The organism is Candidatus Izemoplasmatales bacterium (genome assembly GCA_041649275.1).
Lineage (GTDB): Bacteria > Bacillota_I > Bacilli_A > Izemoplasmatales > Hujiaoplasmataceae > UBA12489.
In genome coordinates this window covers 1-57,671 of sequence record JBAZNL010000008.1, presented here as the reverse complement: position 1 = coordinate 57,671, position 57,671 = coordinate 1, and the positions used below count along the sequence as shown (strand labels likewise).

The window sequence follows — 57,671 nt, the reverse complement described above, 5'->3', positions numbered from 1 at the left end:
GGATTGGAGTCGGCGGGAAGGATCGCCCGCGTGCCGACGCCGGAGATGTCGACGACGGCCGCGCCGATCACGAGGATCCGGTCCATGGTCTACTCCAGGATGTTGGACGTGATGTAATCGACGCCCATCTTGATCAGACGCTCGGCGGCGGCCTTGTCGTCGACGGTCCAGACGGCGACCTTGAGGCCGATCAGATGCGCCCGCTTGAGGAGGTCTTCGCCAACCTTCTCCCAATGGACGTCCATGCCGATCTGGTGCTTTTCGCAGAAATCGATGCCCTTTTCGGTGACTTCGCTCATCAGATACATCATCTCGAATCCCGGGTAGGTCTTCTTGACGTAGGCGAGATAGCGCTCGTCGAAGGAGATGATGGTCGTCTTCTCCTCCATCTTGTGGCGTCGGATCTCGCCGATCACGACGTCGACGTTCTCATTCGAAAGGCCGCTCTTGAGTTCGATGAAGCAAGCCTTCTTGTAGGTCTTGCAGATGACGAGGTATTCCTCGAGCGTCGGGATCGTGACGCTCTCGGAGAGGTTGCCGGTCTTGCGGTCGATCAGCGCGAACTTGCGGAGTTCGTCGTAGCGGAAGGAGGGAATGTACAGGTTCAGGAGACCGAGGCGAAGGAGGGTGTCGTCGTGCGACACGACGATCTTGCCGTCGCGGGTCGCATGGACGTCGCATTCGATGCCGAAATAGCTTCGGTTCGCCGCGGCGATGAAGGCGTTCACGGTGTTTTCCGTTTCGATCCCGGAAAGGCCGCGGTGAGCGACCATGCCCTTGAAGTACTTGTCGATTTTCACGGTGTTCATGCTGTCACGCTCGCTTCTTGTTCCTTCTCTATCATTATACCAACTTCGGGCGTCTTTTGACACAACAAGTACGCGAATTTCTCGCGAGCGCGTCCGCATGCGCCCCCGACCATGGTATAATGGGATTCGACAAGAGGTGATCCGCATGACCATCGGCCAGCTCCAGATGAGCTTTTCCCGCTACAAGACCGCCAGCGCGGTCGAGAAGTCGCTTCTCCCCGCGTTCTTCCTCCCGATCCCGCTCTTCGTCATCCTGTTGAACGCAGGCATCTTCATGTCGCTCTACCTGTCCGGTTCTCCGATCGAGTTCAACGGCGTCCTCCGCACCCCCGGAGATCCGCTCTACGAAGCGGGCTTCTGGTCTCTCATCCGCTTCTTCGTCCTGTTTTCCGCGATCTTCCTCACGGTCGGCATCGCCATTCTGGTTCGGAGCGAAAAGCGCCGACACTGGCTCTCGATCGACGCCGACGGGCGATATGCGATCTTGGTGGTCACACGCCATAAGGAGATCCTCACCCTCCCCGGATCGACCCATGAGTACGACCGGAGAAGCGGTCGGGTCGCTTCGACGACCCAAAGCAGGATCGCGCCGACACCGTTCGATCCGGTCTTCTTCTGGGCGTTCCGGGAACAGGAGGACGAAACCTGGAAGGTCAGGGAGAAACCCGGTCGGATCATCCTGAAACGGACCGTCGGACCGACGGGGGTCTCCTTCGCGTCGCGACGGATCCTCACCTGGTCGATCCGACTCGACGAATCCGGACGTCCGCTCCGCGCGACCTATTCCGTCGGTCAGGGTTCGTCTTCGAGCTACAGCATGACATCCCTGAAGCGCTTCGTCTACGCGGACGTGGGCGCCTCCCTCCGGATGCCGATCCGTCCCGAACTGCGGGCCGTGATCGAGGATCCGACGATCGCCTCGATGCTCTGATCCCAAACGAAAGAAACGAGGTTTCCCTGCATGGGAAACCTCGTTTTTCAAGATGGATTCAGTCGGAATCTTCGCACACGTCTCTGCCCTTGATCAGCGGCGAGACGCGCTTGTAGATGACGATGACGATCGCCGAGATCACGAGCCCCTTGAAGACGTTGAAGGGGACGATTCCGAAGAGGATGCCGGTGCGGACGTCGGTGATGTAGGGGATCGCGATCGAGAACTGCAGGATCAGGTCATCGAGCGAGAGGCCCATCAGTCCGGCGTACCACGGAAGCAGCACGTACCAGTTGAGCAGGGCGCCGGCGGCGGTCATCACGAAGGTCCCCGCCGCAAGCCCGATCAGGGCCGCGCCGCGGGTCCGGTGGAACCGGTAGACGAGCGAAGCGGGCAGCACGAACGCGATCCCGATCAGGAAGTTGGCGAGTTCGCCGATTCCCCAGGTCAGGGTTCCCTCGATGAGCAGGTTGACGGTGATCTTGATCCCTTCGATCGCGATCCCGGCGATCGGACCGAGTGCGAACGCGCCGATCATCACCGGCACCTCCGACAGGTCGAGCTTGAGGAACGACGGCCCGAGGAACGGGATCGCGAATTCAGCGAGCATGATCACCGCGGACATCGTGCCGAGGATCGCGACGAGCGCGAGCCAGCGGACCGGCGTCGTCCGTCTCTTGACGCAGTTGACTTGATTGTTTTCCATCGGAATCCTCCCAAAGAAAATCGCCCCGTGCAAGGGGGCGATTTCGTGCGCAAAGGAAGCGTTGCGCCGACTTCTTCCATCCAGACTGTACTGTCGGTTCGGGAATTCCACCCGATCGTGCTTGCGCTTGCGGACTCTACCGCCGGTGGGGAATCGCACCCCGCCCCGAAGTCGTATGTTCGATTGTATTTCCATTATACCGCAGAACGGAGATGGATGCAAGCCTCAGGCGACGATCGCGTAGGCGCGCACGGGCGACCCGTCGAGGCCGACGAGCGGCAGCGGTGCGCACGAGAGGAAGAACGCCGGCGGCAGTCCTTCGAGGGCGCAAAGGGTCTCGACGACGACGATGCCGGCGCCGAGCAGGTCAGAATGACAGGCGGCGTTGTCGCTTTTCCCATATTTGACGGAAGGCATGTCGACGCCGAGGAGGACGATGTCCCGCTCCTTCAGAAACGCGAAGAGCGACGGTTCGAAGCCGGGGTGTCCGGTGAAGAAGTCGGTTTCGCCGAACCGGCGTTCCCAGCCGGTCGAGACCAGCAGGCGCGGCGTCCGTTCGCACAGCCGTTCCCAGGCCGCGGCGAGGTCCGCGGTCCGGACGATCCCGTCGTGCGGGGTCACGCGGATCAGATTCGCGCGGCCGACGGTCTTCGCGATGGCGATTCCGTCGACGCCCGACCCCGCGGCGAAAAAGTGCCGCGGCGCATCCAGGTGGGTTCCCACGTGGAGTCCGGTCGTCACCTGCGCGAGCCGGAAGCCGACGTCCCCCGCCTCGTGGGCGACGGCGACCCGGAAGGACGGGTCGCCCGGATAGACGGGAGTTTGCTCGGAGAGCGGCCGGGTCAGATCGACGAGTTGCTCATTCTGCCGCATCGGCGGACTCCGTGTAGGCGGCCTTCTCGGAAGCGGAGAGGCGGGCGATGACGAGGTAGCGGTCGATCTTGTCGAAGGCGACGGTATAGCTCACGGTGCCGTCGACGTCGTCCGCCGTCGTCCCGTAAGAAACCTCGAGCGCAAGCAGGTCGGCGTCGTGCGTGAAGGTCACGGCGACGGTCGCGAAACGGACCGAATCGATGTCGGCGGGGACGTGGAAGGTCGATTCGATCATGGTGGCGTCGAACTCGAACTGCACCGTACACTGGTCGGCGTCGACGACGAACGAATCGGCGCGCGTGTCGGCCTCGTTGATCTCGTCCTTGAGGAACGAGCGGTAGAGAGACTCGAACTCGGCGCGCGGGGTCGTCGACCACGTGCGCGTGACGGTTCCGTTCTCGTTGCGGGCGACGTAGACGCGTCCGTCTTCGTACTGGGTCTCGGAATTCTGCCAGCGGTCGGGCTCCTCGATCGTCGTGGCGACGTAGGCGATCAGATCGTCGGCGCCGCCGTGCTTCAGCCGGACCGTCATCGACTCCGTCGTCTCGACGGACCCGGCGACGTAGGTCGACGCATAGTCGAGCGTGAAGGATTCGGCCGAAAGCCAGCGGGAGATCGCCTCGTTCATGAGGTCGAAGGCCTCGTCGGCGGTATAGTCTGGAAGCGTCCGTTCGCAGGCCGTCAGGCTGCCGGCGAAGAGGAAGGCAAGGAGGAGCAGGAGCGTTTTTTTCATGGGTCAGTCACCTCGATGAAGATTATATCAAAGAACCGTCCGCCCGTATCCGAAAACGATGAAAAAGGCGGATCCCGTCGAAAGCGGGATCCGCCGGTTCACGGCAGGCAGGACGGTTCGACGTGCCAGATGCCCTCCGCGTATTCGCGGATGGAACGATCGGAGCTGAACACGCCGCTCCGGGCGATGTTGACGATCGCCGACCGGAACCACCGCCGCGGGTCCTTGTAGGCCTCGTTCGCCCGTTCGTGGGCGTCGCAGTAGGCCCGGAAATCCTTCAGGATCAGATACGTGTCGTCGTAGAGGAGCCGGTCGCGGATCTCGCGGAACTCGTCGGGGGCGACGTTTTGGAAGAAGCCGTTCACGAGCCGGTCGAGGGTCAGCCGGAGCTCGGGGTCGGATTCGTAATGGTCCATCGGGCGGTAGTTGCGCTCGCGCGCGATCCGCGTCACGTCCTCGGATCGGAGGCCGAAGACGAAGATGTGGTCGTCGCCGACCAGTTCGTGGATCTCGACGTTGGCCCCGTCCTCGGTGCCGATGGTGAGGGCGCCGTTCATCATGAACTTCATGTTCCCGGTGCCGGAGGCCTCCTTCGAGGCGGTCGAGATCTGCTCGGAGAGGTCCGCCGCCGGCATGATCTTCTCGGCGTAGCTGACGTTGTAGTTTTCCACGAAGACGACCTTGAGGAGCGCGTTCGTGTCGGGATCGGCGTTCACCTTGTCGCCGATCGTGTTGATCAGCTTGATGACCTTCTTGGCAAAGAAGTAGGCGCCGGCGGCCTTCGCGCCGAAGACGAAGGTATGCGGCACGTATCCGGCCTTGAAGGCGGGATCGGTCTTGAGCTTCTCGTAGACCGCCATGATGTGAAGCGCGTTCAGCAGCTGGCGCTTGTACTCGTGGAGGCGCTTCACCTGAATGTCGAAGAGCGAGTCGGGATCGACCTCGACGCCGTGCTCGGAACGGATCCGGGCGGCGAGGGCGGCCTTCTTGGCGCGCTTCATCTCCGCGATCGAGGCCTGGACCGCGCCGTCGTCGGCGAAGCGTTCGAAGTCGGAAAGCTTCGCGGGATCCTTCCGCCAGCCGACGCCGATCGCGCCGTCGAGGATTGCGGTCAGTTCCGGGTTGGAGTGGATCAGCCAGCGGCGGTGGGTGATGCCGTTGGTCACGTTCTTGAACTTCTCCGGCATGAGCCGGTAGAAGTCGTTCATCTCGATGTTCTTCAGGATGTCGGTGTGGAGCTTCGCGACGCCGTTCACCGAACGGCAGGCGACGAGGCAGAGGTTCGCCATCCGGACCTGGCCGCCGGCGATGATCGCCATCCGGTTGACCTTCTCGATCTGGTCGTAGGTGTAGCGTTCGAGGAGATCGTTGGTGAAGCGGCGGTTGATCTCCTCGATCAGCTGGAAGATTCTGGGCAGGACCGGCTGGAGGAGATAGGTCGGCCATTTCTCGAGCGCCTCGGACATGATCGTGTGGTTCGTATAGGCGGTCGATGCGGTCACGATCCGCCAGGCGTCTTCCCACTCCATGCCCTCCTCGTCGACGAGGATGCGCATCAGTTCCGGGATGATCAGCGTCGGGTGCGTGTCGTTGATGTGGAAGACGGCCTTCTCGGCGAGGTTGCGGACGGTGCCGAAGCGCGCCTTGTGGCGGCGCACGACGCCCTTCACGCCGGCCGAGGTGAAGAAGTACTGCTGCATCAGCCGGAGCCGCTTGCCGTCCTCGGTGGTGTCGTCGGGATAGAGGAAGCCGGAGAGCTTCTGGAGTTCGAACTCGTACTCGAACGCCGAACGCCCCTTCGGATATTTGCGCGACGCCTCGGCGTTCCAGAGCCGCAGGTGGTTGACGACGCCGTTGTCGGCGCCGACGATCGGGACGTCGTAGGGCACGGCGCGCACGTACATCCCGGGCCGGTAGACGAACTTCCCGTCGACCCATTCGACGTTGCCGCCGAAGGCGACGTCCTCGGACTCCTCCTCCTTGCGGACCTCCCAGACGTACCCGTCGGAGAGCCAGTTGTCGGGACGCTCCTCCTGGTATCCGTTCTTGATCGCCTGGCGGAAGAGACCGTAGCGGTAGCGGATGCAGTGGCCGAAGCCGGGGATCCCGAGCGAGGCCATCGAATCGAGGTAGCAGGCCGCGAGGCGGCCGAGACCGCCGTTTCCGAGACCGGGGTCGGATTCGAACTCCTCGAGTTCGTTCAGGTCGAGGCCGAGGCCATCGAAGGCCTGTTCGGCGACGTCGCGGACGCCCATGTTGATCAGGTTGTTGGTGATCAGGCGGCCCATCAGGAACTCCATCGAGAAATAGTAGACTTCCTTGGCGCCGCGCTCCTCGAGGCGGCGGGACGTGGCGATCCAGTCGTCGGCGATCGCTTCGCGGACGAGGGTCCCGAGGATGTTGAAGCGCTGGCGCACGCTCGAAGAAGCGACGTCGGTCAGATAGGTCGCGCGGAGCCGTTCGACGAACGTCGCCGCGAAGACGGCGGGAGATTGGAAATGGGGTTGTTTCATGGTTGACACCTCACTACGGAGCATTATACCATCGCACGCGCACGCAACGCGAGAAGAATCTCAGGTAATCGGTTACAGCATCGTCTTGTACAGCTCGACGTACGCCTTCGCGGACGCCTCGAGCGGGAACCGCGAGGCCATCGCGTTCTGGACGAGGCGGTCCCAGTCCTCGCGCCGGTCGCGGAACAGGTGGAAGGCGTTCTGGAACTGGTAGACGAGGTCGCGGGCGTCGTAGTTGTAGAACTTGAAGCCGTTCCCGCGCCGGGCGACGGCGTCGAAGGTCTCGACCGTGTCGTTGAGTCCGCCGGTCTGGCGGACGATCGGCACGGTGCCGTAGCGAAGCGCGATCATCTGGCCGGTGCCGCACGGCTCGAAGCGCGAGGGCATCAGGAACGCGTCCGCGCCGGCGTAGATCGCGTTCGGATTGGCGGAATCGTAGCCGATGTTGAGGCGGATCCGTCCGGGGTAGCGCTCCGCGATCGCCTTCAGGGCGTCGACGTAGCGGTCTTCGCCGGTGCCGAGCAGGACGAACTCGACGGCCGGGTCGGCCATCATCTCGGGCAACGCCGCGATCAGGATGTCGAAACCCTTCTGTTCGGCGATGCGGGTGACCATCGCCGCGACGAAGCGGTCTTCGCCCTCGAGGAGTCCCATCGCCTTCTGCAGGTGTTCCTTGCAGGCGCGTTTCCCCGCGGATGCCGTGGAGGCGTCGTAGCGTTTCCGGATCGTGAGGTCGTTTTCGGGTCCGACGTCGGGGTCGAGGCCGTTCAGGATCCCGTAGAAGTCGCGGTCGCGGCGGAGGAAGGCCTCGATCAGGTTCTTCGCGTAGTATTCGTAATGGAGCTCGTCGCGGTACGTCGGCGAGACCGTCGTGATCCGGCCGGCGTTGTAGAGCGCCGACTCGAGGAAGTTGACGTAGGCCGAGGTGATCTGGTAGTCGGGGATGCCGAGTTTCGTGATCACCGACGACGGCGAGACCCCCTGGTATTCGACGTTGTGGACGGTGAGGACCGTCTTCAGGTCGCGATAGCGCGGGTCGCGCTTGAGCAAAAGCGGCACAAGACCCGGATGCCAGTCGTGCACGTGCACGACGTCGGGCTGTTCGTCGAGCGCCGAGAGGTAGCCGACGGCCGCCTTCGCGAAGAAGGCGAAGCGGTCGCCGTCGTCCTCGTAGCCGTAGAGCGCCGGCCGGTCGAAGAAGTCGTAGGACTCGACGAAGAGGAAGACGGCGCCGTTGTCGGTCACGCGGAAGAGCGAGGTCTTGTACCGCGTCCCGCCGTACTCGACGATCTGGTCGCAGACGTTCTCGAGGAAGAGGTGGTACTTCTCCTTGATCCTCGGATACAGCGGCATCATCACGGACGAGCGCACGCCGAGCGCGGGATAGCGCACGGCGAGCGCGCCGACGACGTCGGCAAGGCCGCCCGTCTTGACGTACGGAACGCATTCGGCGGCGACCTGCAGGACGGTGAGGTCGACGTCCCTCGCGACGACCTGCTTCTTCTCGGTGAGGAAGAGGTCGTCGGCGGTGCCCTCGATCACGGCACCGGCGAGGACCACGGTCTCCTTGTCGAGGATCGCGCCCTTGACGACGGCGTCCTCGCCGATGTCGCACTGGTTCATCACGACCGAATCGACGACGACGGCGCCCCTGCGGACCACGGCCTTGCGGCCGATGAGCGAATTGATGACGGTGCCGTCGATCACGGCGCCGGAGGCGACGATCGCCCCCTTGATGTCGGCGTGCTCGCCGTAGCGTGAGGGGGAGGACATCGTCTCCTTCGAGTAGACGGGGCGGTTCGGGTTGAAGAGCTGGCTCTTGACGTCGAGTTCGAGGAGCGCCATGTCGGCGCGGTAGAGGTCCTTCGGGCTCTCGATCAGGAAGCAGGCGGATTCGAACACGTAGGTGTTGCGGACCAGCTCGGGGGCGTAGTCGAAGACCTCGTTCATGTTGCGGAAGTTGATCCCGTCGTAGTCGAGGACGTAGGACAGGAGCGTCTTGCGGGCGATGATGAAGGTGTTCAGGCGCTTGCCGTCCTGGTCGCGGACCTCGGTGACGTCCGCGTGCTTCATCAGATGGTCGTGGAGGACGACGTTCAGGTCGATGTTCCAGACGATGTTGGCCGAGGTGACGACGACGTACTCCTGGGTGCTCCGGAGGAAGTACTCCTGGTGCTCGTACATCCTCTGGAAGCTGATCGCGTCCTCGTAGGTGAGGTTCATGTTCTTCGGCTGGAGGATGAAGATGCCGTCCTTGCGGCGTGACAGGTCCCAGCGTTCGCCGGAACCGATGTGGTCGGCGAGCGAACGGTAGTTGCCGTAGGGGAAGATGGCGACGTTCTTGATCCCGGAGTTCTTGCAGTTGGAGAGGGTGAAGTCGACGAGGCGGTATTTCGCTCCGAACGGAAGCGCCCCCGGCATGCGGTGGCGCGTGAGCTGGGCGAAACTGCCCTTGGCGGTCGCGTCGACGACCATGAAGAGGTCATTCATCGGACCGACCTCCCAGCGACGTGAGGTTGGCGGTGTCGAGGACGACCGTTTCGGCTGCCTCGAGGCGGTAGTTCTCCGGCACGATCACGCCGGCGTTGACGATGACGTTCCTGAGGGTGGCGTTCTCGGAGACGAAGACGTCCGGAAGCAGGACGCAGTCCTCGACGTGGGCGTTCTTCATCACCACGGAGCGGTAGGCGACCGTCGAATGGACGACCGTGCCGTCGATCGTGGACCCGTCGGCGATCACCGACGACCGCACCGATCCGGACGGGAGCACGACGTGCGGCGGAAGGTTGAGCGACCGCGAGTAGACCGGCAGGTTCTTCGAGGAGTTGAGGCCGAGGAACTCAGGATCGTCGAGCATGTCCATGTTCGCTCGGTAGAGCGATTCGACCGTGCCGACGTCGCGCCAGTAGCCGCCGAAGCGGTAACAGGACACTTCCTCGCCGGAGCGGATCGCATGGGGGATGACGTTTTTCCCGAAGTCGACGAGTTCGTCCTGAGGACCGCCCGCGAGCAGGCGTTCGAGGTCGCGCGTGTTGAAGAGGTAGACGCCCATCGAGGCGAGGTTCGACTTCGGCCGTACGGGCTTCTCCTCGAAGCCGACGACGCGGTCGAAGGCGTCGGTCTCGATGATGCCGTAGCGCGACGGATCCTCCCAGTCGACCTCGATGCCGGCGATCGTGATGACGGCGCGGCGGCTCACGTGGTGCGCGAGCATCTTCTGATAGTCCATCTTGTAGATGTGGTCGCCGGAGAGGATCAGGACGTAGTCGGCGGCGAATTCGCGGACGAAGCTGAAGTACTGGCGGACGGCATGTGCCGTCCCCTTCTGCCACATCACGTTCTCGGCGGAGGAGTACGGGGTGAGGAAGCGGACGCCGCCGTCGATGTTGTCGAGGTCCCAGGAGGCCCCGGACCCGATGTAGTTCATCAGCTCGTACGGTTCGTACTGGGTGACGATCCCGACGACGTCGACGTTCGAATTGGCGAGGTTGGAGAGGGTGAAGTCGATCAGACGGTACTTCGCGCCGAAAGACACGGCCGGTTTGGCCGTGTCCTTGGTGATTTCCTTCAGTCGGACGCCCTTTCCGCCGACGAGAATCATGGCGACGATCGTCTTCTTCATCCGTCCGTCCCCCCTAGTCCCGTTCGTCGGCCGCGCTCGCGGAACGCGGGCGGAAACGGAAGATCGTCGCCGACAGCGGCGCGATCTTCATCGTGACCGAATGCTCGCAGGCGTGCATCGGTTCCGGTTCCGACATGAGCGGCAGGCCGTTGTAGACGTTGGAGCCGCCGTAGACGTCCTTGTCGCTGTTCAGGATCTCCTCGTAGACGCCCGCCCGCGGGACGCCGACGCGATAGGCGTCGTAGGCGACCGGGGTCATGTTGAGGACGACGAGGCAGAAGTCGTCCTTGTCGGACGAATAGCGGACATAGGAGAAGATCGACTGGTCGCGGTTCGCCGAATCGATCCAGCGGAAGCCCTCGGGGGAGGCGTCGAGTTCGTAGAGCGCCTTGTGGCTGCGGTAGACCGAAAGCAGGTCGCGGCAGTACCTTCCCGCGCGCTCGTGGAGCGGATACTGGAGGAGGAACCAGTCGAGTTCCTCCTTGTCCTTCCACTCGTGCATCTGCGCGAACTCCCCGCCCATGAACAGGAGCTTCTTCCCGGGATGGGTGAACTGCAGGCCGAGGAGGGTGCGGTAGTTGGCGAATTTCTGCCAGTAGTCGCCCGGCATCTTGTTCACGAGCGACCGCTTGCCGTGGACCACCTCGTCGTGCGACAGCGGCAGCACGAAGCGTTCCGAGAAGGCGTAGACGAGCCCGAAGGTGATCAGGTCGTGGTGGTACCTGCGGTAGACCGGATCCTTTTCGAAATACCGGAGGGTGTCGTTCATCCACCCCATGTTCCACTTGTAGTCGAAGCCGACGCCGCCCTCGGCGACGGACCGGGTCATGTTCGGATAGGTCGTCGAATCCTCGGCGATGAGCAGGACCGAGGAGTCCTCCTGCTTCACCGCGACGGAGAGGTTCTGGAGGAACTCGATCGCCGGACGGTTCTCGCCGACGGCGGAATTGCCGAGGTAGTAGACGATGTTGGACACGGCGTCGATGCGGAACCCGTCGGCGTGGAAGCGGCGGATCCAGAAGAGCGCGTTGGAGATCAAAAAACTCCTCGTCGCGCCCTTCCCGAGGTCGAGGTTGACCGTCCCCCAGACGACGTTCTCGCGGATCTTGTAGTCGGCGTACTCGTAGGTCGGCTCGCCGTCGAACATGTATAGGCCGTGGGCGTCCTTGCAGATGTGCCCGGGAACCCAGTCGAGGATCACGCCGATGTTGTGCTCGTGGCACTTGTCGATCAGGTACATCAGGTCCTTCGGAACGCCGTAGCGCGAGGTGGCGGCGTAGAATCCGGTCCCCTGGTAGCCCCAGGATTCGTCGAGCGGATGTTCCACCAGGGGCATCAGTTCGACGTGCGTGAACCCGTTCGCCTTGACGTACGGGATCAGGTAGTCGACGAGCTCGTTGTACTTGTGGTACGACTTGTCCGGCTTCGTCATCCAGGTGCCGAGATGGACCTCATAGATCGCCATCCCGTCGTTTTCGTGGCGACGCGCGCGGCGCTTCTCGAGATAGGTCGAGTCGTGCCAGACGTAGCCGTCGAGGTCGTAGACCTTCGAGGCGGTCTCCGGCCGCAGGTCGGCGAAATAGGCGTAGGGATCGGCCTTGAAGATCGTCTGCCCGTAGCTCGTGACGATGCAGTACTTGTACTTCGTCCACTCGCCGATGCCGGGGACGAACAGGCTCCAGATTCCCGTCGGATCCGTCTTCTCGAGGACGTGGGTGCGGGAATCCCAGTCGTTGAACTCGCCGACGGCCGAGACGATCCGGGCGTGCGGGGCGTAGACGGTGAACTCGACGCCGGTCGTCGCACCCGCCTCGTCGCGGACGATGTGGGCGCCGAAATGGCGGTCTGCCTCGCGCAGCTTGCCTTCGTGGAACAGGAACAGGTCGAAATCGGACATCTTAGGATTCATCGTCTTCCTCCTTGTCGATGACGCGTCGGATCGTATCGTAGCGGTAGCCCTTGTTCATGAGCGCCTGGATCAGCTTCGCCCGGAGGGCATGGCCGTCGATTCCCTTCGCCGAGAGCCGCTTCCTCGCCTTGACGAGGTCGGTCGCGGCCTTCTTCTCTTCGTCTTCCCCGGCGGGAAAGTCGGCCAGACGGCCGTCGACGTAGGCGATCGCGACGGACGGGTCGTACCCCCGCTGGAGGAGGTGGGTCTTCATCGCCCGGACCGCCTTGGCGCGGGGCCGGGAGGAAAGCTGCGGAAGCCGCCGGTCGAACAGGCAGGCGAGGTTGCGGGCGACGGCCTTCGAGTCCAGCCCGGACACGGCCTCCTCGACGTAGTCGCGGAAGACGCCCTTGCGCTCGAGGTCGAAGCGCAGTTTCACCGGGCCGTCGCGCCGCGTGCCGAAATGGTAGTCGACGTAGGCGAGCGCGTAGGCGAGGTCGTCGACGTACCCCTTCGCGAGCAGTTTCGCGTAGACCCGGTCGGCGAGCGTCGGATCCTCGGTCCGGGCCGCGAGGAAGGCGCGGATCTCGCGTGAAGTACGCGGCGCCCGCGCGATCGACCGGAGCGCGGCGCCGTAGAGGCCGTCGGCGTCGGCGTCAGAAAGGAGCCGGCGGTAGTCGGCCTCCTCGAGGGTCCGGCCGGGAAGCAGGCGGTATTCGACGACGAGGTCTTCGGAAAGCCGAAACGGGGCGACGACGCCGTCGTCCCCCGCGATGGCGACCTCGTAGTCGCCCCTAGCGTTTCTGGAGAAGCTCTTGACCGTCCTCATGGCGCACGACCGCCTCTTCCCTGCTCGACCATTCGCCGTGGATCTCCGAGGCCGGAGTCACGTAGACGAATGCTTTCGGATCGGTGTTGACGATGATGTTGCGGACGATGTGGTACTCGTCGTTCAGGATGACGATGACGAGCATCGTCTTCCTGTTCTCGGTGTATCCGCCCTGGCTCTGGATCTCGGTCATGCCGCGGCGGAGGATCTTGTAGATCTCCGTCTTGATCTCCCTGGGGTGGTCGGTGATGATGTTGACTGCCTTCTTCGACTGCGATCCGATCACGATCGAGTCGGAGACCTTGCCGGAGATGAAGACGACGACGATCGCGTAGAGCGCCGTCAGGATGCCTTCGTTGAGACCGGTCGGAAAGGTCAGGGCGCCGGCGACGATGATCGACGCCTCGACGACGTAGACCGAAGCGGAGAGCGAAAGCGGGGTGTACCGCTTCACGACCTTGATCGCGATGTCGGTGCCGCCGGTCGATCCGCCGTATTTGCAGACGATCCCGAAGCCGGCGCCGATGAGCATGCCGGCGTAGAGGCTGACGAGCAAAAGGTCGCCTTCGCCGTAGAGCGCGGACGGATCGGGAAAGACGAATTCGAAGAAGGCGAGGAACGCCGGGAACATGAGCGATCCCATGACCGTGTTGAGGAACTCCTTCTTCCCGAGGAAGGCGAGCGCGAGCATCATGAACACGGTGTTGAAAATGAGCGAGAACGCGGACAGCGGAACGTTCGGGAAAAAGCGCGTCATGATGATCGCAATGCCGGTGGCGCCGCCGGTCACGAGGCCGGAGGGCAGCACGAAGAAATAATACGCGACGGCCATCACGAAGATGCCGAGGGTGAGCCAGAAGTACTGTTCGATCTTGCCGATGCGGCGGATCCGGAAAGTGCGTTTCGTGCCGTTGACGTCCATACGTTCCTCTTGTCGTCCCCTCAGGACGCGCTGTTCTGGATCAGGTATGCGTTGATGAACGGATCGAGATCGCCGTCCATGACCTTTTGGACGTTGCCCGTCTCCTCGCCCGTCCGATGATCCTTGACCATCGTGTAGGGGCAGAAGACGTACGAGCGGATCTGCGATCCGAACGCGTTCGAGACGGTGTTCGTCATCAGCCCGGAGAGTTCCTGCTGCTTCTTCTCGAGTTCGAGCTGGTAGAGTTTGCCCTTGAGGACCTTCATCGCGGTCTCGCGGTTCTGGATCTGGCTGCGCTCGTTCTGGCAGGTGACGACGATCCGCGTCGGCAGATGCGTGATGCGGACTGCGGAGTCGGTCGTGTTGACCCCCTGGCCGCCGTTGCCGCTCGAGCGGTAGACGTCGATGCGCAGGTCGCCGTCGGGGATCTGGATGTCGATCGAGTCGTCGAGTTCGGGGACGACCGAGACGGAGGCGAAGCTCGTGTGGCGGCGTCCGGCGGCGTCGAACGGCGAGATCCGGACGAGGCGGTGGACGCCCGATTCGGCCTTGAGGTAGCCGTAGGCGTTCTTGCCGGCGACCTGGATCGTGGCCGACTTCAACCCCGCCTCCTGGCCGTCCTCGTATTCGAGCACGGTCACCTTGAAGCGGCGCGACTCGGCCCAGCGGAGATACATGCGGTAGAGCATCTGCGCCCAGTCCTGCGATTCCGTCCCGCCCGCGCCCGGATGAAACTCGATGATCGCGTTGAACTTGTCGTAGGGCTTGGAGAGGAAGAGGCGGACCGACAGGTCGGCGATCTTCTGGCGGAAGCGCAGGGCGTCGGCTTCGACCTGAGTCAGGTCGATGGTCTCGTCGATGAGGGCGAGTTCGTACGTCATCCGGAGGGTCTCGAGGATGTCCCTGATCTCGTCCCGGAGACCGACGAGAAAGCGGCATTCGTTCAGTTCGGCGATGACCGCCTGGGCCGACTTCTGGTCGTTCCAGAAGCCGTCCGCCTTCGTCTTCGCATCGAGTTCGGCGATCCGGGAGGCATAGCCGTTATGGTCGAACGAATCCGACATCTTCGCGTACTCGTCGTCGAGTTCGGCGAGCAGCACCTTCAGTTCCGGGTAGGTCATGGGAGAACCCTCGTTTCAGACGTCGCGGCCCTGGCCGTGACAGTATTTGTACTTCTTGCCCGAGCCGCAGGGGCACGGATCGTTGCGGCCGACGGTCTTGGTGGTGCGGACCGGCTGCTTCTTGACGTTCTCGTCTTCCTTGCCGGAGAGGGCGCGGATCGGCTTGGCGACCTGAACGCGCTCCGTGTTCATGCGCACCTGCGCCTTCAGGACGAAGCGGGTGACGTCGCGCTGGATGTTCTGAACCATGGTCTCGAACATCTGGAAGCCGCGTTCCTGGTACTCGCGGAACGGATTCATCTGGCCGTAGCTCTGGAGCGTGACCGCCTGGCGCAGTTCGCTCATCGCGTCGATGTGCTGGACCCAGAAGGTGTCGACGACGCGAAGCGTGATCGCCTTCAGGAATTCGTTGTAGGGCTTCTCGCCGGCGACGGCCTTCTTCGAGGCCGTCTCGCGGCGGTAGAGGTCCATCGCGTACTGCTTCGGATCGGTGGCCGGATTGACGAGGATCGCGCGGTCGACGACGTCCTTGGCGCAGTAGCGGTCGAGTTCCTTGAAGAGCTGTTCGCGGTCGTCGCCGTGGCGGGCGATCAGGCCGTCGATCGTCGCTTCGACCATCTGGTCGACGGACGGCTCGATCGATTCGTTGAAGAGCACGTCGGTCCGCTGCCCGTAGATGATCTCGCGCTGGCGGCGCAGGACCTCGTCGTACTGGAGGACGGTCTTGCGGCGGTCGAAGTTGTTGCCCTCGATCTGGTGCTGGGCGCGCAGGACGAGTTTGGAGAACATGCCGTAGTCGAGCGGGGTCTCGACGTCCGAGCCCTTCGTGGTCGTGATCATCCCGATCATCTTCTTGAACCGGTCGCCGCCGAAGCGCTTGAGCAGGTCGTCGTCGGCGGAAAGGTAGAAGCGCGAGTAGCCGGGGTCGCCCTGGCGGCCGCCGCGGCCGCGGAGCTGGTTGTCGATGCGGCGCGACTCGTGCCGCTCGGTGCCGAGGACGGCGAGTCCGCCGAGTTCCTTGACGCCGGGGCCGAGCTTGATGTCGGTGCCGCGGCCGGCCATGTTGGTCGCGATCGTGACCGCGCCCATCTGTCCGGCGTTGAGGACGATTTCGGCTTCGCGTTCGTGCTGTTTGGCGTTCAGGACGCTGTGCTTGATCTGGCGGCGCCGCAGGAGTTCGGAGAGCAGTTCCGAACTTTCGATCGAGATCGTGCCGATGAGCATCGGCTGGCCGAGCTTGTGGCGACGTTCGATCTCGTCGGCGAGGGCGACGTATTTCGCCTTCATCGAGGCGAAGATGAGGTCGTTGTCGTCGACGCGGACGACCGGCCGGTTGGTCGGGATCTCGACGACGAACATGTTGTAGATGTTGCGGAACTCCTCTTCCTCGGTCTTCGCCGTGCCGGTCATGCCGGCGAGCTTCTTGTACATGCGGAAGAAGTTCTGGAAGGTGATCGTGGCGAGCGTCGTGGTCTCCTTCTTGATCTGCACGGCTTCCTTCGCCTCGAGGGCCTGGTGGAGGCCTTCGGAGAACTGGCGGCCGTGCATCAGGCGGCCGGTGAACGGGTCGACGATGATGACGGTGTCGTCCTGAACGACGTAATCGACGTCGCGGGACATCGTGTAGTTCGCCTTCAGGGCGTTGTTGATGTGGTGGAGGAGGACGACGTTGTCGAGGTCGTAGAGGTTCTCGACGCCGAACTGCGCCTCGCCCTTCTTGATGCCGGCATCCGTCAGGCTGACGGTCTTGTCCTTGATGTCGACGGTGTAGTCCTCGGGGGACAGCCGGATCGCGAAGCCGTTGGCGCGCTGGTAGAGCTCGCCCGTGTTCTTCTCGCCGCCGGAAATGATCAGCGGGGTGCGGGCCTCGTCGATCAGGATCGAGTCGACCTCGTCGATGATCGCGAACGACAGCGGTCGCTGCACGATCGCTTCCCGGTAGATCACCATGTGGTCCCGAAGATAGTCGAACCCGAGCTCGTTGTTGGTCGAGTACAGGATGTCGCAGCCGTATGCTTCGCGCTTCTGCTCGGGGGTCAGTTCGCGGACGTTCAGTCCGACGGTGAGGCCGAGGAAGCGGAACAAATCGCCGATCTCGCCGTTGACTTCACGGCCGGCGAGGTACTCGTTCACGGTCACGATGTGCACGCCGGTGCCGCCGAGGGCGTTCAGATAGGCGGGCATGACGGCGGTGAGGGTCTTACCTTCACCGGTCTTCATCTCGGCGATGTTGCCTTCGTGGATCACGACGCCGCCCATCACCTGGACCTTGAAGGGGGTCATCCCGGTGACGCGGGTGGAGGCTTCGCGGACGTTCGCGAAGGCTTCGACGAGGATTGCGTCGAGCGGTTCTCCCGCTTCGACGCGTTTCCTGTAGGAAACGGTATTTTCGCGGATCTGGTCGTCCGTCAGCGCCTTGAAGGAATCGGCGAGGGCGAGGACCCGGTCGGCGATCTTTTCGAGCCGCCGCAGGGTCCGCTTGTTGGTATCTAGGAATGAGAACATGGGGTCACCTCTATTTGACATTTAATATCATACCATAGAATCGTGATGAACGACAACTGAAATTCCCGCTCCGAAAAAAGAGTGACCTTTTTAAGGTCACCCTCGGCTTCATTCGGTTTCGATCAGGCCGTATCCGCCGTCGTCGCGCTTGTACATCACGCAGACCTGGCGATCCTCGTTGCGGTAGATGAAGAAGTCGTGTCCGAGGAGTCCCATCTGGGTCAAGGCCTCGTCGTAGGAGAGGATGTCGAGCTTGATCTGCTTCTTGCGGACCGGACCGATGAGTTCCTTCTCGAGGGCCTCGAGGTCGAGGCCGTCCTCCTTGAAGGCGTCCCTGAGTCCCGCCCGCTCCTGCAGGCTCCGGTTCAGCTTGTGCTTGTTCTTGCGGATCTGGGCTTCCAGCTTGTCGACGGCCAGGTCGATGGCGGCGTACATGTCCTTGTCCTCGACCTCGGCGCGGATGGTGATGAATTTGATGGGAATCGTGATCTCGACCTTGGTGAGGTCGCGGTAGTACTTGCACACGACCACGGCTTCGAGTTCCTCGTTGAACACCTTTTCGATCTTGCGGAGCTTCTTTTCGACGTAACTGCGGATGGCCGGCGTGATTTCCAGGCCGCTCTTGCCTCTGACTTCCAGTTTCATGGCTTTCACTCCTCTCGATGGATGTGATGCAACTTCATTCTAACATCGAATTGTGATGTTTGTAAACGGGACGCGATGAAATCGACTCACTTTCTTCAAGATTCGAAAACGCGTCTTCGAACCGTTCCGGATCGACCAGAAAGAGGGACACGAAACGCACGTCGCGGAACGCCGCGACGGCCGGAAACCAATCCGCGAACGTGGCGGTTTCCGCGCACTCGAGGAGGACGACGACGGCGTTGCCCCGGGCGGCGTCCCCGACCGCCTCGAGGAGCGGTGCGACGCCGTCGTACAGGAGCACCGAGAGGTGGTGGTCAACGTTTTCCGCGTCGATCGCCCAGAGGAAGCGGGCGAGCCCGCCGGGGATCGGCACGGCGCACTCGCGCTTGCCCGCGGCGTACTTCCGGAGGCAGCGCGGACAGAACCGCGGCGGGCGGACGAGCGAGAAAAACGTCGCGCGGTATGCGAAGAAGGCGCCGCAGATCTCACAGACCATCGTCCAGGAGTCCCCGGCTCCGCGCCGTCCGGTTGGCCTTGCGGATCTCCCGGATCGCGGTCGTCATCGCGGCGCCCGCCAGTTCGGCGAAGAAGCGGACCTCGCCCGTCGGCGCGTCGGGACTGCGGCCGACGCGGCCGGCGATCTGGATCAGGACGTTTCGTTCGAAGATCCCGTCGTCCGCGCCGAGGACGGCGACGTCGATCGCCCGGAAGGTCACGCCGCGCTCGAGCAGGGTCGTCGTGACGAGAAGGTCGACGCGCCCCTCGCGAAAACGCCGGATCAGGATCGGGGAGGCCGCTTCGCGGCTTGAGACGCACGCGACGCGGTATCCATGGCGCTCCAGCGCCGCCGAAAACGATCGTCCGACGGCGACCGTCGGGACGAACAGAAGGGCGCGCCGCGTCGGACCGTCGCGCCGAAGCCAGCGGCCGACCGCCGCCGGAACGACGCCGCCGTCGAGCGCCGCCCTCAAGCCGTCGACGTATTCGACGACGGGGACGTCGAGCGGCCGGCGATGGAAGCGCGCGGGCAGAAAATAGGCGTTCTTCGCGGCTCCGGGAAGGGGTGTCGCCGACATCTCCACGAGCGCCGCGTCCGGTTTCATCGCCTTGGTCACGAGTCCGTGCAGGAAGGCGTCGCCGCGGTAGGGGAACGCGTCCGCCTCGTCGAGGACGACGAGGTCGAATTCGGCGTGGTAGTTGATCATCTGGTGGACCGTCGCGACGATCAGATGCGCGCCGGCATCGTCCTTCGACCCCTGGTACAGGGCGGCGATCCCGGTCATGGGAAAGATCGGTCGCAATCGCCCGGCGAGTTCTCGGACGACGTCCTTCCGCGGGATCGCGATGCAGACCCGACGGCCGTCGTTGAGTGCGTCGAGGATGCTTTCATAGAGGATCTCGGTCTTGCCGGCGCCGCACACGGCGTAGACGAAGGCGCGTCCGCCGTCCCGGATCCGTTTGCGGACGTAGGCCGAGGCCGCCTGCTGCTCGGGCGTCGGCGAGAACGCCGGCGAATAGCGGTGCACGACCGGCGCGAGCGGACGTTCATAGCGGTAGAGGACCGTATCCTCGTCCACGTGCCCGAACGCGAGGCAGGCGCGGCAATACCGTTTTCCCCATTCGTCGAAGACGCCGTCCGTGATTTCCGTCCCGCACCGCTGGCAGACGCCTCCGGCGATGCCGGGAACGGCCACAAAGACTCCCGGCGGGCGCCTTCCCACGCTTTCCTTCATGAAAACCACCCGTACCGAATGTTACGCCGGAACGGGTGGCTTTGCTTGTCAGAGGACGATGTTGACGAGTTTCTTGGGGACGACGATGATCTTCTTCACCGGCTGGACGCCGACGAGTTCGACGATCTTCGGGAGCGCGAGCGCGGCGGCCTTCGTCTCCTCCTCGGTCGCGGCGGCGGCGATCGTGAGGCGGTCGCGGACCTTGCCGTTCACGTTCACGACGATCTCGACGACGTCGTCGGACAGGCGGGCGGGATCAAACGAAGGCCAGGGATGGTCCGCGGGCGATCCGGCGAAGCCCTGCGTCTCCCAGATCTCGGAGACCATGTGCGGCGCGAACGGGAAGGTGAGCAGGAGCATCGTCTCGAGGTCGCCCCGGGTGATCGACGGGAGCGCGGCGGCTTCGTTGGAGAGGATCATCAGCTTGGCGATGGCGGTGTTGAACTTCATCGCCTCGATGTCGTCGCCGACGCCCTTGACGGTGCGGTGGACGAGGTTCTCGATTGACGGCGAACATCCGATCTTCGGCTCCACCTTCTCCTGGAAGCGCCAGAGCCGGTCGAGATATCTGCGGCAGCCCTTGAGCCCGTTCTCGTTCCACGGGGTCGGGAGCTCGTAGTCGCTGATGAAGAGGATGAACATGCGGAGCGTGTCGGCGCCGTATTCCTCGATGATGTCCATCGGGTTCACGACGTTCCCCCTGGATTTCGACATCTTCTCGCCGTCGGCGCCGAGGATCAGTCCCTGCGCGGTGCGCTTCCGGTACGGTTCGGCGTTCGGGACGAGACCCTCGTCGTGGAGGAACTGGTTCCAGAAGCGCGAGTAGATGAGATGCCGGGTGACGTGCTCCATCCCGCCGTTGTACCAGTCGACGCGGTCCCAGTAGCCGAGCTTGTCGGGCGCGGCGAAGACCTGCGGGTTCTTCGGATCCATGTAGCGGAGGAAGTACCAGCTCGATCCCGCCCACTGCGGCATCGTGTCGGTCTCGCGGCGCGCCGGACCGCCGCACTTCGGGCAGCGGCATTGCGTGAACGAGTCGATCTTGGAGAGCGGACTCTCGCCGGTGTCGGTCGGCTCGAAGCGCTCCACCATCGGCAGGCGCACCGGCAGATCCTCGTAGGGCACCGGGACGACGCCGCACCGGTCGCAGTAGACGAGCGGGATCGGCTCGCCCCAGTAGCGCTGGCGGTTGAACGCCCAATCCTTCATCCTGTATTGCGTCGCCGCGCGGCCGATCCCCTTCATTTCGAGCCAGGCGACGATCCGTTCCTTGGCATCGGCCACGGACAGGCCGTCGAGCATGCCGGAGTTGACGAGGACGCCGGTCTCGACGTCGGTGAAGGCGGCCTCTTCGAGGTTTCCGCCCTTGATCACTTCGACGATCGGAAGGCCGAACTTCCGGGCGAACTCGTAGTCGCGGTCGTCGTGGCCCGGGACGGCCATGATCGCGCCGGTGCCGTAAGTGATCATCACGTAGTCGGCGATGTAGATCGGGATCGGCTTCCCGGTGGCGGGATTGACGGCGTCGACGCCCTCGAGGCGGACGCCGGTCTTGGTCTTGTTCATCTCGATGCGCTCGAACTCGCTCTTGCGCTTCGCGTCCTCGCGGTAGCTTCGCACCTCGGCGGCGTTTCGGACGCGGGAGAGGACCTTCTCGACGACGGGATGCTCGGGGGCGACGACCATGAAGGTCGCGCCGTAGAGCGTGTCGGGACGGGTCGTGAAGACCCGGATCGGCTCCAACTCGCCTTCGACCGCGAACTCGATGGTGGCGCCCTTCGAGGCGCCGATCCACTTCTCCTCCTCGGTCTTGATCCGGCCGGAGGCCTCGAAGGCGTCGAGCCCGTCGAGGAGCTTGTCGGCGTAGGCCGTGATCCGGAGGAACCAGACGTCCTTCTCCTTCTGGACGACGTCGGCGCCGCAGCGATCGCACTGGCCGCCCTGGGATTCCTCGTTGGAGAGGACGACCTTGCAGCTGGGACAGAAGTTGACGTAGGCCTTCGACTTGTAGACGAGGCCCCGTTCGTACATCCGGAGGAAGATCCACTGGGTCCAGCGGTAGTATTCGGGGTCGGTGGTGTCGACGACGCGCGAGAAATCGAACGAGAAGCCGGCCGCCTTGAGCTGGGCGGTGAAGGTCTCGATGTTTCTGTCCGTGACGGTGCGCGGATGGATGCCGGTCTTGATCGCGTAGTTCTCGGTGGGCAGGCCGAAGGCGTCAAAGCCGATCGGGAAGAGGACGTTGTACCCCTCCATCCGGCGCTTGCGCGAGATCACCTCGAGCGAGGAGAACGCGCGGATGTGGCCGACGTGCATCCCGGATCCGGACGGATAGGGGAACTCGACGAGCGAGTACCATTTCGGCTTGGCGGCGAAATCGACGGCCTTGAAGCCGTCGCCGGCGTACCACCGGTCCTGCCATTTCTTCTCGATGACCTTGTGATCGAACGTGGGAACGTATGCACTCATGACGAAACCTCCTGGAAAAGAAAAGACCGTCCTTCTGGAAGGACGATCGGAACGACCGTGGTACCACCTTGATTCCGGATGTCTCCGGCGCTCGGATCCTTAACGCGGACGATCGGACCGCCCTCGCGGGTTGCGGGCGGCCGGCTCCCCGGACGAGTTTCGGACGCTTCCCCGCCGATTCGCACCAACCATCGGCTCGCTTGAGGGGAGGATGACCTACTTATTCCGGTTCCATGCCGTTATCGACATTATAGCATTTCGCAAGCGCGAATGCAACCCGTAATCATGTCCGATCGTCGTCCTCGTCGTCCGTCTCCCCATCCTTGGGGGAGTCGTCGTCGGCGTCGTCCCCCCCGTCGTCGTCGGGAGGGTTCCCGCCGTCCTCGGGCGAGGCGTTCGGATCGTGCTGGAGATAGGCGTACGCGGAGACGAAGATCTCGCGGATCGCGAGCATCGGCGAGCGGAAGGCGACGGCCATCAGGACGATGAGCAGCCAGTCCGGAAAGCCGAGCAGATTGTGGAAGGTGAGCAAGAGGGCGAACGGGACCGAGGCGAACGCGATCACCGTGTACGCCTTCCCGAAGCGGAGGAAGCCGCGGAGCCGGATCAGCGAAAGCGACGACATGAGCGCGAAGGCCGCAAGCAGGATGATGTTCCCAAAGTAGGACGCGACGATCGCGGTGACCATGAAGAAGGTCGTCGCGCCGTCCATCACGGCGGAAAGCGACGGGGATCCGAAGGCGGTTTGGGAGAGGTCGAGCACCATCAGGTTCTCGCCGTCCGAGAAGAAGGCGATGAACCGGTCCTGGAAGACGATGGCGGTGCCGGCGGCGGGGATCACGGTGCCGGCATCGACGTTCGACGGCAGGAAATAGGCGTCGCTGCCGAAGAAATCGAGCGGATCGGCGTCGACCTGCGCGGCGTCGCAGACGAGCGTTCCGGACGCGTACTCGCAGGCGACGTTCTCCGCCTTGAACGCGGAACCGCCGGCGTAGCGCACGAAGAAGAGCGCGGTGCCGATCGTCATGAAGAGCGAGAGGAGGGCGAAAAAGGCGAACACGAAGCACCCGGACTTGTTCCGGTAGCCGATCAGGTTCTTCGGATAAAGCAATCCGTCCATGAGGATCCGATACATCGCTCGCACCTCCTTTCATGCGTTCTATTATACCACGACCCGCGGCGGTCGCATGCGGGAACATCATAATATGCTATAATGAGGACTGGGTGAGGCCGATGCGGAAAGTCCCGGAAACGAAACGATACCTCGCGCTCACGGACCATCTGTCCGGACGCTACGGAGTCAAGGTCTTCAAGATCGCGCTCGACGCCGGGTTCACCTGCCCGAACCGCGACGGTACGAAGGGCACCGGCGGCTGCCGGTTCTGTTCCGCCCGCGGATCCGGCGACTTCGCCGGCGACCGCTCCCTGCCGCTTTCGGCGCAATTCGAAGAACGGCTCGCGGCGATGCGCCGCAAATGGCCGGCGGGCCGCTTCCTCGTCTACCTGCAGGCGTTCACGAACACGTACGCCGCCCCGGAGCGGCTGCGGGCTCTCTACGAAGAAGCCCTGTCGCTCCATCCGGACATCGTCGGCCTGAACGTCGCGACGCGGCCCGACTGTGTCGGCGACGACGTCGTCGCGGTTCTGTCCGCGATCGCGGCGAAAACCGACCTCACGGTCGAACTCGGACTCCAGACGATCCATCCCGAGACGGCCGCGGCGATGAACCTGGGTTACGGCGTCGACGACTTCGACGACGCCGTCCGGAGACTCCGCGCCGCCAGCATCCCGGTCGTCGCGCACGTGATCGACGGTCTTCCCGGCGAAACGCCGGAGATGATGTTGACGACGATCCGCCATGTCGCCGAGATCGGCGTCGAAGGCGTCAAGATCCACATGCTCCACGTGATGCGCGGGACCGAACTCGGACGGCGCTACGAGGATCGCCCCTTCCCGCTGCTCTCCCTTCCGGAATACGTCGGGATCGTCTGCGACCAGCTCGAGCTGCTTCCACCCGAGACGGTCATCCACCGCGTCACCGGCGACGCCCCGGGTGAGGCCCTCATCGCCCCGGAGTGGACCAAGAGGAAGTTCGTCGTTCAAAACGAGATCGATCGGGAACTGCGGCGGCGCGGCGTCCGCCAGGGTGAACGCCGGCGACCCGGCCCCGCGGTCGAGAAGCGCGTCCCATGAAAACGGAGAGGATCCGGTTGTCCGGATCCTCTTCGTCATAGATGGTGCGTGTAGTGGCGCAGTTCCGTCATCCGGAAGATGCGGGAGAACAGGTTGAACGGGAAGAACGAGATCTTCTTGTTGTAGGAGAGAATCTTGGCGTCGAGCGCCACCCGGATCTCCTGCAGGTTCCGGTAGGTCTCCACGACGTACCGCAGGTCCGGATCCGTTTCGTCGAGGGTCGCGTAGTTGGCGTCCACGAGCTGCAGGAGCGCCTGCTTGTCGGCGTGGGGGAGATCCTTCACGACGGCGTCGCGGTACTTGTCGAACTCGGGGTCGCGGACCGCCTTGGACACGAGGTTGAAGGTCTTCCTCAACTCGATGTCGAAGCGCGACTGGTGTTTCCAGACGTCCTTGTAGGATTTCTTGAGATCGCGGTAGACGAAGATCGAGCCGATCGTGCCGGCGAGGATCAGCACGAACACGAGCAGCGAGAGTTCGATGATCAGCTCGACGTTGACGGAGAAGACGGGCATGGTGACGACCTGGTCAGCGGACATACCGTTTCAGCGCCTCCACCTTGTCGAGACGTTCCCACGGCAGGTCGAGGTCGAGGCGTCCGTAGTGGCCGTAAGCCGCGGTCTGAAGATAGATCGGCCGCTTGAGGCAGAGCGCCTCGATGATGCGGCGGGGACGGAGGTCGAAATGCCGGCGGATGATCGCGATCAGCTCGGCTTCGGGAAGTTTTCCGGTGCCGAAGGTCTCGACGCCGATCGAGGTCGGTTCGGGGAGCCCGATCGCATAGGAGACCTGGACCTCCATCTCGTCGGCGAGGCCGGCGGCGACCATGTTCTTCGCCACCCAGCGGGCGGCGTAGGCGGCGCTCCGGTCGACCTTCGACGGATCCTTGCCGGAATAGGCGCCGCCGCCGTGATGGGCGGATCCCCCGTAGGAGTCGACGATGATCTTGCGGCCGGTGAGGCCGGAGTCGCCGGCGGGTCCGCCGATGACGAAGCGGCCCGTCGGATTGACGTGGATCTTGGTACCGCCGTCGATCAGCTTCGGATCGATGACCGCGCCGATCACGTGCTTGAGGACGTCGGCCTTGATCGTTTCCTGTCCGATCTCGGGCGCGTGCTGGCACGAGACGATGATCGTGTCGATGCGGACGAGGTTCCCCCGTTCGTCGAACTCGCAGGTGACCTGGGTCTTCCCGTCCGGACGGAGGTAGGGCATGATCCGCGTCTTGCGGACCTCGGCGAGCCGGCGGGCGAGCTTGTGGGACAGCAGGATCGGCCACGGCATCATCTCCGGGTTGGCGTTGGTCGCATAGCCGAACATCATCCCCTGGTCGCCGGCGCCCTGCTCGTGCGAACCGGTCTCGTCGACGCCGCGGGCGATGTCCGGTGACTGGGAGTTGATCGAGACGAGGACGGCGAGGTTGTCGGCGTCGAAGCCGTATTTCCCGCGGGTGTAGCCGATGTCGGCGACGGTCTTGCGGACGATCTTCTGGATGTCGACGTAGGTCTTGGTCGTGATCTCGCCGGCGACGAGGACGAGGCCGGTGGTGACCGTCGTCTCGCAGGCGACGCGGGCGTCCGGGTCGTCTTTCAGGATGGCGTCGAGGATGGCGTCGCTGATCTGGTCGCAGATCTTGTCGGGATGGCCTTCGGTCACGGATTCCGAGGTGAAGTACTTGTACATGGTGATCGCTCCTTACTGCTGGGTCGCTTTGTAGTAGAGGGCCTCGAAATCGTCGCCGTACTTGACGAACCGATCAAGGATCTGGGGATCGAAATAGGGGAAGAACTCGAGTTGGAGAAGGTCAATGGCGCGGGCGTGCTTGAGCCCGCGCTTGTAGTTGCGGTCCTGGCGGAGGATCTCGTAGAGCTCCGAAAGCAGGATGACCTGGGATTCGCGGTTGTTCTGGATGGTGTTCATTTCCTTGATGAAGTCGGCGTCGGCCGTCTTCTCGAAATGGGCGCGGACGATCTCCTCGCCCTTCTGCTCGAGCTGCAGCCGCTTGATGATGACCGAGCCGATGATCGTCTTTTCGCGGATCCGGCGGAAGTCGGCCTCGTCGAGGACTTCCTTCTGTTCGTAATCCGTCAGGTTCAGGGTGTCCTTCTTGTCGACGTGGATCGTCGAGAAGTCGAAGATCTCCTTGCAGAGGGAGGGCGAGTAGCCGAGATAGTTGCCGAGCCGGCTCGCCATGTCGGCGACGCGACGGACGGCAAGGGCCTTCTGGGTCTCGTCGAGTTCGGAGTTGTTCCGCTTGTACACGGAGATGACGTCAAAGACGTCGGCGACGACGGACTTGAAGTCCTTCTCCATCGAACGCCGCTTGATCAGCTCTTCCTTGCGCTTGTTGTTCATGTCCTCGGTGATGCGCGCCGTCGAATAGAGCGCGATCATGAAGACCGCGAGCACCAGCGTCCGAAGGACGAGGTCGGTGATGACCGGACCCTTGATGTAGTTCCACAGGGAGATGACGTCGCCGTGGACGTAGAGCGGGTAGAGGACGAGGATGTGGATCAGGGTCATCGCGATCATCGTGATCTTGAACATCACCGACAGCAGCTTGGAGTCCTGGTAGAGGGCGAGCACGACAAGCGCGAAGTAGATGAGCGAGTATCCGGCCATCGTGATCGAGAAGAAGCCCTCGGTCTCGGTACCCGAAAGGTCGAGCGTCAGTTTCAGCTTGATGTAGACGGTGATCGCCATCAGGAGGATGTAGACGCCGGACATGTACTCCGCCATCTGCTGCTTCTGCATCGATTTCGGATCCTCGTGGATCATCCGCTTGATCGACAGGTTGGTGAAGAACATGATCAGGAAGATGGCGGCCGCGACGATCACGTTGGTCGAGATGTTGGTTCCCTCCGAGCCGATGATCGTGAACAGCATGAACACGATGTTGGTGACCCAGAGGATGTTCTTGATGACGAGGTTGCGGCGGTAGAGGACGGAGGTCTCGTCGAGGATGTCGACGCCGGACTCGAAGCTGAACCGGCTCACGAAGAACTGCAGCAGGCGGTTCCAGAAGAGCGTGAAGCGGCTCCTGCCCTCGACTTCGATCTGGCGGCGGTTGAGCGCTACCTTCTTCTCGTCGAAACGGTTCTTGAAGGAGGTCATCCGGAAGAATTCGAAGATCTTGTCGAGACCGGATTTGCGGACCGGTTCCTTCTTGGCGGCGACTTCCTCGAAATAGGCGTCGATCCTGCCGGGTTCGGGGGCTTTCGCACCCTTCGCGTATTTCTTCTTCTGTGCGCTGTCGTTCTTGCGGAAGAATTCGTCCAGGGCCTTCTCGCGTTCATCCATCGGACCTCACCCCCTTCCGTAGAATGACGAAGTCAGAACAGCTTGGGCTGGTCGACGATCGACGGATCGCGGCGCGCCTCCAGCTCGTTTTCAACCTGGGCGACGCGCGTCGAGGCGGCCGCGGCGATGGCGCCGACGATGTCGTCGAGGAACGTGTGGCAGGACTTCCCGTCATGCTTCCCGAGATCGTTCAGAACCGCGACGATCCCCGGCTTGTTGACGTCGATGTCGCCGAAATTGGTCTTGCCGATCGTGCCGTAGAGGCCCGCCAGCTCCAGACCGAACAGCTCGTCGATGCCGAAGAGGCCGAGATCGCTCGCGAGGATTTCCTGGATCGGACCGTGGAACGCCTTCTCCTCGGTGAGCCGGTCGATCTCGGCGCCGAGCAGGAGGAGATGGAAGACGTCGCGGAGGGAGAGGATCTTCTCCACGGAGTCCTTGCATTCCTGAAAGGAGATCGCCGGGTTCCAGCGCGACTGCTGCCGGAAGGCGATCTGGGCGATGTCGTCGATCTGAACGCCGCGCTCGGCGAGTTTGGCGACGCAGATGCGGAACATTTCTTCTCGCGAATATAGGTTCTTCTGCCGGTTCATCGATGTTAATGTCCTCCCGGACGACGAAATCGATACGTGTCCTAAATATATATTATATCATAATGTGTGATGGACTAAAGGTGGAGATTGAAGATTCTGCCCTGCGCGAGCACCGTTTTTCCGGCGCCGTTGAGGTAATCGCGGACCTCCATCCGGGTTTTGCCCGCCGGCTGGATCGTCAGCGGTTCGATCAATCCGTCGGCGACCTTGACGAAGACGGCGGACCTGGTCGTCCGCACGATCGTGCCGTGGGCGGCACCGGCGAACGCGCCGTCGGGATCGGGCACCATCCGGACGGCGTGGATGAGGATCTTGAGACCGTCGACTTCGGCATGGGTGGTCGGCCACGGGCGGAAGGCGCGGACGTGGTCGAAGACCTGCCGCATCGTGCCGTGGAAGTTGAGCCGTTCCTCCTCGGGACGGATGTTGGGCGCGAAGGTGACCCGGGTCTCGTCCTGCGGGACGGCGGCCAGGGACCCGTCGATAATGCGCGGGAGCGTCTCGAGCAGCAGATCGCGGCCGAGGACGGCAAGCTTCGCCTCGAGCGTGCCGACGTCGTCGCCGTCGAGGATCGGGATCGCACGCTGGGCGAAGATGCCTCCGGCATCCATCTTCGAAGCCATCGCCATCACGGTGACGCCGGTTTCGGCTTCTCCCGAAGCGATCGCCCGATGCATCGGCGCTCCACCGCGATATTTCGGTAAAAGCGAGGCGTGCACGTTGATCGACTTGTAGGGCGGCTGGAAAAGGACGACGTCCGGAATCATCTGCCCGTAGGCGGCGACGACGATCAGGTCGGCCTTGACGGCGAGGACGGGAGCGTGGTCCCGGCGGATCCGTTCCGGCTGGAAGACGGGGATGTCGAGGGCGACGGCCGCCTTCTTCACCGGCGAGGCTTCGAGCACCTGCCGACGTCCGACCGGACGATCGGGCTGGGTGACGACGAGCGCGACATGATGGGTGCGGGCGAGTCCTTCGAGGATCGGGACCGCGAAATCCATGGTTCCCATGAAGATGACGTTCATTGCGGTTCCCTCCTTCACATCGGACTCTTGTCGACGTTCACGTAGATCTCGTCCGTCGCATACTTCTCGATCGTATCGAACAGCAGATCGTCGAGCGCAGGTTCGTTGCGATACTTCACGAGGATCTGGCACGAATACCTGTTGCGGATGCGCGCGACCTGCGGCAGCACCGGGCCGAGGACGATCGCCTCGGCGGTGAGGCCCGACCGGAGCGACTTGGCGATGTCCTTGCCGCGGATGAAGATGTCGCGGACATTCTCGCCCGTCAGGACGATCTCGGCGAGGTAGTAGAACGGAACGTACTTCGCGAGCTTCCTGAGCGACATCTCGTAATGGTAGAACCCGAGGTAGTCGTTGGCGACCGCATAGCGGATCGCGTAATGGGCGGGATTGAAGGCCTGGACGACGACCTTGCCCTCGAGGTCGCTTCGGCCGGCGCGGCCGGAGACCTGCATGATCAGCTGGAACGTCTGTTCGGGCGCCCGGAAATCGGCGCGGTACAGGCTGCCGTCGGCCTGGATGATCCCGACGAGGGTCACGCGCGGAAAGTCGAGACCTTTGGCGATCATCTGCGTCCCGAGGAGGATGTCGCCCTGTTCCTCGAATTCGTTCAACAGCTTCTCGTGGGCGTTCTTGAGCCGCGTCGTGTCGTTGTCCATGCGGACGATCCGCGCTGCCGGAAAGAGACCGCGCAGCTCTTCTTCGATGCGCTGGGTGCCGGCACCCATGTACTGCAGGGATTCCCCGCCGCACTTCGGGCACTTGCGGACGACGTCCTGCCGGTGTCCGCAATAGTGGCACTTGAGCGAATGGTCGGTCTCGTGGTAGGTGAGCGAGATGTCGCAGTTCGGGCACTGGATGACGTGCCCGCAGTCGCGGCAGATCACGAAGGTATGGTAGCCGCGCCGGTTGAGAAGCAGGATCGCCTGTTCGCCGCGCTCGAGCCGAAGCGCGATCTCGCGCTGCAGCAGCTCCGAGAAGGATCCCTGGTTCCCGCGCTTGAACTCCGCCTTCATGTCGACGACCTCGACTTCGGGGATCTTCGCGTTCTGCGCCCGTTCGGGGAGTTCGAGCAGTCGGAAGTAGCCGCGCTTGACGCGGGCATAGGTCTCGATGTTCGGTGTCGCGGAACCGAGCACGATCGGTGCGCGACAGGATTCGGCGCGCCGGACGGCGACGTCGATGGCATAGTACTTGGGCATGTCGTCCTGCTTGTATGTCGCCTCGTGGCACTCGTCGACGACGATCAGTCCGAGGTTGGTAAAGGGCGCGAACACGGCACTTCTCGCACCGATGACGATCGATGCTTCATGACGGATGATCTTCCGCCACTCGTCGTACTTCTCGCCGATCGAGAGGGCGGAATGGAGGACGGCGACGCGGTCGTGGAAGCGACCCTTGAACCGGTTCACCATCATCGGCGTGAGAGCGATTTCGGGAACGAGGAAGATGACCTCCTGCCCGCGGGCGAGGACCTCTTCGATGACCGCGAGGTAGACTTCGGTCTTCCCCGACCCGGTGACGCCGTGAAGGAGGAAGGTCGTGCCGCTGCCGAGCGCGCCGACGATCGCTTCGCGCGCGACCGCCTGCAGTTCGTTCAGGGTGACGCGTTTGTCGTGCTCCGGCCGGAGCGACTCGATGTCGCGATACGTTTCGCGGTCGAAGACCGAGACGACGTTCTTCTTCTCAAGGGTACGGACCACGGATTCGGTGAGATGCAGCTCCTCGAGCATGGCGGACAGGACGGCGGTCCGATCCTCGCATTTCTTCAGATGCTCGAGGACCGCAAGATGCTTCTCCGTCTTGGCGATGTGGTTGGCGTCGACGAGCTTCACGCAGCGGACGAACTGCGGCCGGCTTTTCGATCGGATGTCGTACCCCTGCCGGATCGCGTCAAGACGGACCGCCTTCTTGATGTCCGCGGCATAGGGCGCAAGCGATTTGTCCATCAGGATTTCCGACTTTCCGGCGAACAGCGGCTTCAGGGACAGCGGCAGGCGGATTTCGTTCTCGAGGGTGAACTTGGGGGTGTAGACCGCCTTCAGGGCGGCGGGAAGCATGGTCTCGAGCACCTTGATCAGGGTCGAGGTCGTGTCGATCGCCAGCTTCTTGGCGAGTTCGATCAGTTCGGGGGTGAGATAGGGCTCGATGTCGAGCACGAGCGATATCGGCTTCAGTTCCTTCGGATAGTCCGAAACGTCGGCGAGTTCGAGGCAGAATCCCATCGCTTCGCGAGGTCCGAAGGGGACGATCACGCGCATCCCGATCTCCAGAACGTCCGCGAATTCGGGCGGCACCGCATAATCGAACAGCCGGTCGACGGCCTTCGCCGGAACGTCGATCAGAATCTTGGCAATCATGGCATCACCTCCCGCATTGATAGTATACCATACCGGAAACCGATAGGAAAGAAGACATCCGCCCGCAGTCGGTGCGATCGCGGATGAAAATTCGCCCATTCGTTTGCATAATCGGGTCGAAGTGAGTATAATGGATATAACTTGGTTCCATCCAGAATCACAGAAAGGATTTCATCCACACCATGCAGAACCCGCTGCTTCAGCGCAACGAAGTCGGGGTTTTCGCACTCGGGGGTCTGGGCGAAGTCGGCAAGAACATGTACTGCGTCGAATACGGCGACGATCTCGTCATCATCGACTCCGGGCTTTTGTTCCCGGACGAATACCTGATGGGCATCGACTATGTCATCCCCGATTACGCCTACCTGATCGAAAACCAGGACAAGATCCGAGGCCTTTTCCTCACGCACGGCCACGAAGACCACATCGGCGGCATTCCCTTCCTGCTCAAGCAGGTCCGGATTCCCGCCATTTACGCATCGGGCCTCACCGTCGGTCTGATCAAGAAGAAGCTCGAGGAGTACCGCGGCGTGAGCGCCAAGATCATCGAGTACGCCGAAACCTCCGTCTTCCGCTTCGCGTTCATGGAGATCGGCTTCTTCCGCACGAACCACTCGATCCCCGATTCCTTCGGAATCACCATCAAGACGCCGTCGGGAACGATCGTCCACACCGGCGACTTCAAGTTCGACTTCACGCCGACCTTCATGGACGCCAACTACCAGAAGATGGCGAGGATCGGCGAACAGGGCGTCCTGTGCCTGCTCTCGGACTCGACCAACGCCGAACTTGAGGACTTCACCGCCTCCGAACGCGCCGTCGCCGAGACGATCCACGACCTGTTCCGGAAGATCGAGGGGCGCGTCATCATCTCCACCTTCGCCTCGAACGTGCACCGCATCCAGCAGATCGTCGACGCCTCCGTCAAGACCAACCGGAAGGTCGCCGTCTTCGGGCGCTCGATGGAATCGACGATCGAAGTCGGTTCCGAAATGAAGTACATCAAGGCGCCGGAAGGTACATTCATCTACGGCAGGAACATGACCTCGATCAACCGCCGCAACCTCACGATCCTCTGCACCGGCTCCCAGGGCGAACCGCTCTCCGCCCTGACGCGCATCGCCTCCGGTTCCCACAAGCAGATCTCGCTCATCCCGGGCGATACGGTCGTGCTCTCCTCCTCGCCGATCCCGGGCAATCAGGAGTCGGTGAACAAGACCATCAACCTGCTCTACAAGAACGGCGCCACGGTCGTCACACAGTCCCCGTTCGCCGACGTCCACGCCTCCGGTCACGGCGGCCAGAATGAACTCAAGCTGATGCTCAAGCTGATGAAGCCGCGCTTCTTCATGCCGATCCACGGCGAATACCGGATGCTCATGAAGCACGCCGAACTCGGCGTCGACTGCGGCGTCCCGAAGGAGAACGTCTTCATCATGGACAACGGCGACGTCCTCGCCCTGACCATCAACACCGCCCGCGTCGCCGGCAAGGTTCACGCCGCCGACGTGTACGTCGACGGCGCCGCGATCGGCGAGATCGGCAGCCAGGTGATCAAGGACCGCCGCGAACTTTCCGAGGACGGTCTTCTGTCGGTCGTGATGACGATCAACCAGGACCGCAAGGAAGTCATCTGCGTTCCGACCGTGATCTCCAAGGGGTTCCTTTTCATGAAGGATAGCGATCCGATGGTGAAGAAGCTTCAGGAACTCGCCCTCGACGTCACCGACCGCTATCTCGCCGTCGGGAAGAAGATCAACATCGGCGGAATCAAGTCCGACCTCGTCAAGACGCTCGGGAAGTACCTGCAGGAGAAGACCAACCGCACCCCCATGATCATGCCTGTGATCATGGTGCTGTAGAAGACTCCGAAAACAGATGAAAAACGAAGAGATCCGTGTCTGCGGATCTCTTCGTTTTGTCATGACGCGGCGGGTTGGGGTGCGGGGACGGGCATCCCTTCGGAGGCCACGGCGGGCGTCGGCGCGGGTTCGGCCTTCGCGGCTTCGGGCGCGGGTTTCGCCGGTGCCGGTTCGGGGTTCTTGAAGACGACGTTCGAGTCGCCGTTGCAGACCTTGCGGAATCCCTCGTAGACGAGTTTCGTGACGGTCGCGTCCTCGAGTGCGTCGTGCGCCTGCTTCTCGGGATCGATCTCGGAATAGACCCTGTAGGCGTTGAAGAGGCCGACGTCGTTCTTGAGTCCGAAATAGTTCTTGTGGAGCTTCAGGAGGTCGACGAACTGGGCCTTCTTGGTGATGTCGGGCATGCGGTGGTAGAGCGCGGCCTTGCGGAGTTCGATGATGTCGTTCTGTCCCCATACCATCACCATCGGCCGATATTGGGTGATGATGCGGTCCAGCAAGCCGTGGAATTCGGGAAACTCGATGCCCTGGTTGATCGACCCCTGGGTGATCTTGAGGAACTTGCGGGTGCGGTCCGTGATCTCCGGGAACATGAACGGACGGATGAACGTCGTGTGCTCCTCGAGCGTGTTGCCAGTGTCGTCGGTGAGGATCATCCCGCACTGGATCAGTTCGGAGATGAAGTCGGGATTGTACTTGAACGGCGGCATCGACATCTCGAAGTCGATGAAGAGCTTCGGCTTCCGCGCGTTCACGAGCGTGCGGATGCCGGATTTGATCAGATTGGCGTCGTAGAAGACCTTCGGCGTCGCGCCGTGCGGCAGCATCAGCCGGTCGATTCTTTCGACGAAACGGGTTTGGACGCCGCGGGTCTTCTTCGCCAGGTCGGAGACGGTCATCCAGACATAGACGCCTTCCCCGAGATACTGGAGGAACGACGCGAACATCCCCTTGCCCATGTAGAAGAACTCGATTCGCGAGCCGCGGCGGAGCGAAACGACGCGGATTTCCTCGAAGACCGCGTGCAGGCGGCCGAAAACGGATACAGACATGAAAATCACCTAGATACCATTTTACCACAATTACGCCGAGTCGATGAAAAAATCGCGCGGGCGGTCACTTGTGCGCCGCCAGCGCGATCCTCAGGTTCCCGATGGCTTCCGTCGTGATCCCGAGCGCCTTCAGTTCCTCGTCGGGAGCGTTCCGGATGTTCTCGATCGTCCGGTACTTTTCAAGCAGCTTCGTCTTCGTCGCCTTCCCGACCTTCGGGATTGCGTCGAGGATCGAGGCGTAGATCTGCTTGGAGCGTTTCTCGCGGTGATAGGTGATCGCGAAGCGGTGGGCCTCCTCCTGGATCTTGTTCAGGAGGACGTAGAGCGGTGCGTGCCGGTCGAGCGGCACGACCGACTCGTCGAGGGCGATGATCGCGTCGGTGCGGTGGAACTCGTCCTTCCTGAGGCCGATCACGGGGAGGTCGACGTAAAGCGACGCGAGGATCTCCTTGCAGGCGCGCACCTGGGCGAGGCCTCCGTCCATGATCACGAGGTCGGGCCGGTCGACGGAGTCGGTCATCAGCATCTTCTGGTAGCGGCGGTAGACGATCTCCTTCATCGCGCCGGGATCGTCGCCCTTCGCGGCCGTCCTGATCTGATACTTGCGGTAGCTTTTACGATCCGGCGAGCCGTCCTGGAAGACGACCATCGCCGACACCGGATCGGTACCGAGGGTATGGGAGTTGTCGAAGCACTCGATCCGCTTCGGGGCCGGGATGCCGAGGATGCGGCCGAGTTCGGCGGCGGCGCCGACGGTCTTCGCATATTTCCGGAGATGCTGGTCGAGGTTGTTCTCGAGATGGATCCGAGCGTTCGCCAGGGCCATTTCCGCAAGCTTCGTCTTGTTTCCGCGGAGGGGGATCTTCGCGGCGACGCCGAGGACCGGCGCGAGGAATTCGAGATCGGTCCCTTTGGGAAGCAGGACCTCGGCGGGGACGGGATGCTTCGCGTAGAAGCGCGCGACGAAATCGAGGAAGGCCTCCTCGGGAGTCTGGTAGTAGTCGACGATTTCGGCGTCGGTCATCACGATCCGCCCCTTGCGCATGAAGACGATCGTGATCGCGAGGTGGGACTCGTCGGCGGCGTAGGCGACCGCGTCGCGGTCGAGGAGGTCGGAGAACATCACCTGCTGGCGCTCGGTGGTCTTCTCGACGGCGGCGATCAGGTCCTTGAGTTCCTTCGCCTTCTCGAATTCGAGTTTCTCGGCGTGGTCGGCCATCCGGACGCGCAGGTCGCGGAGAAGGTCCTGGTCGTTGCCGGAAAGGAACTTGGCGACGTCGGCGACGATCGCCGCGGTCGTTTCCGCGGGAATCTCGTTCACGCAGTTGCCGAGGCACTGGCCCATGTGGTAGTAGAGGCAGACCTTCTTCGGCAGGGTGTCGCACTTGCGGAGCGGGAAGATGCGGTGGATGAGCAACAGCGTCTCGCGCGCCGATCCCGCGTCCGGGAAGGGGCCGAAGACGTTTTTCTTCTTCCGGTCGAGGCGGCGCGTGATCACGACGCGCGGATGCTTCTCGTCGGTGATTTCGATGTAGGGGTAGGTCCGGTCGTCCATCAGCATGATGTTGTACTTCGGCCGGTGCTCCTTGATGAGCGAGAGTTCGAGCAGGAAGGCCTCGAGTTCGGTCTTCGTGACGATGTAGGTGAAGTCGGCGACGTCGGCGACGAGTTTCGTCGTCTTGAGGTCGTGCGAGCCGATGAAATACGTCTTCACGCGGTTCTTCAGGTTCTTCGCCTTCCCGACGTAGATGATCGTACCGGACGCATCGCGCATCTGGTAGCTGCCCGGGCGTTCCGGCAGGGTCGCGAGTCTTTCGGCGATCAGGTCGTTCATGCGCACCACCTCCTCGTTCCATTATATCACAGAACCACGCGGATGTAGAAAACGCCCCGGATCACTCCGGGGCGTTCATTCACTGGATGTTTCGGATGATGCTGTCGATCTTCATGCCCTTCTCGTACGATTCGTCGTAGCGGAAGACGAGTTCGGGCACCTTGCGCATCTTGACGCGCAGGGCGATCCGGTTCTTGATGAACCCGTTGGCGCGTTCGAGCGCCTGCGCGACGCGTTCCTTCTCCTCGGGTTTCCCGAGGACGGTGTAGTACGCGTACATGTAGGAGAGCTCGTTCGTGATCCGCACGCCGGTGATCGTGATGAAGCCGAGGTCGTCCTTCACTTCGGTGCGGATGATCTCGGAGAGTTCCCGCATCACCAGCGTTTCCAGCCGGTCGACCTTGGCCACGTCACTTCACCTCTTCCATCACCGAGGCTTCGATCGTGTCGTCGATCACGAGGTCGTTGAAGCCCTCGATCATGATGCCGCAGTCGTAGCCCGTCTTGACTTCCTTGACGTCGTCCTTGAAGCGCTTGAGCGACGCGATCTTGCCTTCGTGGATGACCTTCCCGTCGCGGATGACCTTGACGAGCGAGTCGCGTTTGATGACGCCTTCGGAGACCATGCAGCCGGCGATCGTGCCGATCTTGGAGATCACGAAGGTCTCGCGGACGACGGCCTCGCCGATCAGCTTCTTCTCGAAGACCGGATCGAGCAGGCCCTTCATCGCCTTCTGGATGTCGTCGAGGGCCTCGTAGATGATGTCGTAGAGGCGGATCTCGACGCCCTTCGCGTTGGCGGTCTCGCGGACCGAGGCCTGCGGACGGACGTCGAAGCCGATGACGATCGCCTTCGAAGCCTCCGCGAGCGAGACGTCGGTCTCGGTGATCGCGCCGACGCCGGCGCGGACGATGTCGATCGTGACGCCTTCGACCTTGATCTTGTCGATCGAGCCCTTGAACGCCTCGATCGAGCCCTGGGTGTCGCCCTTGATGATCAGGCGCAGCACCTTCTCCTTGCCCTCGGTCTTCTTGAAGAAATCCTCGAGCGACATGAACTTGTTCACGCCGTGGGCTTCCATGAGGTTGCGCTCCGCGCGCTTCATGGCGATCTCCTTCGCCTGCTTCTCGTCGGCGAAGACCATGAAGGCGTCGCCGGCCATCGGCACGTCGTTCAGGCCGTGGATCTCGACGGCGGTTGACGGCTTCGCCTCGACCACGGTACGGCCGAGGTCGTCGACCATCGCGCGGACCTTGCCGAAGGTGGCGCCGACGACGAGCGGGTCGCCGATCTTGAGCGTGCCGGAATTAACGAGCACGGTCGCGACCGGGCCCTTGCCCTTGTCGAGTTTGGCTTCGATGACGGACCCGGACGCGAGCCGGTTCGGATTGGCCTTCAGTTCGAGCAGTTCCGCGACGACCTGGATCGTATCGAGGAGTTCGTTCACGCCCGTACCCTTGAGGGCCGAGATCGGGCAGAACGGGGTGCTCCCGCCCCAGTCGTCCGGAAGCAGGTCGAGGTCGGCCAGCTCCTGCTTGACGCGGTCGGGATTGGCCTGAGGCTTGTCCATCTTGTTGACGGCGACGATGATCGCGCACTTCGCCGCGCGGGCGTGGTCGAGCGCTTCCTTCGTCTGCGGCATGACGCCGTCATCGGCGGCGACCACGAGTACGACGATGTCGGTGACCTTCGCGCCGCGGGCGCGCATCTCGGTGAAGGCCGCATGGCCGGGGGTGTCGATGAAGGTGATCGGATGGCCGTTGCGGGAAACCGTGTAGGCGCCGATGTGCTGGGTGATGCCGCCGGCTTCGGACTGGACCACGCGACTGTGGCGGATCGTGTCGAGGAGGGTGGTCTTGCCGTGGTCGACGTGTCCCATGATCGTGACGACCGGAGGACGGTCCTTGAGGAGCGCCGGATCGTCGACGATGTCGATTTCCTCGAACTTGGTCATGTCGGTCTTGAGTTCGTCCTTGAACTCAAGGCCGTACTCCATCGTCACGAGTTCCGCGGTCTCGCGGTCGAGCTTCTGGGTCTGGGAGGCCATGATGCGCATGAACATCATCTTCTTGATGATCTCGGCGACCGGCCGGCCCATCGCCGTGGCGAGGTCGAGGACCGTCATGCCTTCCTTGTAGTAGATGGTGTTGGCGAGGATGACCTGCTTCACCGGGACGTTGGACTTGCGGACTTCGAAGACCTTCTTCTTGACGGGAGCCGGTTTTCGCTTGGGATACGATCTTTTTGGTGCTGGCATGTTTCCACCTCTTTCATGGTTGTTCCGGCGCGTCGAGCGCACCTTGGATCAGGGCCGCGAATCCGCGGTCGCTGATTCCGGCGACCTTCAGGATCTTCCGTCCCGTCGCGGCGGCCATCTCTTCACCGTTCAGGACGGTGGCGAGGGGCACGCGATGGAAGGACGTCTTGTCGGTCGTCCGTTTCGTCGTGTTGGGACCGGCGTCGCAAGCGAGCAGGACGAAGTCGACGGCACCCTTCTTCAGGGCGTCGAGGACCTGGTCTTCGCCGAGCAGAAGCTTGCCCGCGCGGCGGGCGAGGCCGAGGGCGCCGAGGATCTTGGCCTTGTTCATGCGGATGCCTTCTTGAGGAGTTCCTCGTAGACGGCGTCGGGAACCGCGGTCTCCAGATGGCGTTCGAGGACCTTCGTCTTCTGCGCCTGCCGGATCACGACGGGATCGTTCTTCAGATACGCGCCGCGGCCGTTCGCCTTGCCGGTCGGATCGACGGTGACGACGCCTTCCGGACTGCGGACGACGCGGATCAGCTGTTTCTTCTCGCACCGCTCGCCGGTGACGACGCACTTGCGGAGCGGAATCTTCCGGACCTTGTTCATCGAAACGCCTCCGTTTCGGTCATTCGGCCTGCTTCAGACCCTGGATCTGGGCATCGGTGGCCGACTTGATGTCGATCTTCCAGCCGCTCGACTGGACGGCGAGGCGGGCGTTCTGGCCCTTCTTGCCGATGGCGAGCGAAAGCATGTCGTCCGGGACGACGGCGATCGCGGTCTTCTCCTTGACGTCGACGATGACGTCGACGGTCTTGGCGGGCGAGATCGAGTTCGAGACGAGGATGCGCGGATCCTCGTTCCAGGCGTAGACGTCGATCTTCTCGCCGTCGAGCGAGTCGATCACGCTCTTGATGCGCGAGCCGCCGCGGCCGAGGCAGGCACCGACCGGGTCGACCTTCGGATTGTTGGACATGACGCAGACCTTGCAGCGGTCGCCCGGGTCGCGGGCGAGGCCCATGATCTCGACGACACCCTCCTGCAGTTCGGGGATGGCGTTCTCCATCAGGCGCTTGACGAGGTTGCGGTCGGTGCGCGAGACGAACACCTTCGGGCCTTTGGTCGTCGCTTCGACCTTGGTGATGTAGACGCGCACCTGCGATCCGAGGGTGAGGTCATTCTGCGGGAAATCCTTGGTCGGGATCGAGGTCTCGGTGTCGTGGCCGACGTTGAGGGTGATGAAGTCCTCGGTGATCGCGACGACGTCGGCGATCACCATCTCGCCGGTCTTCTCGACGAAGAGGTCGTAGGCGTGGTCGCGTTCGAGCTGCTTCAGCCCCTGCGTCAGGATCTGCTTGGCGGAGGAAGCGGCGATGCGGCCGAAGTCCTTCGGCGTGATCCGCTGTTCGATCACGTCGCCGATCTTCGCGTTCTTCTTGAGAACCTGCGCTTCCTCGAGGGTGATCTGGGTTCCCTTCTCGGCCTCCGGGTCGACGGTCTCGACGACCGTCGAGGTGGTCACGATCTGGATCTCGTACTTGTCCTCGTTGTAGACGACTTCGGCGTTCTGATAGCCGTCGTAGTCCTTCTTGTAGGCGTTCAGGAGACCCTTGGCGAACACGTCGAGGATCTTCGCGCGGTCGAGGCCGCGTTCGATGGCGATCTGGTCCAATGCCTTGAAAAACTCTTTGCTGATCATCGTTATCTCTCCTAGAATTTGATCGCGTGGCGGATCAATGTGACGGTCGGCGTCGGGATGACCGCCGGCTTGCTTCCGACTTTGAGGGTGATGTTCTCCGCGTCCGCGGCTTCGAGGACGCCTTCGGTCTTGACGCCGTCGTGGACGACGTGGACGAAGCGGCCGATCGACGCCTGGATCTCGGCGAGGTTGCGGAGCCTGCGTTCCGCGCCGGGCGAGGTCACCTCGAGCGAATAGTCGCCCTGGACGGGATCGAGCTGGTCGAGGAGCGGATTCAGGACGTCGGACACGGCGACGCAGTCGTCGATGTCGATGCCCTCGGGTTTGTCGATCGTGACCCGGAGGATCAGGACCTTGCGTTCCTTCGCGAATTCGACGTCGTAGAGTTCGTAACCCATCCGGGTCACGGCGGGAGCGATGGCCTCCCGGATCGCATTCAGTTCCATGGAACCTCCTCGGTGCGCTAATGAAAGGAGAGAGGGACCGTCCCTCTCTCCATCTTATGCATAGATACTATAGCACGAAACGGAGCGGAAGGCAAGGAGAAAACGTCCGCCGGACGTAAAAATCACGGATTCGGACGGGTCTTGACGTTGACGACGACGTCCTGGCGTTCGGGATGCTTCTTGAACCATTCGATCGCGTACGGGCATTTCGCGACGATCATCAGGCCGGCGGCCTTGACGTGGTCGCAGATGGCCTCCATCATCCGCCCGGCGACGCCCTGTCCGCGCAGCGATTCGTCGACGAAGACGTGGTCGACGTTGACGCGTTTTTCGTCGCGGGCCGGGAAGGTCAGTTCGGCGAGCAGCTTGCCCTCGGGGGATTCGGCGAAGAGGCGGTGGTTCTCGATCCTGAATTCCATGGAATCTCCTCCTATCGTGCGCGCATGCGATACATCGCGATCGCGCCGGCGACGGCGACGTTCAGGCTCTCGACGTCCGTCGTCTCGATCCGGACGGTCTTCGCGGCGGCCGCCAAAAGCGCGGGCCGGACGCCGGCGCCTTCGTTGCCGAGCAGGAGGGCGAACGGACCGGCCGGCGGGACGAACCGGTCGAGCGGGATGCCGCCGTGGGGGTCGGTGCCGTAGACCGCCCATCCGGGATGGGCGTCGGAAAACTCCGTCAGGTCCGCCTCAAGCAGGTTCAGGCGGAAGACGGCGCCCTGCGTGGCGCGCAGGACCTTCTGGTTGTACCAGTCGACGCAGCCGTCGGCGACGACGGTCGCAAAGCCGAAGGCGAGCGCGGTGCGCAGAAGCGTTCCCATGTTGCCGGGATCCTGGATCCCGTCGAGCAGGAGGACGCGGTCGCCGAGCGCGCGCGGCGCGGGACGGCGGACGATCGCGAGGACGCCCTGGGGGGCGTAGGTCGCCGCGATCTTCGCCATCACCGGCTCGGTCACGAGGAAGGTCTCGATGCCGGTGAAGCCGGGATCGGCGACCGCAAAGACGGTTTCGCAGAGTCCGGCGGCGACGGCCTCGGCGACGAGATGGGGACCTTCGACGACGAAACGTCCGGTCTCGTCGCGATGGCGCCTGCGGTCGAGCCGGAGCAGTTCGGCGATGCGTTCGTTCTGGAGCGATGCGATCGTCATGTCCTTCACCCGCATTCCATTATACCATATCGCGCGCGAAAAGAGAAAGGAGCCGGCGACGTGCGCCGGCTCCCGGTAGGGATGTTTCGTCAGACGATCGGCTCGTAGTCGGGGCCGTAGTCGAAGTAGGGGATCAGTTCCTCGACGAGGAGGTGGAACGCGTTGATCTCGCCGCGCTGTTCCTCGGTGAGCGCGTTCGGATCGAACTCGTCGATGACGTCCGCCTGGAGGAGGATGTCGCCGATCAGGGTCTGCAGGTACAGGATCCGGGCCTCGATGTCGATCGGGCCGTCGTAGTGCAGGTGGTACTCGCCGTCGAAGAATCCGCAGACGAAGGACTCGACGATGAAGTCGACGTCGAGGTTGCCGTCGCCGGCGACCGCGAGGACCATGTCGGCGATCGCGACCGCGCGGGTCATGTTGGCGAGGTCCGACTCGTCGCCGCCGAGCATCTGGACGACCTGGAGGGCGTCCATGAAGCGGACGATCTCTTCCTCGGTGACGTTGGCCAGGAAGGTCGCGAGCATGTCGGGGGCGTAGAGGATGCCGTCGACGTACCATTCGAAGACGCCTTCGATCTCGGCCATCAGGATGATTTCTTCATCGGTGGTGTAGAGACCCGACTCGTGGATGTGCGCCGCGGTGAGGGCGTACATGAAGTCGGCGAGCGCCTGGGCTTCGATCTCGTCGATCGAGTCGCCGACGATGCCGAGGTAACCCGACAGGATCTGCGCGTAACCGACAAGGCCGGCGGGCGAGAGGTCGACGAGGCCGGCCAGACCGGCTTCAAGTTCGGCCTTCTGATTCTCCATCCAGCGGACTTGTTCCATCGCATAGCGGTACGACCAGACGAGGCTGTCGATGTAATAATAGGACCAGGAAATCTCGCCGGTGGTGGCGTCGACCATCGATTGCCAGTATTCGACTTCGAGCTGGCAGTAGTGGATCGAGAACAGCGCCGGTTCGATCGTGTAGGTGACGTCGTTGACCAGAATCATATAGGACTGGTCGTCGACCGTCGCCGTGCCGTAGGCGGTCCAGAACAGGTCCTGTGCGGACGGTTGCTGGTTGCAGTCGAGGTTCCCGTAGACCTGGTAGGGCTCGAGGACGCTAAGATAGAGCGTCTGCTCCTCATAGGTGAGGGAGGACAGGGTGTTGACGTAGGTCGTGTAGAACGAGCCCGCCAGCATCGGGTCGCTGGAGCCGTAAGATCCGGCCAGATAACTGTTGTAGTAGATCGACTGCGAGAGCGGATAGAGCAGGTAGTTGTAGAACATGTCCTCGTTCCAGAGCGGGTCGTCGTCCGCGATTTCGAGCGCGGCGATGTAGGCGACGTACGCTTCGGATTCAGCCTTCGTCCAGTTCCAGTGCTCGAGGGCGGCGTTGCGGGCGCCTTCATCGAGGATCATGGAGACGTAGAGCGCGCCGTCGGCGACGGTGTCGTTGAGCTGGTTCTGCGCGACGTTCAGGTTCTCGATCGCCCAGCCGAGCTGCATCGTGTAGTCTACGCCGGTGCCCATGTGGCCGAAGTAGTCGATCTCGGCCGGACGCACGACGGCATAGTAGTGGGAGCGATACATTTCAAAGCTCGACAGAAGGTCCATGTAGATGGGAACCATGGCCGGGTCGATGCCGGCGAGCATCATGTCCGCCTGTCCGCGGAAGTACATGCCTTCCCCCGGATTCATTCCCACGATTTCCTCGTACAGCGCCGAATCGATGTAGGATTCGAGGCCGCGATAGAACCAGTCGTCGTAGCCGGGGACTTCCCAGGCGGCTTCGGTCTTCGCCTGGTAGACGACCCACAGTTCGGTGCTGGCGACGTTGACGTCCCACCAGGTCTGGGCGTAGGCGATCGAGATCGGATCGCTGAGTTCGGCGATCGCTTCGGAAGCCTGGTCGGCGTAGTCGTTCAGCTGCCAGTAGAGGTCCTCGATCTGCCAGCGGAGCGAGTCGGCTTCGCCCTGCATCTGCTGGAATCTGACGAGGGATTCGATCGTCGCCAGCATCTCGGGGGTGACGTTTTCAAGCAGGTTGTCGATTTCCTGCACGATCATCAGGGTGATGGTGTTCCAGAGGGCGTCGTTGGCGGGATCGGCGAAGAAGTCGATCAGCCAGCCGAGGTCCTCGGGTTCGTAGGAATCGTAGAGCGCCTGGATCTCGGCGAGGAAGTCGGCCGCTTCCTGGATCTGAGCGAGGTACATCGCGTCGAGTTCGTCGACCCATTTCTGGGCGTCGTGCAGGCTGTCGAGGATGTACCAATGCTCCGAAAGGGCGGCATCGATGTCGTTCATGAGCATTTCGTCTTCGACCGTTGCGGACCAGAACGCATCATAGAACGTTTCTCTGGTCTGTGCGAATCCGTTCAGGTTTTCGGTCAGGAACGCTTCGTCAAGCGCGAGGATCGGGCCGTACATCGCCTGTTCTTCTGGCGTGAGGGCCGCGAAGGCGTCGTCATAGTCGGCGCGGTAGCCGGATGCCGTCATGGCATCGGCGAAGCCGTCGAGGGACGCCTGGTAGCTGGCGTAGTAGATGGACTGTTCCAGATCGTATTGGAGATCGTAGAAGAGATCGTAGTTCCATGCCGGATTCATTTCGGCTTCGTCCATGGACCAGTAGTAGAGGAGACCGGCCTCGTCGTTCGCGATCTTCTGGTTCCAGTAGGCGAGCGTCGCGTCGCGGGTGGTTTCATCCGAAATCAGCGGAATCGTGACGACACCGACGTTCAGGACCCTCGCGAGCTGCTCGATCCAGTAGTCGACGTTCTCCTGGGCGTACAGAAGATCCATTTCATAAGCCGCCTGCAGGTCGGCGAGGTTGGCGAGCGCATATTGCAGATCCCAGGCGTAGGGATTGCCGTCGTCGTAGTAATAGTAGTCGGAGATGAACTGCTGATAGGTGAGGACGGCGAGCGGCAGGTTGCCGAGGTAACCCGCGATCTCCTCGTCGGTGAAACCGATCTGTTCGAGCATCGCGATGGCGTTCAGGATCATTTCCGGATCCTGGCTCTCGATCGCTCCGCGGACCAGATTCATGATCGCGACGAGGTTGTAGTAGCTTTCCTCCTCGGAGGTCTCGAACACCTGGGTGACGGTGGTGATGGTGACATCGACGACGGTTTCGTCGTCCCACGGACCGCTCCAGTCGAGGTTCCAGAGGAGTTCGACGAACATCCAGCGCTGGTACCCGAAGGTGACCGGCTCGAGGATCCGTTCGAGGTCGCCGCTCTGGAGCACGCCCATCAGGAAATCGAGGCGCTGCTGGAGTTCCATCAGGAGCGCGACGTCGGCGGGAGTGAGGATCGACGGATCGACGCCCGCGAGGTCGTGGGCCATCATGATCAGCTGGTCGACGTGTGTCTGGAAGGCGACGACGACAGCTGCCTTGACGGCGGGATCGTATCCGCCGCCGACGGCGACGTCGTAGTAGATCTCGATCGCCGTGGCGATCAGGGCGTCGGTGTCGAGCGAGCCGTCGTAGAGGAGCGTGTCGACGATCGTGGCGATCGCGATCGCCATCTCGATCTGCGACGGGCCGTCGTAGCCGCCGTCCGCCATCGGCTTGTCGCCGAAGCCGAGGATCGCGAGCTGGTCGAGGACGATCTGGATCTTCTCGACGGTGAGCGAATCGAGGAAGTCGGTGACGATGTCGCGGGTATCGATCGCGATCGGCAGGTACTTGCGGATCATGCCTTCGATCATGTCGAGGATCGCGGCCATCTCCGTTTCGGGAATCTCGGACTGCGCGCCGATGAAGAAGGCGAAGCCCTTCATCGCGAGCGTGATCAGGGTCTCGTACTCGTCCTCGGTGATCGTCGCGCCCAGCGCCTTGAGGATGGCGGAGAGGTCCTGCGTATAACCCAGGATGGCGGCGGCGGAGAGGTCCGGCATCTCGGACCCGTATTGGTTGACGAAGAACGAAAGGAACATGTCGATCGTCTCGGTGTCGGTGGCCGCGAGGACGCCGGCGAAGTCGTCGAGGACGATCAGGACCGCATCCTCGATGAGGGCGCGGTTGAGCGGGTCGGCGAGGAACGTCTGGAAGGCGTAGAGCTCATCGAGGCCGTGTTCCTGGAGATAAGTCATCTCGGACGTCCAATTGGTGATGTATTCCTCCGAGTATCTGACTTCCATGCGGTTCCAGTACAATGTGTCCAGCTGCCCCATCAGATAGTCGAAGAACGGGGTATAGCCGTCGGAAGCATAGAGGCCCGGAACCCATGATGTGAGGTCGATGATGGCTGGTTCCACGGTGTTCCAGTAGAATTCGACGCGCAACTTCCAAGCGTTGAGCGCGGGGAGATACATGTTCCGTTCGTCGTCGGTGAGGGAGTCCCAGACGGAATCGAAATCATCCTGGGCTTCGTCATACGCGATCGGGTCTTCGTAAGACGTTGAGCCGTACTGCGACATCCGATCGATGGCGTCGGTGAGGTTGTCATAGATGAAGTCGTTCCAGAGATCGTAATAGGCGTCGGAGTAGCGGATGTTGTCGTAGATCCGCCAGTATTCGCGCCACATCAGATCCTCTTGCAGACGACTCTGGAAACAGGCGTCCGCAACGGCTCTGGCATCCTCGGGAAGAAGGGCGATTTCGAATGAAACGGCCGCCAGGACGAGCGCATATTCGTCATCGAGGTCGTCGATGTAGAGCATGTACTCCGCGATCATCTCTTCCAGCTGCGCGATCCGGTCGTCGACGTCTGAGTAGGCGATCTGGTAGTCGACCATGTTCACCGCGAAGTTGGTGATGATGCGGGCGAGGGTCGCGTTGTCGTAGCCCATCGCCGCAAGGCCGAAGTAGAAGTCGGCGAGGACGGTGACGGACGGATTCCGACCGATGTTCTGGAAGACGCTCGCGAACGCGAGCATGATGAAGAAGGAATCCTGTTCGGATTCTTCCAGGGTGGCGACGATCATCGCGATCTGCGCCTCGGCCTCTTCGGGTGTGATGCTCCAGCCGTTCATCTGGTAGATCAGGTCGAGGAACATCTCGTGGGTGTAGGTGGTGTAGTCGGCTTCCAGCATCAGTTCCGGCCAACCTTCGCCGAACGCCTGTCCGATCGTTTCGATGCGGACCTTGAGCTCGAAGATCATCTCGAGCTGGGCGGGCGAGGGCATGACGCCGGATTCGAAGCCGGCGATGACGTGGACGAGTTCGAGGATGCGTGCGACGCTGTCCTGGAGCGCGGCCGTCACGGCCAGGCGTTCCATGTCGTCGTAGCAGAACTCGTAGTTCATGTCGTAGTACAGCCGGACGAAGTAGCCGGCGAGAGCCTCGACGTCGACGCCGCTCTGGTAGGCCAGGATGTCGACGATCTTCGCGATCGCGACGATCTGGCGGAGGTCGATGCCTTCGATGCCGCCGGTGCGGGCGATGCCGTACACGCCGTTCTGGAGGATCTGGATCTGATCGACGATGATCTGGATCTTCGCCTCGTCGAGCGAGTCGAGGATCGCGAGGAATTCGCCGTAGACGTCTTCGACCATCAGGGCATATTCGTCGAAGCGGCCGGAGAACAGGGCGACGAGGGCGGTGGTCTCCTCTGCGGAGAGCCCTTCGACATCGGCGTAGATGCCGAGGGCGTCGATCAGGATCGACTTGACGTTGGCGAGGTCGGCGGCATCGACCGTCGAGAGGAAGAGGCGGATCAGCGCCGCGGAGCGGTCGACGTAGTTCAGAAGCGACGCCGGGTCGATGCTGAGGGTCGCGGGATCGATCTGGCCCGTGGCGAGGCCGAACAGGAGTTCGAACGTGCCCTCGTCGATGCCGTAGAGGACCGATTCCAGCATGTCGTAGACCGTGCCGACGAGGATCTCGGCCTTGGCGTAGCCTTCCTCGGTGGCGAGGTAGGCCTGGAGCGCGAGCAGCACTTCGCGCTGGTCGTAGGCGTCCTGGAGCTGCCACTGCAGTTCGACGATGTGCCAGCTGTACTGGTTGATGTCCCAGAAAAGCTGTTCGTACGAGGCAAGGAGGTCGCCCGTGAGGGTCCCGCCGATGTTGTAGCCGTTCACATCGGCCAGACCGTACGCGAGCTCGCGGTACGGATCGGCGGTCGTCATCTGGAAACTCTTCCAGGCGGAGAAGGCGGTCAGGACCGCATCGTACATCGCCTGATCCTCGGACGAGAGTCCGTTCAGGACTTCGTTGTAGGCCGCGAGGTAGAGGTCGACGTAATAGGGATCGGGTTCGACATAGGTGTAGTGGAGGATGTCTTCGAGCAGCCACGAGAGATCGTACCAGACGTCCCAGTTCCAGATGCCCTGGTACAGTTCGTAGGTATATTGGTCGATCAGCTCGATGTAGGCGTGGTTGAGGTTCGTCTCCTCGACGAATGCGGCCCAGGCGGATGCGCATGCGGCCTGATTCTCGCCGGCGTATCCGGTGCAGTAGTCGACGCCGTCCTGGATTCGGATCGGCTTGCCGGCTTCGGCGTCGAGGATCGCCTGTTCGAGCCAAGCGATCTGGCTGAGGATTTCCTCGACGCGGCCGTTCGCGATGCCGTTCTCGATGTTCATCTCGGCGACGCCGAGGAGGACGGTGATGACGCGGTCGCGGTCGAAGCCGGAAGCCTTCGCGTTCGCGTAGGCTTCCTGGATCTCGGCGAGCGTGCCGGCATCCGTCATGTCCGCGAGGAATCCCTGGAAAACCATGACCAGATCGTAGGCCTGGCGCTCCGCGAGCGGATCGAGCGGATCAAGCCCGAGGATGCCGAGGAGCATCGCCACGTCCGCTTCGAGCTGTTCGGGCGTCGGGGTCTCCTCATGCCAGGTGGCGACATAGTCGAGCAGGAGCTGACGGTCCCAGACGACGTCGGAGAACACGGCGAAGACGACCATGTCGCGGGTCACGAAGGCGACGCCTTCGGACCAGCCGACGAAGAAGTACTCGGGTTTCGTCGGATCGTCCGGCGCGACCGCCGGATGACCGTATTCGACCGTCGAGGTGCCGAGGAGCGTGAGACCGTCCTCGCTGTAGAACGCGACGGTATAGGTGTTGACGACGACGTCGTACTGTGCGTAGATCGCGACGTCGGCCGAGACGGCGAGGTAGTCGCCGAGCCAACCGGTGAAGGTGTAGGTGTACTGCGTGGTGTCGGGACGCGCCGGATCGGCGGGAGCGACCGCATCCTGGCCGGAGAGGACGAGCTGTCTGTCGATGAGCGCGCCGTCGATGTCGAAGAACGAGACGAAATAGGCGGTGCGTTGCTCGTCGTAGACGGCGATGACGGTCTCATGTCCGGTGATGCCGACGTACGTTCCTTCCCAGTGCGAGAAGGTGTAGGTCGCGTGATCGTTGCCGGCCTTGGCGGGATCGGCGGGCGGAATCGCGGATCCGCCGTAGGGGACCATGACCTCGTCGAGGACCGTGATGCCGTCTTCGTCGTAGAAGATGACGGAATATTCGCGGACCGTCTGGGAATAGGTGGCGGTGACGGTGGTCTCCCCATGGATCGGATCGAACGCGACGTCCCAGCCGGTGAAGGCGTAGTCGTACTGCGCGGTCGAGTCGCGGCTCGGGTCGGCAGGAGCGGTGGCGGCGCCGCCATAGGCGACCGTCTCCGTCTTCAGCTCGGTCCCGTCGGCGTCCTGGAAGACGACTTCGTAGGAGCGGACCGTGGACGCATAGACCGCGCGGACGGTGAGCGCGCCGGTGATGCTGGCGAACGGGACGTCCCAGTTGGTGAACGCGTAGTCGAATTGCGCGGTCGAGGCCTTGGTCGGATTCGCGGGCGCGGTCGCTCCGGAACCGTAGGCGACCATCGAGGTCTGGATGAGGGAGTCGTCGTCGTTGACGAACCGGACCTCGTACTGGCGGAGGGTCTGTCCGAACTGGGCGGTGACGGTCAGGGTCGACTGGACGTTCGCGAAGGCGACGTCCCAGCCGATGAAGGCGTAGTCCCACTGCGGCGTGTCGGGCTTGTCCGGAGTGGCCGCCGGAGCGGTGGCGGCGGTGCCGTAGTTCACGGTCGAGGTCCCGAGCACCGCGCCGTCGTAGTTCACGAAGGTGACGGTGTACTGACGGACCGTGGCGCCGTACTGGGCGGTCACGGAGAAGTTCGAGCGGACGTCGTTGAAGACGGCGCTCCATCCGGTGAAGGCGTAGGTGTACTGCGCCGTGGCCGGCTTGGACGGGTTCGCCGGGGCGGTCGCGGCCGTGCCGTAGTCCACCGTCGACGTTCCGAGGACGGTCGTGCCGTCGTCGTTCAGGAAGGTGACGGTGTACTGCCGGATCGTCGCCGTGTAGGTGGCGAGGACGGTGGCGTTCGCCGTCACGTTCGTGTAGCTTCCGGACCAGCCGGAGAACGCGAAGGTGAACTGGTCGGTCGCCGGCCGGGCGGGATCGGCCGGCGGGGTGGCGCTGCCACCCTGGGTCACCATCTGCGTCTTCAGGACGGTCGTGCCGTCATAGTCGTAGAAGACGACGGTATATTGCTGGATGGTCGAAACGGTCGTGCCGCCGGTCGTCGTGGTGACCGGGGCCGTGGTCGTTCCTTCCGTGGTGGTGATCGCGGGTTGGGTGGTAACGGTGGTGATGGCGGTATCGGACGTATCCGTCGTTTCGACGGTGGTGACGGTGGTCGTCACCTGACCGAGCAGGCTGAGCAGGATGTCGCAGCCGGCGAGGCCGAACGTCAGAAAGGTGACGAGCGCAAACAGGAGAAACTTCCTCTTCATCGTGGTACCTCCTTGAATATGATCGTGCGCTGCGTGCGCACGTGATACGTTTTCAACATATCACAAACCCGAAGAAAAATCCATAGGGTAGGGGGAGGTATTTCACACCCATGCGGTAAAAATCGCAAATCGTGAACCGTTTCCATGCGAAAACCGGGTTTCGATCCTCTTGAGGACGAAAAAAAGACCGACGGACGGAAATCCGTCTGCCGGTCGGGTTGGAATCGGGTCGAAAGGTCAATCCCAGTAATAGTAGCGGTACGCCGTATCGTTGAGCGTCGTCGTTGCGATCGGGGTGAATTCGTTCTCCATGTCGTACATCCGGATCTGGGAATAGGAGACGGTGTAGATCCGGGTGCCGATGATGACGGCGCGTTCGATCGAATCGCAGTACCAGTAGTGCTCGACGGGGTTGTCGTCGTTGTGGGTCAGTTTCGCGACGTACTCGAGCGTGCCGTCGTAATGGGCCTTGAACACGTACATGCTCTGGGAGTAGACGCTGTAGTTGTCGAAATATTCGTAGATCGGGATCGCCACGTACCAGAAGTCGGCGCCCTCGGGAACGAAGTACATGAACGCCTTGTGGTCGTAGGTGACCGGCGAATAGCTGTACTGGCTTTCGAGGAAGTAGTCGTCGGTGACGAAGGGATCGTCGCCGGTCGTGTCGTAGAGCGAGATCTTGACGCCGGTGAAACGGGTCCAGCCGCCGTCGGTGACCGCCTGGCGACCGACGCCGAGCATGAGGCCGTCGTTGATGATGTGCAGGTAGTCGCTCACGCCCTCCTCGATCCACTCGCCGACGATCGTCGGATCGGTCGGGTCGGAGAGGTCGAGCTTATAGAGCGGGTCGGTGTTCACGAACGTGACGACATAGCCGACGTCGCCGTTGAAGCGGACCGAGAAGATGCGCTCGTTCGGCTTGCCGAGACCTTCGAGGATCGAACCGAGCACGGTCATCGTGCCGTCGACCGACGCATCGAGGACGAAGAGCTTGTTCTCGACGGTCCAGGTCCAGGAGATGTACGTCCAGGTGCCGCGTTCGGTCGTGTCGTCGCTTCGGGTCGTCGTCTCGTCGCCCTCTTCGGACGTACCGTCCGCGGGGAAGGCTTCGGTCGTGACGACGCCGTCGCCGTCGACGGTGACGGTGACCTGACGGGCGATCGACTCGGTGGTCGCGATCCGGAACGCGCCGGCGTACTCGTCCATCGAGAACTGGTTGAGCGGAGAACCGTCCACGGCGCCGATCGCCTTGAAGACGAGGTTCCCTTCTTCGATCGCGAAGCGCAGGACGTAGGTGAGGTAGTCATACCATCCGGTGACCTCGTCGACCTCGTAGCGGTACATCACGACGTAGAGGTTCGACGGGCTCATGTAGATCTGCCAGGAGCTGCCGAGGTAGGCGTCGACGCGGGCGGCGGCGTCGGGGTCGGTCGCGCTGAAGGAGGCGAGCATGAGGTAGGAGAGGGAGTAGTTGCCGTTGGGCATGTAGTAGATGTGGTCCGCCTGGAGCTGCTGTTCCGCGTCGGAGACGGCGGAATCCATGTACGTCGGGATGAACGAATCTTCGGCGTATCCCCAGTTGATCGCGTAGTTGTCCATCACGAGGAAGACCTGCGTGCCGATCATGCGGGCGTCGACGAGGTAGGTGTTGTCGAAGAACATGTCGCGTTCGATCTCGACCGCGTCGGGATCGGCGACGTCGAGGACGACCACGCGTGTTCCATAACGGTAGTAATACCAGTAATAATAGGTGTCCTCGGTCGCCTTCTGTTCGTCGTAATGGTACTCGTTCGCGATCAGGACGACCTTGCCGTGCTCCTCGTCGAGGAACATTCCCTGGATGGATGACCAGTCGGAATCCGGCATCGCGTAGGTGTAGACGATGTCGAGCGTATCGGCGTCGATCATCTGGAACTTGTCGCCGGAGACCACGTAGATGTGGTATCCGTCGGTCATGATCGTGTCGGTCTCGCGGACGCCCTCGACCTGGTCGTTGGAGACGCTGTGGGTGCGGTCGACCTCGTCGTCGGTGCCGGAAGGGGCGCCGGACGCGGCCGTCGTGGTGACGGCGCCGACCGCTTCGTCGAAGACGGCCTCGCCGCCGCGCAGCGAATACCAGCCGTTCTGGCTCTTGCTGAAGAATCCGGCCAGATAGGTCTCGAGCTCGTCGTAATCCTTGAAGTTGTCGACGTCGTCGACGGAAGGAAGGTTGTTCGGCTTCGTCGTGGTCGTCTCGTTGCAGGCGAGGATTCCCGCCGAAAGGAGCAGGATGGCCGCGAGTGACGTGAGGCGACGGAACAGGTTCATCGTTTTCATGGGTGCCTCCTCAGGAGATGCGTGCACTTAATACAACAAGCGGTCCCGTCGTTTTTATTGGCGTTCTTGCGAATTCGCTCACTCCGTGAGGCGGAGGAACTCCTCGATGTCCTCCGCGAGGAGGGCTAGCGACTGGCGCCAGAAGGCGGGGTCGCCGGCGTTGACGCCGGCGATCGCGGCCGTCTCCTCGACGGTCGAGCGGCCGGTTGCGGCGAGGAGGTCGTCGTAGATCGCGACGAATGCGGCCTTGTCCTCCAGGTAGCGGGCGTAGAGCCCCTTGGCGAACAGGAGTCCGAAGGCGTACGGGAAGTTGTAGAAGGAGAGCGAGCCGCTGTAGTAATGGCCCTTGCAGAGCCACATGTAGGGATGCAGGAGGTCGGGATCGAGGCCGTCGCCATAGGTCTTCCGCTGCGCGTCGAGCATCATCTCCTTGAGTTCGTTCTCGTCGAAGACGGTAGCCTTGCGTCCGTCGAACACGGCGCTTTCGAAATAGAAGCGGCTCATGATGTCGACGATCACCTGGGTGTAGTCCTGGATCGACGATTCGAGCAGGAAGATCTTCTCCTCCCGGGTCTTCGCGTCCCGGAGCGCGGCCTTGTTCACGATCGTCTCGGCGAACGTCGATGCCGTCTCGGCGACCGGCATCGTATAGTTCGAATTGAGGATCGATTCGCCGAAGATGCATTCGCCGTGATAGGCGTGGCCGAGTTCGTGCGCCATCGTGATGATGTCGCCGAACGCGCCTTCGAAGTTGGTCATGACGCGGCTCTCGCCGATCGCGTGGATGTTCGAGCAGAACGCGCCGCCGACCTTCCCGGGACGCGGGGTGTAGTCGATCCAGCCTTCGGCGAAGGCCCGCTCGGCCATCCCCGCGAGCCGGGCGTTGAAGGTCCGGAAGTTCTTGAGCACGTAGGCGTTGGCCTCGGGGATCGTGTAGGTCGAATCGACGCCGCCCATCGGGGCGAACAGGTCGTAGAAGGGAAGGCCGTTCGGATGCCCGAGCAGCGTCCCCTTGCGGCGGAGGTAGCGACGGAAGACCGGCAGCGACTCCGTCATCGCCTGAAGCATCGCCTCGAGCGTCTTGCGGCTCATGCGCGAAGCCGCGAGCGCCTGGTCGAGCGGCGAGGCGTATCCGCGTTCCTCGCAGAGCGTGTTGACCTCGCCCTTGATGCCGTTGAGCGCGAACGCCACCGGCTTCTCGATCGCCCTGTAGGCTTCGAGTTCGGCGAAATAGGCCTTGCGACGGACCTCGGGATTCTTGTCGTAGGCGAGGTTGCGGACCTGCGAGAGGGTGATCTCGCGGTCCTCGTACTTCACCGCGACCGTCGCGGTGAGGAGCGACTGGAGCCGATCCCAGGCGATCGAACCGGATTGGCGAAGCTTCGCCACGAGCGTCTCGGTCTTCTCGTCGAGGTCGTACTTGCCGTTTTCGACGATTTCGCGGAGCATGAATCCGTGTTCCTTCACGCGCGTCGAAGCACCCGCGAGGACGGATTCGAACGCCGGCATCTTCGCAAGCCACTTGCGGAAGCGGGTGTCGGTCCCGGTCGTTTCGGTGACCTTCATGCGGAGCGCGTTCAGGTGCTTGACGGCGGTCTGGTTCGTCGTCTCCACGGCTTCCGTGAGCGAGGCGAACGCGAAGAGCCGGTCGGCGACGGACGCGAGTTCGACCGACGCCGCGAGGTAGTCCTCGATCGTCTTCGCCGGGGTTTCGTAACCGACGAACGATGATGCGAGTCCGTTGGTCCGGGCGACCGCCAGATCGAGGCGTTTCAGATCTTCCGTGAAGGCCGGATCCTCGAATCCCTTGTAGAGCTTTTCCAGATTCCACTTGACCATGTTTCTCTTCCTCCTGATGTCATCGTATTCGGTGCGCGTCATCCGATACCGGACCGAGCGCATCGGCCCGCAGGCCGTCGTTTCGTAGAGGATGTCGCCCGCCGGCCTGAACCCGAGCCGCGCGATCACGCGGCGGGACTTGTCGTTTCCGACGAAGTGGGCGACGTAGACTTCGGGCAGCCCGCGGTCGCGGAAGGCGTGCTCGAGCACCGCCTGGCAGGCTTCGGTCATGTACCCCCTGCCTTCGCGTTCCGGGGACAGCACGTAGCCGAGTTCGGCGACCGGCGCATCCGCAAGCTTCGAGCGCGGATGCAGCCCGACGGAGCCGACGACCCGGCCGGTCGCGCGTTCCTCGATCGCCCAGACGTCGGCCGCCTCGATGAAATGCCGGATGATCCGCTCCGACTCGGCGAGGTCGCCGTGGGGCGCCCAGCCGGCCGCGGGGCCGACCGTCGGCGTCGAGGCGTAGGCGAAGAGGTCGGCCGCGTCCGCGAGGGTCCAGTCCCGGAGGACGAGACGATCCGTGAGAAGCGTCTTCACAGGTCCGCGATCTCCGCGACGACGAGTCCCCTGGAGGCGACGTCGAGACGGTCCTCGGGCGCGAGCTGGATCGTCCGGATGCCGGCGACGGCGGCCTCGACGAGCGGCGCGTAGTCGAAGAATTCCTCGTAATGGGCGGCGAGGCGGCGGGTCGGCCGGATCACCGGGTTCTTCGGGAGATACACCGTGCAGCAGTCCTCGAAGGCGCGGTTGGAGACGTCGAGGGTGCCGATCCGTCGCGCGATCGCCATGATGTCGAGCTTGTCGTAGGTGGCGAGCGGACGGACGACGAGGGTGTCCGTGACGGAAGCGATGACGTCCATGCTTTCGAGGGTCTGCGAGGCGACCTGACCGACGGATTCTCCGTTCAGGATGCACAGGCAGCCGTGGTCGGCCGCGACGCGGGAGGCGATCCGATACATCATCCGCCGCATGATCGTGATCAGATAGCTGTCGGGAACGTGTTCGATCAGTTTCCGGTGAAGCGCCTCGAACGGCACGAGGTGGAGTTTCATCCTGGCGTGAGGCGCGTAGTCGGAGAGGATCTCGACGATGTCGACCACCTTCTGAACCGATTCGATCGGCGTGAGCGGGGTCGATTCGAAGTGGATGCACTCGATCTCGATGCCCTGCTTCATCGAAAGATAGCCGGCGACCGGGGAATCGATCCCGCCCGAAAGCAATAGCAGGCCCTTGCCGCCGGACCCGACCGGATAGCCGCCCATCGCGCGGATCGATTCGGTGAAGAGGTAGCCGCCGTCGGGCCGCACCTCGACCGACAGGACGAGTTCGGGATCGTGGATCCTGACCTGGAGGAAGGGACAGCGCGGGAGGATCCGCGCGGCCAGCGCCGGCGAGATCTCCTGGCTCGTGAGCGGGTACTGCTTGTCGGCGCGCTTGGTCTCGATCTTGAAGGTCGTCGGACGACCGCCCGTCTTCTCGCCGATCAGGCCGACGGCGACGTCGGCGATCGCGTCGAGGTCGACTGCGCAGCGGGTGATCGGGCTGTAGGAATAGAGCCCCGAGACGCGGTCGAGCCGTGCCATCACGGCCGTCGCGTCGGCGCCGTTCAGGACGACATACATGCGGTCGTGGCGGAAATCGTAGGCGACCGGGAATGCCGCGAGTTTCTCGCGGATCAGGCGGTCGACGCGGTCGGTGAAACTCTTCTTGTTCTTGCCCTTGAGATTGAGGTCGCCGTAGCGGACCAGGATTCGTTCGTACATGATAACCCTCGTTTCGTGACGCTCCTATTGTATCATAAGGGTTGCGGTTTCGCGCCGTTCCGTGATAAAATCGTATCAGGTGATATCATGTATCAGGACAACCCCCGCGGCGCGACGCGCGCCGCCAACTACGCGCGTTTCCTCGAACTCGTGCGCGCCTATCTGGACCGGGACCTGCCGGCGGTCTCCAACCTCGCGAATCTCGCGGCGCTCGTCTTCGAATTCTTCGACGAGATCAACTGGGCCGGATTCTACCTCTTCGACGGCGACCGGCTCGTCCTCGGTCCGTTCCAGGGGAAACCCGCGTGCACGACGATCGAGCTGACCCGCGGCGTGTGCGGTCGTGCGGCGACCGACCGCGCGACGGTGGTCGTTCCCGACGTGCGGAGATTCCCCGGCCACATCGCCTGCGACGCCGCCTCCCTCTCGGAGATCGTCGTCCCGCTCGTCGCCGGCGGACGGCTCTACGGCGTGCTCGACGTCGATGCGCCCGTGCTCTCGCGGTTCGGGACGGAAGAACGGGAAACGCTCGAAGCCGCGGCGAAGGTTTTCGTTGACATCCTCCCGTCGTTATAATATAATATCTTATGCGCATGTATTAAAAGGCAGTTGCGCCCGCGAAAATTCAGTCTTTGATTGTTCCGTCCGAGGTTTGCCAGTACCGTCGACTGCTTGACGCGAACGCATCAAAACGATCAAACCGGATGATTCGGGAGCTCCTCTCTCATGACGCAAAACAGGAGGACAATACCATGTCGAGATTCACAGGATCCAATTGGAAAGTATCGCGCCGTCTCGGATTTTCGATCACCGAAACCGGGAAGGAACTGAACAAGCGCCCGTTCGCTCCGGGTCAGCATGGCCAGAAGAAGACCAAACTGTCCGAATACGGCACCCAGCTGCAGGAAAAGCAGCGCGTCCGTTTCACCTACGGCGTCAACGAACGCCAGTTCCGCAAGACCTTCGAAGAGGCGAAGCGCATGCCCGGCATCACCGGCACGGCCTTCATGATCCTGCTC

Annotated in this window: 43 protein-coding genes, 1 riboswitch and 1 other annotated feature (1 of these 45 running past the window's edge); of the genes, 5 read left to right on the top strand and 38 right to left on the bottom strand. The window is 62.7% G+C overall.

Annotated elements, in window-relative coordinates:
* Together WC509_05905 and WC509_05900 are read right to left on the bottom strand one after the other, a co-directional pair.
* A protein-coding gene (locus tag WC509_05905; GenBank protein ID MFA5006979.1) for a PfkB family carbohydrate kinase crosses the window boundary here: on the bottom strand, positions 1-86 show its 5' end (the start). 808 nt of this gene lie to the left of the window's left edge; 86 of the gene's 894 nt are visible here — the first part of the coding sequence; its start codon is at positions 84-86; the stop codon falls past the left edge of the window.
* 3 nt (positions 87-89) lie between these two features.
* Positions 90-809: a glycerophosphodiester phosphodiesterase family protein gene (locus WC509_05900; GenBank protein MFA5006978.1), complete on the bottom strand. Its 720-nt coding sequence runs from the start codon at positions 807-809 to the stop codon at positions 90-92.
* A gap of 145 nt (positions 810-954) precedes the next feature.
* Between WC509_05900 and WC509_05895 the strand changes: the two genes are divergently transcribed.
* The gene (locus WC509_05895) at positions 955-1,740 is read left to right on the top strand and encodes a hypothetical protein (protein MFA5006977.1); all 786 of its coding nucleotides are present in this window, start codon (positions 955-957) and stop codon (positions 1,738-1,740) included.
* Between the two features lie 58 nt (positions 1,741-1,798).
* On the opposite strand, the gene WC509_05890 is transcribed toward WC509_05895, so the two are convergent.
* From WC509_05890 to WC509_05815, 16 genes are all read right to left on the bottom strand, one after another.
* Positions 1,799-2,446 (bottom strand): ECF transporter S component, encoded by a 648-nt coding sequence (locus WC509_05890; protein ID MFA5006976.1) that lies wholly within the window; start codon positions 2,444-2,446, stop codon positions 1,799-1,801.
* A 64-nt stretch (positions 2,447-2,510) separates the two neighbouring features.
* A riboswitch (FMN riboswitch) is annotated at positions 2,511-2,623 on the bottom strand.
* 48 nt (positions 2,624-2,671) lie between these two features.
* Entirely contained in the window at positions 2,672-3,319 is a 648-nt protein-coding gene (locus tag WC509_05885; protein MFA5006975.1) for a cyclase family protein, read from the bottom strand.
* Complete coding sequence (locus WC509_05880; GenBank protein MFA5006974.1) at positions 3,306-4,052, bottom strand: hypothetical protein; 747 nt, start codon at positions 4,050-4,052, stop codon at positions 3,306-3,308. Before WC509_05880 ends, WC509_05885 begins: the two co-directional genes overlap by 14 nt.
* Before the next feature lie 98 nt (positions 4,053-4,150).
* The gene (locus WC509_05875; protein ID MFA5006973.1) at positions 4,151-6,565 is read right to left on the bottom strand and encodes a glycogen/starch/alpha-glucan phosphorylase; all 2,415 of its coding nucleotides are present in this window, start codon (positions 6,563-6,565) and stop codon (positions 4,151-4,153) included.
* Positions 6,566-6,637: 72 nt separating this feature from the next.
* Positions 6,638-9,055 carry a glycogen/starch synthase gene (locus WC509_05870; GenBank protein MFA5006972.1) on the bottom strand — a complete coding sequence of 806 codons (2,418 nt, stop codon included), beginning with the start codon at positions 9,053-9,055 and terminating at the stop codon, positions 6,638-6,640.
* On the bottom strand, positions 9,048-10,187 hold the full coding sequence (locus WC509_05865) for a sugar phosphate nucleotidyltransferase (protein MFA5006971.1): 1,140 nt from the start codon (positions 10,185-10,187) through the stop codon (positions 9,048-9,050). The genes WC509_05870 and WC509_05865 overlap by 8 nt, the downstream gene beginning before the upstream one ends.
* Positions 10,188-10,200: 13 nt before the next feature.
* Entirely contained in the window at positions 10,201-12,096 is a 1,896-nt protein-coding gene (gene glgB, locus WC509_05860; GenBank protein ID MFA5006970.1) for a 1,4-alpha-glucan branching protein GlgB, read from the bottom strand.
* Entirely contained in the window at positions 12,086-12,904 is an 819-nt protein-coding gene (locus WC509_05855; GenBank protein MFA5006969.1) for a RecX family transcriptional regulator, read from the bottom strand. Before WC509_05855 ends, glgB begins: the two co-directional genes overlap by 11 nt.
* Positions 12,870-13,826 carry a YitT family protein gene (locus WC509_05850; protein ID MFA5006968.1) on the bottom strand — a complete coding sequence of 319 codons (957 nt, stop codon included), beginning with the start codon at positions 13,824-13,826 and terminating at the stop codon, positions 12,870-12,872. Before WC509_05850 ends, WC509_05855 begins: the two co-directional genes overlap by 35 nt.
* A 20-nt stretch (positions 13,827-13,846) precedes the next feature.
* The gene (prfB, locus tag WC509_05845) at positions 13,847-14,947 is read right to left on the bottom strand and encodes a peptide chain release factor 2 (protein ID MFA5006967.1); all 1,101 of its coding nucleotides are present in this window, start codon (positions 14,945-14,947) and stop codon (positions 13,847-13,849) included.
* Between the two features lie 15 nt (positions 14,948-14,962).
* On the bottom strand, positions 14,963-17,452 hold the full coding sequence (gene secA / locus WC509_05840) for a preprotein translocase subunit SecA (GenBank protein MFA5006966.1): 2,490 nt from the start codon (positions 17,450-17,452) through the stop codon (positions 14,963-14,965).
* A 108-nt stretch (positions 17,453-17,560) separates the two neighbouring features.
* On the bottom strand, positions 17,561-18,097 hold the full coding sequence (raiA, locus tag WC509_05835; protein MFA5006965.1) for a ribosome-associated translation inhibitor RaiA: 537 nt from the start codon (positions 18,095-18,097) through the stop codon (positions 17,561-17,563).
* Positions 18,098-18,131: 34 nt separating this feature from the next.
* The gene (locus WC509_05830; protein ID MFA5006964.1) at positions 18,132-18,593 is read right to left on the bottom strand and encodes a hypothetical protein; all 462 of its coding nucleotides are present in this window, start codon (positions 18,591-18,593) and stop codon (positions 18,132-18,134) included.
* The gene (locus WC509_05825; GenBank protein ID MFA5006963.1) at positions 18,583-19,830 is read right to left on the bottom strand and encodes a helicase-related protein; all 1,248 of its coding nucleotides are present in this window, start codon (positions 19,828-19,830) and stop codon (positions 18,583-18,585) included. Before WC509_05825 ends, WC509_05830 begins: the two co-directional genes overlap by 11 nt.
* Positions 19,831-19,878: 48 nt before the next feature.
* Positions 19,879-22,299: a leucine--tRNA ligase gene (leuS, locus tag WC509_05820; GenBank protein MFA5006962.1), complete on the bottom strand. Its 2,421-nt coding sequence runs from the start codon at positions 22,297-22,299 to the stop codon at positions 19,879-19,881.
* A 35-nt stretch (positions 22,300-22,334) separates the two neighbouring features.
* Positions 22,335-22,542 (bottom strand) — a binding site (T-box leader).
* 40 nt (positions 22,543-22,582) lie between these two features.
* A complete protein-coding gene (locus WC509_05815) occupies positions 22,583-23,434 on the bottom strand; it encodes a hypothetical protein (protein ID MFA5006961.1) in 852 nt (283 codons plus the stop codon).
* A 98-nt stretch (positions 23,435-23,532) separates the two neighbouring features.
* Between WC509_05815 and WC509_05810 the strand changes: the two genes are divergently transcribed.
* Complete coding sequence (locus WC509_05810) at positions 23,533-24,492, top strand: TIGR01212 family radical SAM protein (GenBank protein MFA5006960.1); 960 nt, start codon at positions 23,533-23,535, stop codon at positions 24,490-24,492.
* Positions 24,493-24,527: 35 nt separating this feature from the next.
* Here the strand turns inward: WC509_05810 and WC509_05805 are convergent, their stop codons facing one another.
* The 6 genes from WC509_05805 to priA all read right to left on the bottom strand — a co-directional run bounded on the left by WC509_05805 (position 24,528) and on the right by priA (position 31,770).
* Positions 24,528-25,031 (bottom strand): hypothetical protein, encoded by a 504-nt coding sequence (locus WC509_05805; GenBank protein ID MFA5006959.1) that lies wholly within the window; start codon positions 25,029-25,031, stop codon positions 24,528-24,530.
* The gene (gene metK / locus WC509_05800; GenBank protein ID MFA5006958.1) at positions 25,021-26,175 is read right to left on the bottom strand and encodes a methionine adenosyltransferase; all 1,155 of its coding nucleotides are present in this window, start codon (positions 26,173-26,175) and stop codon (positions 25,021-25,023) included. Before metK ends, WC509_05805 begins: the two co-directional genes overlap by 11 nt.
* A 12-nt stretch (positions 26,176-26,187) precedes the next feature.
* Positions 26,188-27,792: a hypothetical protein gene (locus tag WC509_05795; GenBank protein ID MFA5006957.1), complete on the bottom strand. Its 1,605-nt coding sequence runs from the start codon at positions 27,790-27,792 to the stop codon at positions 26,188-26,190.
* A 32-nt stretch (positions 27,793-27,824) separates the two neighbouring features.
* Entirely contained in the window at positions 27,825-28,385 is a 561-nt protein-coding gene (locus WC509_05790) for a phosphatidylglycerophosphatase A (GenBank protein ID MFA5006956.1), read from the bottom strand.
* A 74-nt stretch (positions 28,386-28,459) separates the two neighbouring features.
* Positions 28,460-29,410, bottom strand: a complete 951-nt coding sequence (fmt, locus tag WC509_05785) for a methionyl-tRNA formyltransferase (GenBank protein MFA5006955.1) — start codon at positions 29,408-29,410, stop codon at positions 28,460-28,462.
* A gap of 14 nt (positions 29,411-29,424) precedes the next feature.
* Positions 29,425-31,770, bottom strand: coding sequence for a primosomal protein N' (priA, locus tag WC509_05780; GenBank protein MFA5006954.1), 2,346 nt, complete (start codon positions 31,768-31,770; stop codon positions 29,425-29,427).
* Between the two features lie 182 nt (positions 31,771-31,952).
* Between priA and WC509_05775 the strand changes: the two genes are divergently transcribed.
* Positions 31,953-33,632 (top strand): ribonuclease J, encoded by a 1,680-nt coding sequence (locus tag WC509_05775; GenBank protein ID MFA5006953.1) that lies wholly within the window; start codon positions 31,953-31,955, stop codon positions 33,630-33,632.
* A 59-nt stretch (positions 33,633-33,691) separates the two neighbouring features.
* Here the strand turns inward: WC509_05775 and WC509_05770 are convergent, their stop codons facing one another.
* From WC509_05770 to thiI, 14 genes are all read right to left on the bottom strand, one after another.
* Complete coding sequence (locus tag WC509_05770; protein ID MFA5006952.1) at positions 33,692-34,684, bottom strand: 3'-5' exonuclease; 993 nt, start codon at positions 34,682-34,684, stop codon at positions 33,692-33,694.
* Between the two features lie 64 nt (positions 34,685-34,748).
* Positions 34,749-36,518 (bottom strand): excinuclease ABC subunit UvrC, encoded by a 1,770-nt coding sequence (gene uvrC, locus WC509_05765; protein MFA5006951.1) that lies wholly within the window; start codon positions 36,516-36,518, stop codon positions 34,749-34,751.
* Positions 36,519-36,597: 79 nt separating this feature from the next.
* Positions 36,598-36,927, bottom strand: coding sequence for a 30S ribosome-binding factor RbfA (rbfA, locus tag WC509_05760; protein ID MFA5006950.1), 330 nt, complete (start codon positions 36,925-36,927; stop codon positions 36,598-36,600).
* Between the two features lies 1 nt (position 36,928).
* The gene (infB, locus tag WC509_05755) at positions 36,929-38,776 is read right to left on the bottom strand and encodes a translation initiation factor IF-2 (GenBank protein ID MFA5006949.1); all 1,848 of its coding nucleotides are present in this window, start codon (positions 38,774-38,776) and stop codon (positions 36,929-36,931) included.
* Positions 38,777-38,789: 13 nt separating this feature from the next.
* A complete protein-coding gene (locus tag WC509_05750; protein ID MFA5006948.1) occupies positions 38,790-39,107 on the bottom strand; it encodes a ribosomal L7Ae/L30e/S12e/Gadd45 family protein in 318 nt (105 codons plus the stop codon).
* A complete protein-coding gene (locus tag WC509_05745; GenBank protein MFA5006947.1) occupies positions 39,104-39,370 on the bottom strand; it encodes a YlxR family protein in 267 nt (88 codons plus the stop codon). The genes WC509_05750 and WC509_05745 overlap by 4 nt, the downstream gene beginning before the upstream one ends.
* A gap of 19 nt (positions 39,371-39,389) precedes the next feature.
* Positions 39,390-40,460 (bottom strand): transcription termination factor NusA, encoded by a 1,071-nt coding sequence (nusA, locus tag WC509_05740; protein ID MFA5006946.1) that lies wholly within the window; start codon positions 40,458-40,460, stop codon positions 39,390-39,392.
* Between the two features lie 11 nt (positions 40,461-40,471).
* The gene (rimP, locus tag WC509_05735) at positions 40,472-40,906 is read right to left on the bottom strand and encodes a ribosome maturation factor RimP (GenBank protein MFA5006945.1); all 435 of its coding nucleotides are present in this window, start codon (positions 40,904-40,906) and stop codon (positions 40,472-40,474) included.
* 122 nt (positions 40,907-41,028) lie between these two features.
* A complete protein-coding gene (locus WC509_05730) occupies positions 41,029-41,325 on the bottom strand; it encodes a GNAT family N-acetyltransferase (GenBank protein ID MFA5006944.1) in 297 nt (98 codons plus the stop codon).
* An 11-nt stretch (positions 41,326-41,336) separates the two neighbouring features.
* A complete protein-coding gene (locus tag WC509_05725) occupies positions 41,337-42,053 on the bottom strand; it encodes an RNA methyltransferase (protein MFA5006943.1) in 717 nt (238 codons plus the stop codon).
* Positions 42,054-42,142: 89 nt separating this feature from the next.
* The gene (locus tag WC509_05720; GenBank protein MFA5006942.1) at positions 42,143-50,731 is read right to left on the bottom strand and encodes an InlB B-repeat-containing protein; all 8,589 of its coding nucleotides are present in this window, start codon (positions 50,729-50,731) and stop codon (positions 42,143-42,145) included.
* Between the two features lie 237 nt (positions 50,732-50,968).
* Entirely contained in the window at positions 50,969-53,047 is a 2,079-nt protein-coding gene (locus WC509_05715; protein MFA5006941.1) for a beta-propeller domain-containing protein, read from the bottom strand.
* 78 nt (positions 53,048-53,125) lie between these two features.
* Positions 53,126-55,426 (bottom strand): M3 family oligoendopeptidase, encoded by a 2,301-nt coding sequence (locus WC509_05710; GenBank protein MFA5006940.1) that lies wholly within the window; start codon positions 55,424-55,426, stop codon positions 53,126-53,128.
* On the bottom strand, positions 55,423-56,652 hold the full coding sequence (gene thiI / locus WC509_05705) for a tRNA uracil 4-sulfurtransferase ThiI (protein ID MFA5006939.1): 1,230 nt from the start codon (positions 56,650-56,652) through the stop codon (positions 55,423-55,425). Before thiI ends, WC509_05710 begins: the two co-directional genes overlap by 4 nt.
* Positions 56,653-56,739: 87 nt before the next feature.
* On the opposite strand from thiI, the gene WC509_05700 reads away from it, so the two are divergent.
* Positions 56,740-57,228 (top strand): GAF domain-containing protein, encoded by a 489-nt coding sequence (locus WC509_05700; GenBank protein MFA5006938.1) that lies wholly within the window; start codon positions 56,740-56,742, stop codon positions 57,226-57,228.
* Positions 57,229-57,404: 176 nt separating this feature from the next.
* A partial coding sequence (locus WC509_05695) for a 30S ribosomal protein S4 (GenBank protein MFA5006937.1) occupies positions 57,405-57,671 on the top strand: 267 nt, incomplete at its 3' end.

Coding starts and splice junctions, on each gene's coding strand:
- WC509_05875 (MFA5006973.1), bottom strand. CDS start 6,565: ATGAAACAACCCCATTTCCAATCTCCCGCCGTCTTCGCGGCGACGTTC.
- WC509_05870 (MFA5006972.1), bottom strand. CDS start 9,055: ATGAATGACCTCTTCATGGTCGTCGACGCGACCGCCAAGGGCAGTTTC.
- glgB (MFA5006970.1), bottom strand. CDS start 12,096: ATGAATCCTAAGATGTCCGATTTCGACCTGTTCCTGTTCCACGAAGGC.
- prfB (MFA5006967.1), bottom strand. CDS start 14,947: ATGACCTACCCGGAACTGAAGGTGCTGCTCGCCGAACTCGACGACGAG.
- WC509_05700 (MFA5006938.1), top strand. CDS start 56,740: ATGTATCAGGACAACCCCCGCGGCGCGACGCGCGCCGCCAACTACGCG.
- WC509_05890 (MFA5006976.1), bottom strand. CDS start 2,446: ATGGAAAACAATCAAGTCAACTGCGTCAAGAGACGGACGACGCCGGTC.
- WC509_05825 (MFA5006963.1), bottom strand. CDS start 19,830: ATGAAGGAAAGCGTGGGAAGGCGCCCGCCGGGAGTCTTTGTGGCCGTT.
- WC509_05770 (MFA5006952.1), bottom strand. CDS start 34,684: ATGTCTGTATCCGTTTTCGGCCGCCTGCACGCGGTCTTCGAGGAAATC.
- infB (MFA5006949.1), bottom strand. CDS start 38,776: ATGCCAGCACCAAAAAGATCGTATCCCAAGCGAAAACCGGCTCCCGTC.
- WC509_05815 (MFA5006961.1), bottom strand. CDS start 23,434: ATGTATCGGATCCTCATGGACGGATTGCTTTATCCGAAGAACCTGATC.
- raiA (MFA5006965.1), bottom strand. CDS start 18,097: ATGAAACTGGAAGTCAGAGGCAAGAGCGGCCTGGAAATCACGCCGGCC.
- WC509_05880 (MFA5006974.1), bottom strand. CDS start 4,052: ATGAAAAAAACGCTCCTGCTCCTCCTTGCCTTCCTCTTCGCCGGCAGC.
- WC509_05775 (MFA5006953.1), top strand. CDS start 31,953: ATGCAGAACCCGCTGCTTCAGCGCAACGAAGTCGGGGTTTTCGCACTC.
- WC509_05900 (MFA5006978.1), bottom strand. CDS start 809: ATGAACACCGTGAAAATCGACAAGTACTTCAAGGGCATGGTCGCTCAC.
- WC509_05850 (MFA5006968.1), bottom strand. CDS start 13,826: ATGGACGTCAACGGCACGAAACGCACTTTCCGGATCCGCCGCATCGGC.
- nusA (MFA5006946.1), bottom strand. CDS start 40,460: ATGATCAGCAAAGAGTTTTTCAAGGCATTGGACCAGATCGCCATCGAA.
- WC509_05810 (MFA5006960.1), top strand. CDS start 23,533: ATGCGGAAAGTCCCGGAAACGAAACGATACCTCGCGCTCACGGACCAT.
- WC509_05795 (MFA5006957.1), bottom strand. CDS start 27,792: ATGGATGAACGCGAGAAGGCCCTGGACGAATTCTTCCGCAAGAACGAC.
- secA (MFA5006966.1), bottom strand. CDS start 17,452: ATGTTCTCATTCCTAGATACCAACAAGCGGACCCTGCGGCGGCTCGAA.
- WC509_05805 (MFA5006959.1), bottom strand. CDS start 25,031: ATGTCCGCTGACCAGGTCGTCACCATGCCCGTCTTCTCCGTCAACGTC.
- WC509_05720 (MFA5006942.1), bottom strand. CDS start 50,731: ATGAAGAGGAAGTTTCTCCTGTTTGCGCTCGTCACCTTTCTGACGTTC.
- fmt (MFA5006955.1), bottom strand. CDS start 29,410: ATGAACGTCATCTTCATGGGAACCATGGATTTCGCGGTCCCGATCCTC.
- WC509_05725 (MFA5006943.1), bottom strand. CDS start 42,053: ATGACGATCGCATCGCTCCAGAACGAACGCATCGCCGAACTGCTCCGG.
- WC509_05865 (MFA5006971.1), bottom strand. CDS start 10,187: ATGAAGAAGACGATCGTCGCCATGATTCTCGTCGGCGGAAAGGGCGTC.
- WC509_05750 (MFA5006948.1), bottom strand. CDS start 39,107: ATGAACAAGGCCAAGATCCTCGGCGCCCTCGGCCTCGCCCGCCGCGCG.
- uvrC (MFA5006951.1), bottom strand. CDS start 36,518: ATGAACGACCTGATCGCCGAAAGACTCGCGACCCTGCCGGAACGCCCG.
- WC509_05885 (MFA5006975.1), bottom strand. CDS start 3,319: ATGCGGCAGAATGAGCAACTCGTCGATCTGACCCGGCCGCTCTCCGAG.
- priA (MFA5006954.1), bottom strand. CDS start 31,770: ATGATTGCCAAGATTCTGATCGACGTTCCGGCGAAGGCCGTCGACCGG.
- leuS (MFA5006962.1), bottom strand. CDS start 22,299: ATGAGTGCATACGTTCCCACGTTCGATCACAAGGTCATCGAGAAGAAA.
- WC509_05745 (MFA5006947.1), bottom strand. CDS start 39,370: ATGAACAAGGTCCGGAAGATTCCGCTCCGCAAGTGCGTCGTCACCGGC.
- WC509_05790 (MFA5006956.1), bottom strand. CDS start 28,385: ATGAACCGGCAGAAGAACCTATATTCGCGAGAAGAAATGTTCCGCATC.
- WC509_05855 (MFA5006969.1), bottom strand. CDS start 12,904: ATGAGGACGGTCAAGAGCTTCTCCAGAAACGCTAGGGGCGACTACGAG.
- thiI (MFA5006939.1), bottom strand. CDS start 56,652: ATGTACGAACGAATCCTGGTCCGCTACGGCGACCTCAATCTCAAGGGC.
- WC509_05730 (MFA5006944.1), bottom strand. CDS start 41,325: ATGGAATTCAGGATCGAGAACCACCGCCTCTTCGCCGAATCCCCCGAG.
- WC509_05715 (MFA5006941.1), bottom strand. CDS start 53,047: ATGAAAACGATGAACCTGTTCCGTCGCCTCACGTCACTCGCGGCCATC.
- WC509_05830 (MFA5006964.1), bottom strand. CDS start 18,593: ATGGTCTGTGAGATCTGCGGCGCCTTCTTCGCATACCGCGCGACGTTT.
- rimP (MFA5006945.1), bottom strand. CDS start 40,906: ATGGAACTGAATGCGATCCGGGAGGCCATCGCTCCCGCCGTGACCCGG.
- metK (MFA5006958.1), bottom strand. CDS start 26,175: ATGTACAAGTACTTCACCTCGGAATCCGTGACCGAAGGCCATCCCGAC.
- WC509_05895 (MFA5006977.1), top strand. CDS start 955: ATGACCATCGGCCAGCTCCAGATGAGCTTTTCCCGCTACAAGACCGCC.